Raw genomic sequence first — 57,221 nt, 5'->3', positions numbered from 1 at the left:
TCCGGAGCAAATGGCCGGTCAGGCGTTTTTCGACATCCTTGAGATAGGGGATAGAGACATAGTTGCGCGCGACATCGAGCTTGAAGGCGGCCAAGGCATCGCGCAGGTCGCTGGCATCTGATTCCTCGCGGGTGCGCAGTTGCTCCACCCGGCCAAGCAGTTCGGAACGCATCCGCCAATGCAGCCAGAACAGGCTGGCGACAGCAGGGATTTCAACAGCCGTGATCCACCAGATCACATCAACCGTCTGGGTCACAGGCAGGGTCATGGGGGCCTCGATTTTCAGACAAAGAAAAACCCGCAAACCGATGGTTTGCGGGTCAGGTCGACCTCTCCTCCACCCGGGGCAACATCCCGCGGGCTGGATAAGCGATCAAAGCAGTCAGGAGGCGAACGGCATCAAGTCTAGGCCGCCGGGCCCTTCAGCTTTTCTTCCAGGTCCTGCCAGGCCTCGCCAGAGGCGACAAGGCAGCTTGGGCCGGACGGATAGGTAAACAGGATGGTCCAGGTCTGGCCATCGGGGGCTTTAAGCACCTCGATCACGCCACCATTGGATGTCACGCCGACCGCGACCGGTTCTTCGGAATATTTTGCGCTCAGGCTGTCGATCACCTTGGATCGATCCCCGCAGACGGGGGATGCCGAGGCTGGGGTATGTGTTACTGCAACGGCACCTGCCACCACAGCAATCAAGCTCAGTGTTTTCAACATGGTCAGGCCTCCTGGCAGTCAGGTGCGCCCACATGGACGTCTTGTTTTCCTGTACTGCAAAATCAATCAACAAATGATCTTTGGCCGCTTCCTTGTGCCGACTTCATGGGCCGGGACCCGTCTTTTTCTGGCTTCGAAAACTCACTTTAGTATAGGAAGAAAAATTACTTACTATGCTTTCATATAATAAACGTAGGGACCAAAGCTGAATTTTCCATGAATATTTCACAAATGTGATACAGACCTGCGCTAACCATTTGGCATTGTGAGAAAGTTTTTTCCTCTCTCACGGATTGAAATGGCTATCGGCCCGGAAAATCCCGCTTTGTGCCCGCCAGTCAGCGCGTTTGATCGGCATATCGACCCGTGGCAAGCGCACCGGATCATGCAAAATACAACCCGCCACCGCATCAAGCCCGTCATCGGCACCTTTGTTGGCATTGCTGTTATCGGGATGCCAATCGCGCATCTGGCGCAGAAACGGTGTCTGACAAATATCGCGATGGACATGCAGCAATCCTGCCCCCATCACCGCACCAAAGGCATCCTCGATCCGGGTGGCCTTGTTGGTACTCTCATAATGCTCTACGACGCTTGCCGCCCATCCGATTGATTTCAGTTCACGCCGAAGGATATTGGGCAGGAACCGGCCAATGCCATTGGTCTCGACCCGGACCGACGGCAAATGATGGCGCGCCATAAATTCCGCGACCTGGCCACAAAGCTGGCTGGCCTCATCGCGCCAGGGCATATCGCCATTTGTCTCCGACGCACTCGGATCAGACGCCCGCAACCACGCGATATCCTGCAGCCAATATTCCCCCTGATCGCAGATATAAACGCAGGCCACCACCGCCCCATCGCCCCGCATGGAACCAAAACTCGGATCAAAATGGCAGGCACTCGCGACCATGGTGCGCCCGCCAATCCGAAGGCTCATGCGGCCATTGCCATGGGTGATCTCGGCCGCATCGTCGTAAAACCGAAGTGACGCCGGATCGAGCATGCCTGCCACCGGGGCCATCATTTCAAGCATCATCTGGCTTTGGAACTTGCGCACGGGTGTTCGCGCTCGCATGGCCTCAATCGCCTCGATATCAAACCGTTCCGGCCAGTTTGATGTCCCGTCCTTATTGACGATGGGAAGCTCAAAGCGTGAAAAACCGGCCAGGAACGGGGCAACTTCACCGACCTCGGATCGTGCTTCACCGGCATAGATCGAGTAATAGCTGTGCGGGGTTCCGACATAAAGCTGCGCACCGGTTGGCCCCAACACATAGGCAATCTCGCCAAGCTTTTCGCGCAGTTCTGCTCGTTTATGGGCGGTGTCGCTGTTTTTCGGCACCTCGACATCATCGCAAATCACCAGATCGGCACGCGATCCGGTGATATTGCCGCCAATGCCGACGGCCTGCATGGATGGATCACGCAACACAGCCGTTCGCGCCACGGTAAAGCGCTCACTCCCCCAATCGATCAGCTTTTCGGGCAACAGTGCCCCCATCAGCGGATGACGCTCAATCACGCGCTTGACGTTGCGCACCATTTTTTTTGCCAGATCAAGATCGGCGGCCAGCACCAGAATACGCAAGTCACCATCACGATAAAGCAACCATGCACAAAACAACCCGACCAGTGTCGATTTCCCAGAATTGCGAAACGCCATCAACAGCATTTCCCGCTTGCCCGACTGCCAGCAGTCTTCAAGCCAATCGGCCATCTTGCGGTGATGGGCCGGCAGGCTGAGCCCCAACATCTGATCCCAGATCCAGACGAATTCGGCGAAGCTTGCCATTTGCTCGATCCTCGAAATGATCAGATTTCTTTATCTTGAATACAAAAAGGCATTCGGCGACGCATGCCGCCGAATGCCCTTCACATCACGATGAGAATTGCGGGTCAGAGGTTTGTACAAACCCCAAATTTGCTTTCCCAGGACTTGCCCTTGGATTTGTCCTTGCAGTTATGGGCATCACGGTTACTCAGAACCTTGCCTGTGCAATTTTTAGCAGACCAGCATTTCTGCTTTTGGGTCGCACCCTGCACCTGTTCAATCAGGCTGTCTTCCGAGCTCGAACTTGCCGATTCCTCGTCACCACCATTGGCAAATGAAGGGCTTGCCATAAACATCAGGCTGGCAAAAACAATCATCGCATTTTTCATGGTCTGTCCTTTCTAAAGTTAGGCATTTATCGCTGCGCGACCTATGCCGACAGCTTTCAAGGACGTCTCGACAATCACGGATGTGATACCATCACACAAAGATCACAATGCTTTACGCCAATCCCTCAGCTGGCACCTTCAAGCGCCTCCTTCGCTTTGGCGATCAAATCGCTGGTGTTCATTGCATCGTCCGCACCTGCGTTATTAACCGTTTCGCCGTCCCCCTCACTCGCCCACCGCAACAATTTGATCAAACCATCAAGATGCCCAAGGGCGGTTTTGCACGCCGCCTGATGCGCATTGAAATCCTTGGCATCCCGCAAAAGCGCCGCCTGCTGCGCCGCCCGGCGATAGGCATTGCGCACCCGTTTGATATCATCGGGCAAATCACGCAGCAGTTCCGCCTGTAAGGCGGCGATTGCATCAGTATTTTCCGCTTCGCTCATGCGCCTTCCTTACAGTGTCGAAAGTTCGGACAGCCGCGCATTGGAAAGCTTTTCCGGCCAATAGGCGAGATTACGGACATGGCCGTTCAGTGCCTTGTCGGTTCCGCCAAATGATCCGAGTACGATATTGGAAAAATTGCGCGGCATGGCGAAACCGTCCGGTGAAGACAGCACCACACCATCCAGCCCGACCGAAATCACATCATCATCCCAGGCAAGTGCGATGCGATGACGGGCATCCTTGGCAAGCGTGCCATAAAGCGACTGGGTGACGAGCGGCACGCCCCCCTTGCGCAGCGAAATGCGCAACTGATCGGCGGCACTGTCATAGCCAAGATCAAGATGATCATCATTAAGGCTAAGCGAATAAAGCTGCACGATCCGCCAGATGCCAACCCAATCGGATGCAGTGTGCAGATCAAACACCATTGTGCCGCGCCCCTGCGCGAACCAGTCGCCCGGATCAAGCCGCACATCATCGCACGCCCGCGCGGCCGGGATGCCGTTGCTGATGATGTCACTGGTGGGCACGGGGCTGGCTTCAAGCTGGGCATTCCAGATCAGGATTGAGGCCGGAAGCGCAGTTATGGCGGTGCTGATTTTCGGATAACGCGTGGTGCCTGATGCCGGTTCCGCGATCCACACCCGCTGCCAGTTTTCATCCAAGGCAAAACCATGTGTGGAAGCCCCGTCAATCCCGCCAAGCGTGATGTCGGCCGTGCCCGAAACTGCGCGCATCCAGACCGCAAAGCTATAGGTATCGTTGGCCACAAGCCCGCCGACATTCTGATAAAGTCCGTCCGCACCTGCCGCACTTCCAGGCAGATCAAGCTGCATCGCGGTTTGGCTGCCATCCGGGGCGGGGATGGTGCTGGCACTTACCACCACACCGCTGTTCTTTTCCCAAAGCGCATTGTCAAAGGCGATTGAGTAGCGCAGCAAATTGGTCGCCGCCCCCTCGATCAAAAGGCCCAAGCGACGGCCAAGTCGATCATGGTCATAAGCCGGTTCATCAATCGCGCGGGTTTCAAGCAAACCATTTGGGCCACGGACCAGCTTGGTGCTGGCGCGCGAAACATTCATACAGGCCGCAAGCGGCTGATAACGCAATCCCATTGGATGCATCTCCGTTTAATTGGCATGTGATGGATGGTGGCGTTGCGTCAGCCCCCAATGCGATGGATGTGACACCAGGTCAAAAGACCGCTTGCGCCAATGTCGCGTGTTTGCACATCGCTATGCGACAGCCGCAAACGCAATCCGGTGCCGGGCGTTGGATTAATCCGGGCAATACCATTCAGGCGCAAACTGTGCGCCGCCCCGCTGCCCATGGCGGTAATGTCGTTGGCCTGCAGGTGGCTCGACCAATCGGTGCCGTCAAAGCGTTCGAGCGACAATGTGGTAAAGACCGACTGGTCGGTAATCGGGAAACGCACCCCGATATCAACATGATAAAAGCCCGGCGGCAGGCCGGTGACACCATGCACAGCACTGTCATAAAGCCCGTGGCTGTCTTCAATCACCTGATCCCATTCGACCAGAAACGCCCCGCCGGCCGGAATGGATTGCGATGCCGTGCGCAAAAGCTTCACCACCGGGCCGCTTTCATGGATCGGGGCGGCAAACCAGCGCGTGCCATCACAGATCAGATCGACCATGTCACCGCGGGTTGGCAACGGATAGATGGTTACCTCCGCCCCGCCGTTGGTAGGGCGGATCACATTCCCCGCCGCCGTTGTAATATCGACCATCGTGCCATCACCGTTAAACACCCGGAAGCGCACGCCATTGCGCGCAATGGACGCCACCGGCAAAGTTAGCTGAGCCCCGCTTGAAAGCCTGACCAGCGATCCGGTTTCGCGGATATCCATGATCCGGCTGACCGGCGCATCAATCACCGGCATGCGGCGCTCATCCTCCCACGCCAGGACATCGCCACTGCGAAAATCAAGATCAAGCATCGCCGAGGCGGTTGATCTTTCAAACGACGCGACCGCGATTTCAGATCGGCTTTCGGCGGCCTCTGCCCGGTTGGCGGCATCCTGTGCCTGTGCTGCCTTGGTGCTGGCCTGCGCGATCTCCGCCCCGCTGGGTCCGTTGGCAAGCCCCGTGCCCGCCGCGTTCCAGATCAGCGCCCGACCGGACTTGATCATCGGCAATTCGGCCGACGCGCCCTCCCCCTGATCCGCGCCAAAGCGCAAAGCCCCGGAAAGCGCGCGATCGACATCGCCAAGCGCGGCCGTCATGAAATCAAGATCTCGCTCCAGCGCATCACCGCGCGGGATCGACATGGCGTCAAAGCTGCTCAGTCGGCGCAAATGCAACTGCCGGGCAATATGGATCGTGCTGCCATTTTGGGGCGGCGTTTCAAACCGCACCACACCACCCCCGCCCTGATCGGTGGGCGTGAGTGCGATGTGAAAGCCGGTATCGGTTTCACTGCCATCAATGGCGACCCGGACATCACCGACGTCAAAGACATCAAAATCAAACGGAAAACTCGTGCGCGCACCGTCGCCGACAAAAGCAATGGCGGCCCGGATCTGATTGGCAAAAACAGCGCCCATAGTTTCTTCCCCCGAATAAAAATCAGCCCCAGAATTTCAGCCCCAGCCATCACGCTTCGAAAACCAGGCATTGAGCCGTGCGACTGTGTCATCCTGCGAAGATCGCAACAGCGACTTTTCGCGCCAGGCGGCCTGCTGGTTGATGCGATTGCGGTTTCTCGCGGCGGCATCGGCACTCTGGTCCGCATCCTGCCTTGCGGCTTTTGCGTAACCTGCCAAAACCGCACTGGCCGATCCCGATCCCCCCGCCATCAGGCCCGATGCCCCTTGCCGGGCGCGCGCGGTTGCCTGACGCCGCCGGAGCTCGTCTTCGCGATTGGTGGCGTCTTCGCGCTCGCGTGCTGCGATCTCTGCCAGCTCCGCCTGACGGGCGGCTTCGGTTTGATCAATCCGGCTTTGTGCATTGGTCTGGTTGGCGCTAATCCGTTGTCCGGTTTGCAGCACCGATGCCGCCATCGGCACGATTGATGTAAATCCACCCATCAGTCATTCACCCCCATTTCACTGGCCGCACCGAGCAATAAAAAAGGCCGGGGCAATGCCCCGGCGATGCGCCATAATCCACTTTTAACTGTCCCGCCACTGCCCCGCCGCCAGCCGAGCGCACGGAGCGTGATATCCCCGCTATAAAGCGCATCTTTGTCATCGGTGGAAACCGGAAGTGCCACATCACGCAATCCCCGACCGGTATCGACGCGAAGCTGCCCGGTTTCCTGCAAACGCAAGGTCACCGAGACCAGCCGAACGGCATTGCCGCCATGCGGGCGACTGCCATCCGATGCGGCCGGCGGCAGGGCATAAATTTCATGGGTAAAGGGCAAGCCGACCTCGATCTCCGATACCGCCCCAATACTCTCAGGTAAGGTGATCGTGCCCCCGGCAACCGGGATGTCATCGGCAACAACGCCATCGTGCCAGACACTGACATCAAGGCCATCCAGTGCATCAAGATTGCCCCAATGTCGGCGTGGCGGTTCGCCCTCTGCCAGCGCTTGACGGCGATAAAGGTCGAAACCGCATGCCGGGTCAAAAACGCCAAGGAAATACCGACCATCGCGCTCCAGCACGACATAGACATCCCCGCCCGACACCGAAACGGATGCAAAGGCACATCCCGCAACCGATTGCACCGACCAGGCGGTAATCGCCTCAGACCGATACAGCGTCAGGGTGGCAAGCGATCCGTCGCGCATCACCACATGCAAAAGCCGCCGATCCGGGTCAAAGGCCTGATCAATCGGATGATGGATCAGATGGCGCGACAGCAACGCCAGATCGGCCGATCCATAGGCCTGTTCGACATCGGTAAACAGGAATTCGCGAATTTCGCGCCCGCTCCGCCCGGCAAAAAGCGTTGCCCCATCAACATTGACCAGCGGCACGGTGCGATCACTTTGGCTGCCGATCCGGGTTTGGCGCGTGACCTGCACATTGGCTGGTGTCAACGGATCGCCCGTCACCATCCATTCCGATCCGCTGGTAAAGACCTGCAAATGACGCCCGGCGAAAATGCCGGTGATCGCATTGACCTGATCAGCCAGCAGGGCAAATTCAATCGCCTCGTCATCAAGGCCTTCGCCCAGTTCGAAATTAAACAGATCGCCCGATTTTGACATCCACAACCGGTTGGGTAGATCGCGCGATCCGCCGATGATCAATCGATCCTGATGAAAGGTCACGCTGCGCGGCCAACCCCGCACCTCGGAAAAGGCCTGCTCAACAAAATCGACGGTGGCATTGGTATTTGGCAATGCCTGCTTCAGCGCGATGGTGGCGGACCGAGCATTGGCAACGCTTTTAATCTCGCCCTCAATCCCCTGAATCCGCCACAGAGTCCCGACATGTTCTGGCACGAACACATCCATATTGGCCGTGAGCGTGACCGTTCCGCTGGTGCCCGACGGGCTAAGGGTCGCAGCCGGTTCAACGAACTTGTAATAAGGCTGGCTGGTTCTGAAATTGGTTTCGCGCCAGGCCCAAAGGCTGGTTTGCCAGCTGCCATCGCCGGTGCGTGTGATCCGGACCGGCTTGGCATCCGGATGCACGACCAACAGCGTATCCGCACTCTGCGTCCAGTTCAAAAGATCATGGTGTTCAACCCCAAACGTGGTTTCAAACCAGATCGTCTCGACCCCGTCCTCAAACACCAGCGCGCGGTTATCGCCAAAGGCCAACAGATAGGTCTGCTCGGTATTAAACTCGAACTGGATCAGGCGCGCAGGTCCCGGCAATTCATCAATCAATCGAATACCGGGACGGCGACGCACGCCGCCCGATGGCTCGATAAACACATTGCGCAGGCGGGCCGCGCCATTGGCATAGGCGCTTAAGTCCGATCGCCCCCACAATTCCGGGGCCAGTTCGCCGGTCGAAAAGGTGTTTTTCTCCAGAACGCGGCGTGCCATGGGGTGCTCCCTCGTTGAATAACGGTGATACGCTTTCGGATCGGGATTCCCGCCTTCGCGGGGATGACGATGGTTCCTTGCATTTTTTTCGGCTCCGTCATCCCCGCGCCGAAATCAGGGAAAAATCATCAATCGCGTGCGGGGTCGATTGCTGCGCATCGGCAAGTCTTGCTTCGCGCAACTGGTCCTCGGCCCGCTTGAAAAGGTACTCTGCGCGCGTGCTGCTCTCGGTCAGCGGCAGGCAAAACTCGGCCGCCAGTCGCGCCATCAATGCCATATCAAACCACGCCGGAAAGCTGCCTTCTGGCAAGCGTGCGACATAGCTAAGATACGCACTGTCACTTGCGACCAGAACCGCCTGATCGCGCAACTCAAACCGGGCAATTTTTCCCCCGTCATTTTCCAGCGACAGCAACCTGATAAAGTCGCGTGGCAAGGCAAACAGGTGGCTTCCATCCTTGGGTGATCTCGCCGCATCCTCACCGGCCAGTCGCGACAACCAGCAACCCCGCCCGGCAAACCGCCACGGATAGCCCGCCAACAAGCCATCGCGCACAGCGGGATAAAGCATCCGGGCAATCTCGGCCTCGGCGACGTCCTCCTCAAACGATGAAATCGGCGCCGCCCCGATCATCACCAACGCCCGCGCACAGATCGCCACATCACTTAACGCCATCACATCCCCCCAACAAAAACGGGGCCCGGAAACCCGGACCCCGCCAATTAAAGTCAACCGCCAGCCTTACGACGCCGACGGATAAAACGCCTTGATCGCGTAAGTCATGGCGATGTTGCGTGGGCGGGTTTCAACACCACCCTCGTACTCACTGTATCGGGTTGAATTGGTACCGCCAGAGGAGTTCCATTCTGAAATCGCCCCATAACTAGAAGTCCTTACAGCTGTCGGAATTTCGTGACGATGGCTCTTCAACTCATCACTCTGAGCCGAAGCAAACGCCCGCCCGTCATCCACGCCACGGCCAGCATCGAAGCCGCGCACGAACTCACCGCGCAGATCCGGGAGGTTGAAGGTCGTCACCTCATCACCATGGCCCCAAAGCGTGCCAATGGTCGCAAACAGATCAGCATATTCGGTGCGTGAAACGGTCGAGCCATCACAGACCAGCCAACCAGTCGGCGGGGTTGGCATGGCAAACGCCGAAACCGCTCCGATTTCACTGCCAGCGATAACACCACCACCGCCAGAACCACCGCCAGCAATCAGCGTTTCGATGGCTTGAAGCAGCTGGGTGTCATCCATGCGGTCAGGTGCAATATCAGCCGCCAGAACAACATTCAGAACTTCACTTTCAACCGGACTAAGACACTGCATATAATATCTCCTACATTCGCCCAAAAAAGAACCCCGGCAAGGAAGCCCTGCCGGGGACAATTCAATCAAACCCACTCGACGATCACATAACCATCGACGCCAAAATTACCTGAGTAATCTGACGCCGGATCAGCATTGCTGGTGCCGCCCGCACCGACAACAACCTGCAACGTCTCCCCCGGCAGCACAGCGAATTCCTTTATCGCCATTCCGCCATTTCCGCCTGCACCACCGGTCAGACCATCTTGGGAAGTCGTACCGTTGCCACCTGGGGACCCTTGGCCGACAAGATTCACATCACCGTTGACTGCACCCCCATGCGGCGCAGCAATAGCTGTCGTTTTTGCCGACCAACCGCCCTTACCGCCCTCTGCAACAATTACGTCCTGATGATAGGTAACACTGGACGCTTGACCGTCTTCGGACTGCTCACTGACTCTGTTGCCGTTCAGGCCGCCACCACCGCCCGCACCGGCGACTGTTACGCGGAGTTTCGTCACACCTTCAGGCACGACAAATGATCCGTCTTCGGTGAAATACTGACGGGTCGGAAGTGAGGCAGCTGAGAGCTTCTGAATTGCCTGAAGCAGCTGGGTCTTGTCATCACAATCGGGCCAGATACCGGCCCCCTGAATAACGTTGAGAACTTCACATTCCACTGGGGTTGAACCCTGCATGGGATGTCTCCTTGGTTGGATCAAAAGAAACCCCGACAACATTCGTTGCCGGGGCGAGGGAAGAGGTGTTGATTGGTTACTGGTCTTACTCAGTTGCTCGCGGGCTGGGCTGCCTTGATCGCGTAGGTCACCGCCACGTTGCGTGGGCGGGTTTCTTCACCGACACGAGCATTCGGGGAGTTGGCGCTGTCAAACAACAGCCTGTTTTGGTCGTTGATGCCGGAAGTCGCATCGGTGCTACCGGGCTGGTGGGAGTAGCTAAACACACCCTCGGGAGAGTTAAAGCGGCTCACGACACCAATACTGCCCGTGATCTGTTGCATCTGATCACCCTGATCAGATGCGAACACACGCCCCGCATCCACACCGCGGCCAGCATCAAAGCCGCGCAGGAACTCACCGCGCAAATCAGGGATATTGAAGGTCGTGGTGCCATCGCCTTCGCCCCAAACTGTGCCAAGTGCAGCGAAAAGCTCGGCATACTCTGCGCGGGAAACAGCCGAACCATCACAGATCAGATAATCGGCCGGCACGGTCTGGGTGGCAAAGGCATGAATTGAGGCAATCGGCACCTGAAGACCGGCGATCTGAGCGGCATCAAACTCGGTGCAGATGGTAATCTTGTTGCAGTTACACATAAACAATCCTTGTTCTGGTCAAAAGAAACCCCGGCAACATCAGTCACCGGGGCGAGGTTGAGGGAGGATGAAAAGGGTGGATCGGGGGTGTGCGATCAGTCGGTGTTTGAGGTGCCGATTGCCGTCATGTCGCGGACATCGACGCCGTTTGCACCGGAGCTTGCGACGACGAACAGGCCGCCGGACATTGTCGCGTCGCGGTTGGTGTTGGCGATGATGAAATCGCCGACGCGCAGCATGTCGCGGGCCTCAAGGAAGTAGTCGGCGGTGTCGACGTCGGCGGCGACGTCCGGGGTGATGTAGTGCCACAGCGTAAAGCCGTTGGCGTATGCCAGAACACTTAGGTTTCTGGCTTTGAAACCTTCTGCCATTTGGGTCTCCTTGGTTCGGGGAAAGTCGGGTGTGGGAGTTATTCTTGCGCCTTGATGCAGGTGACACCATCGCCATCAATCAGCGTCGCACCCTGGCTCATGGAGTTGTTGACAAAGTGGGCGGCGTGATCGCCATGCCAGGTGATGTCGGACTGAACGTCCGAGCCGATGGCATGGCCAATCGCGGTGCGGTGATACCAGAAGCAGGATCGAATGCCGCTTGCCACCGGAAGGCCGGAATGGGGCATCCAGAGGGTTCCGAGCCAGCGTTTGGCCTGTGTGCCCTTCCACGGCAAATCTTCATCGCCGATATAGTCAGAGCGTGAAAATTCATCGATCAGGAGCAGTTCCGACCACTGTTTCCAGCCGACAATCGCATAGCGCTGCCCGTCATCGGGCACATCGCGATCGCCAAGACCTTCGAACGCCATCATCACCTTATCAAGCGTCATCCCTTCGGTATTGTCAGGCACGACATCATCGGCCCCGACCAGCGCATTAATGATCAGCTCGTCGGTCTTGCGGCCCAGCGCATAGGCCCCGGCATTGGCCAGAACCATCTTTTCGTCATGGTTGATCTTGAGTTCATCAAGCGCGTCAACCCAGTCGCCGGCATAGTAATCGCGCAGGTCACAGCGGACTGCCTCGTGATCGACATTCATCACCGGCACCTTGCCGTGGCGGGCCTTGGTGGTGGCCGTGCCCTTGCCGACTTTCTGGAAAACCGTGGTCGCGCCCTTGATGGCGTTTTTGACCCGCACCGTGTTGCGCAGTTTTGATCCCATGCGTTGATAGGCCTGATGAACATCGGCCTGAAAATGGTCGATGAAGCTTTGATCAATCGTGGTTGTCATCGCCTTTTATCCCCTTGTTTCAGATATGGTTTTGTCGTGATTGCAGGCAGCCGCCGGGGTTCAATTGCGCTGCCCGTAAAGGCCAGTGCCACAATTGCCCCAAAACCGGTCATTTTCCGGCCAAGGTTTGGTGTTCTAAGAGCGCTGTTACAGGAAACCTCATCCATCGAGGTTCCGTAGGACACGCGCTTGATTTGCCCCGACCTGTTGCACCCGAAGGGCTTTTCTGCGCGGTCCGGTCCAAGACAAACAAGAAAACAAAGAAAAAGAGTATCTGCCGTGAAGAAGTCGGTTTTGCTTGTGTTCAGCCTGATCGGGCTGGGGATTGCGGGCTATTTCCTTTTGCCGCTGACCCCGATCCCGGACTATGTCAACGCGGTCATCGACCGTGCCGACAAGCTGTTCTAGGTCAAGCTACCCACCGGAAAGACGGGCAAAATCCGCTTGCACCTCGGCGACCAGCGTTGGATCACGATCCCGCCAATAGCGCGGATCATTCATCTTGCGCCGGATTTCGGAGCGAAGACCTGTCTCCCCCGCCCCGCCATCAGCTTTGCCAAGGGCTGCCTCGTCGCCATGGGTCATCATGCGATGCATGGCACGCACGCCATCGGCACTTTGACACAGGGTCTCAAAGGCGGCCTCGGGCAAGTTGGCCTTGCCCCAGCTTTCGATTTTCGGGGCCAGCTTTTTCCAGCTTTCCGCCCCGCCAAACTCGGCCGCCAACGCCGCACGGTCGGTCGCGCGCTGTGCTGCCTGATCAAGATCGCCCATAAGCGGTGAAAGAACCTCCCACGCCAGATCATAAACCAGCTGTGCCTGTGCGTTGCTGAACCCTGCTTCATGCAGGCGCTGGTTCAGATCGGCATCGATCTCTTCCATGCCCTCAGAAAGCGTGATTGCGTAGGCGTCCGGTGTTTCGGGCACCAAATCGGCGAGGGCTGCGGCGTCCAGTTGGGTTTCTGGCACTTCGCTTTCGATATCAGTCCGCTCGGGTGTTTCTGCAGCTTCCGGTGCTTCCGGCGTCTCGGTTTCCGGTGCGAGAAGGTCGGGTTCGGTTGTCATGCGAACACTCCGCTTATTGGGGTCAAACTTGGGTTTGGTAGATGTGGCTCGGGATCCCCGCCTTCGCGGGGAAGACGGTGGACAGAACAGGTGCAAGGAACGAACGTCATCCCCGCGAAGGCGGGGACCTCGAGCAGCAAGCTCATTGCTCTTTCGCGCCAGCCGCCAGCCGTTTGATCTGCAACACCAACGCGCGCTTCCCTTCGCGCATCCAGATCGCCGCAGTGCTGGCATCCGGGCCAAGGGCTGTGTGCAGGAAATAGCGTTCAAGATCGGCGATGACCTTTGCCCCGGCGTCGCTATCAAAACAGGCCTGCCAATGGTCACTGCCGTTTTCCGAAAGCGTCTCGTTCTCGGCCTCGAACCAGTCCCATCCGTTCTCAACCATCACACGGCCTCCGTGATTTCGGGCGGCAGGCTTGGCCGCAATAGGTTGTCCGGCACACCAAACTGATCGGCAAGCCAGCGGACCATGACGGGCAAATCAACCTCCGCCAGGGCATCCGGCCCAAGGGCGGCAATCCGCGACAGCCAATCAAGCGCTTGGCCCGCCTGTACGCGTTTTGGCAGTTGTGCGAGCGGGGCCGCATGACGCAGCACCACAACATCACCATCCAGCGGGATGTCGGGAAGTTCACCTGTTTGGGTCAGGATATAAAGCGCCCGCCTAATCAGCGGATAGAGCAATTCCGCCTGCAACCGGCCATAGGTTGCGCCCAGAAGCCGGGCGTTTTCGGACGCGCGTTCCAGCACCTCGGTCGCGGTCATGCCCGGTTGATCGGTCTGGCCCAAGCGATCGGCCAGCAAGCAGCGCCGAATGCGATCGCGCAAATCAGAAAGAACAAGATCTGACACATCAAACCGACCGGGGGCCTCAAGCGGCTTGAGCCCCGCCGATCCAACGGCCTTGGGGATGATGCTGCCCGGCACCAGCCGGATGGTTGCCGGGTTCAGAACGCCATCATCATCGGCCTGCCAGATGCCGGTAACGGCGATCGAGGCATTTTTCAAAACCAGCTCAACCACCTTATTCGCGGTCTTGATATCGGGCAGTGCCTTCATCACCGGGGAGCGGCCATAAATCTCGCCCGGTGCCTTCATCCAGCGAAAGGCAATATAGGGCGAGACATCAAACCGGTCGCGATAGATCAGATCAGTGGAATTGGCATCGCCGTCTTCGCGAAACACACAGAGTTCATAGCCGGTTTTGTCCTCCGTTGCGGGCAGGACGGCCTCGATCACGGTGAAGCGTTTCGGGGCGTCCTTGTCATCGCGATCATCATCGGCAAAGCCCTTTGCCCCCGGCCAGGTTGCAAGGATTTCCGCGCGGGTAAGCGCCAGTTTGCGAAACACCGCATCCATCTTGCCATCCGATCGTTCTTCAAATGCCAGATCGCGCAACGGCACGGCGGTAAAGCGCAAAGCAGACGGGCTGTGCAGATCGGCCTTTTCAAGACGCAAGCACGCGGTTCCGGCGGTGACCAGATCCAGAAACGCCTGATGCATTTCGACCGCAAAGTTGGAGCGATCAAAATGCCCCTGCAAAATCCGAACGGCCCGGCCAAGCTGCTCGGTCAGGGCCTGCCGATCCGCATTGGCGACATTGCCGCCGGGTTCCAACTCAAACCAGCCACCACCCGGCGGGGTGATTTCGGCCATCAGGCTGGCGGCAAGCTGTTCGACCGCGTCCGATGCGGTTGCGTCAAACACCCGATCAAGGCGCTTGCCGCCATTGGTCTGGTTGCTGGCTGCCGCATTGCGCTGTGGCAAGGCGAATTCATAGCAATCCTGCCAATGCGACAGCCAATTGCGCCGGCGTTCCATCGCCTTTTGAAAACGGGCGCGCAACTGGGTGATATCTGCCCCGTCGGTTGCCTTGTCCTCAGTCACTGCCTTTTGCGATTTCACCATGCCTATTCCCCCAACAGGTTCTTGCCACCGCCCGCCTTGGCGATGCGGTCCGTCAAAAGCCCGCGATAACTTGTCCCGATCAGGCTGGCACGGCCATACCGGCGGCGTTCAAGCGCCTCGGTCCGGGCGGTGCGTGCGGCATCTTCAGCACTGGTGTCGTCTTCGGGTTTAACAGCAGCGGGCTTTGAGACCGGCGGCGCGGCACGTGCTGGTTTCGGCGTGGAAAACAGACTTCCCATCGGGGCCTCCGGGTTGTGACGATCAATGTATGTTTTGAGCTTGCGGTTCGGGGTTCCCGCCTGCGCGGGAATGACGTTCGTTCCATGCACTGTTTTGGGCACCGTCATCCCCGCGAAGGCGGGGATCTGGAGCGGCGCGCTCCATCACCCCAAACGCAAAAACGCCCGCAAGGGTCGGAACCCTGCGGGCGCATCTGTGGCGTTGATTTGTCTCTTATGCCACATGAAAAAGAACAAATCAAGAACATTTTTCAGAAAAAAACACATCCCCGATGTGATCGCACTCGATCCCCTGTTGCAGATGACGATACAGCTGCCAGGGGGTGATGATCCAGAAGGCCGAAATACCCAAAAAACGTTTGATAAGCTCCACACAGCTCATCGGGCCGAAGCGAACCTTGCGCGCAATCGAGGTCGGATACCGCGCCCAGATGCAGTGATAGCCAAGGCCGCGATAATAGGCCGCCGGATCAAAGATCGGCGAATAGCACCAGCTTTCGCAGCGCACCCGATGGCTTTGCGGATCAAGGCAGATCCACTCCCCGGCCCGGACACCAGACACCAGCAAAAAACAATGGCGAAAGCCCGGTTTCAGGATGCGCAACAATCGCTTTTCCGGCGCATCGGCAAAGACGACAAGCACTGAAACCTCGTGCCCCGAGGCAGATTGATCGGCCCAGTGATCCATCCATGGACCGGCGGAGTCCTGTGCTGTTTCAGCGGTTTGGGCTTGTGTGAGCACGTTGGTTACATCCCGCATGGCGACAGATCCCCACCCAGTTCAACAGCGACATCTTCGTGATGGAAACTTTCGTCTTCCCCGCGTTTGACGATGCCGCGCGTCACCAGAACATTTTCCAGCGCATCAAGGGCCTGTTGCCATAATTCCCCCTTGTCCTTTTCGCGTGGATCGCGGGAATCGGGTTCACGTTCAACCAGCCCGAAATATTCCAGTACCTGCAAATGTCGGTCGCCCAGAATGCCCGCCTTTTTAAGGCGCATCACCGCGTTATAGACATCATCAGGGTCACAGGGTCGGACCACCTCGCCCGCGTCGGCCACCACACGCGCACCCTCGATCCGCGCAGTCTGACAGCGCACGAACCAGAACCACGCCTGCCTCGCACTGGAAAAAGGGGTGATGTTGCGCGCAGAATGCGGTTTGGGAAAAAGTCGTTGTTCGGTCACGTCGCCCTCCTGCTGGATAAAACCTGTTCATTCCACCGGACCTGCAACCAACCCTTCACCGCGTCAAACCTTTGAAAAAGATAAAACTTTCCCGTTCGCGCATCTTGCGATGCACGCTGGTTTGATGAATGGTTTGTGATGTCCCCAAGGGCGGCTTTCCGCCCGCGCATATCGACGGTTCTCGCCGTCTTTTCAGTCGATCCCCGGAAGGCCCGACTTATTTCCAGATGCAATTCCGGTGTTGATATGCAAGCTATAATCCCTTTTTGTTCTCATTGTAAAGGATTAATTTCCTATTCCAAAGATGAGGAACATGCCTTCAATCCGATCAAAGCCCCTGCCAGTTGGTCATCAAGGCCCTGAAATGGAAGGGTAAAGCTGCAATCAAGGTCGATGGAAATGCGGTATACTTTTTGTTTTGCCCAAGGTGATTAGAACGGCCCGGTTTGCAGGACTTTCGGCGCCTGAACCGTGCAGGATTGTTGTGTGATGCCGATTCCAGCCTCAACGAAGGAATTAATTCCTTCTTTCTGATCTTGCCTGCTGCTAGAATGCGGCATGATCAGACATCAACAAATATGGGCCGCCCTCGATCAAATCGCCGAAGATCACGGTTTGACGCCCTCGGGACTGGCGCGCCTGGCACAACTTGATCCGACCACGTTCAACCGGTCCAAACGCACGACCGCGCAGGGCAAGGCGCGCTGGCCGTCGACCGAAAGCATTTCCAAGGTGCTTTCCGTCACCGATGTCAGTTTCCGTGAATTTTCCGAACTGGTGGATGGCAATGGCGCCGGGCGTATCCCCGTGATCGGCTTTGCCCAGGCAGGCAATCGCGGCTTTTTTGATGATGCCGGATATCCTGTTGGTGGATCATGGGAAGACATCACCTTTCCGGCCCTGCACGATCCAACCGCCTATGGGTTGCGCATATCAGGGGAGTCCATGGCGCCAGTATTTCGCGATGGTGACCTGATTATTGTCAGCCCGGCGTCAAACATCCGCCCCAAAGACCGCGTGGTGGTCAAAACCCATGAAGGCGAAGTCATGGCCAAGGAACTGGTCCGGCGCGGCGCGCTTGGTGTGGAATTGAAATCCCTGAATCCCGAATTCGAAGACCGCTTTATTCCGGCAGAGGAAATCGACTGGGTCGCCCGTATTCTGTGGTGCAGCCAATAAACATTCGAATAAGCCTTTGGCCTTTCGCGCACATTCGTTGATTGATCTATTCAAATCCGCCCGGCGACACATTACATTTGGTCTTAGCAAAAGAACCGGCTGATGCCAGAGGGGAAGGGGAACAATCGTTTGAAGCTGCAACGCCATCACATTGTGCGTTCTCTGGTGGTTATCCTTGCCTATTTCGCAACGGGCTATGCCGGACTGCAACTTCCGTTCTTTGGCACAAGTGTCACCCTTGTCTGGCCGCCATCGGGCATCGCAATTGCCGCGATGGTGTTTTGGGGCTGGCGATATTTCCCGGCAGTGTTCATCGGTGCCCTTCTGGTTAATCTGGCGACGTCGCCGTCGGTGCCAGCGGCCCTTATGATTGCGGCGGGCAATACCCTTGCCGCCGTGTTGCCCGCCCTCTTGATCACGCGCCTTGCCGGGAATTATCCACTGGCGCAATTCCGCAGCATGCTGGTTTTCCTTGCGCTGGGCGCGGTATGTAGCCCTGCCATAGCAGCCCTTTTGGGCAGCACCACACTCAGCATGATTGTTATCGGCAACTTTGATCAGTTCGGCGAAATCTGGCAGGGCTGGTTCCTCGGCGATCTCGTTGGTGCGATTGTGGTCGGACCACTGACCTTGCGCCTGATGAACCGGCAGCCGGTATCCCGTTCGCTCCAACACTATGGCGAGCTTGCCTTCATCGTCATAGCAGCCGTCGTTCTGGCCTCCGCCGTTCAGACAACGCCGCTGATCTCAAAGCCCGAATATCTGTTTATCTTTGTCTCCGTACCGCTGGTGATCTGGGGGGCGGTGCGCTATGGGCTGCTGGGCGCGGTTCTGATCAACGCCGTCATCGTTGCCGACATCATCGTCTTTGCCGCCCTTGGCAATAAAACCTTTGTCGGTGTGGGGCTGAATACAGGCCTTCGCAACCTTTATGGCTATGTCATTGCCATTTCGGTCGGCACCCTGTTTTTGGCTGCGGGCATGGAACGGATTGCCGCGATCACAACGCGAACCCTTGACGGGCGGCAATCCGAAGATGTCCATCGGTTGCGCCGAACCCTGTCAATTATCATTGGCGTGATCGGGTTTGGCGTCTCGGGGCTGGCATCCTGGTACACCTATACCCAGCTCGTTGCCGCCGACCGATCATCGACCGACCAGTATCGTCTGGCGTTTGAAGCGTCGCTTCGCGAAGAACTTGGCGGGGCCACCGATGCGCTGGTTGCGGTCAGAACGCTGTTTGATGTGCATGGCAGCATTTCGGCCAATACCTTTGATGCGATGATTGCCCCATGGGTCAACCGTCGGCCCGGTGTTGCCGCCCTTGAATGGGCGCCGCATGTTGAACGCCGGGCGCGCGGCCTGATTGAAGAAAATGCCGAGCTGCGCGGGGTGACCAATTTCGCCATCCGCGCCCTTGTCGATGGCGAACTGCAAACGTCAAGCGAACAGGATACCTATTATCCGGTCTTCTTTGTCTTCCCGCGGTCGGGGAATGAAAAAGTCATCGGCTTTGACATGATGAGCGAACCTTCGCGCCGACGCGCGCTTGAAACCGCCCTTCAGACCAGCAATGTCACCCTGACAGAACCGCTCGAACTTGTTCAGGCGAATTCGGCGGTCGTGACCTCGCTTGCGTTTCTGGCGGTTGAAAATCGTCGGGACCGCACCGGACCACCACTTGGTGTCGCCATCGGGGTGTTGCGCCTGACCGACATGATCAGCCGGGCGGCACGGGTGGCACGAATTCCGCTGGATTTTGAAATCCATCTTGCCGACCTGAAATCCGAATCTGACAAAAAACTTATCTATTCCAACCGGTTAGCCAACTATGCGATAGAGCACATTCGAGAGGAACTGGAAAAGCCGTTCAACCCGAATGTTTCGAACTTCACGTTTGGCTATCGCGACTGGACGATTGTCCTGCATCCGTCAGAGCCCGGCTTTGGCACGCTGCTTTATTGGCAGCCATGGGCGATCTTTGTATTTGGCAGCACAGTCAGCATTCTGCTTTTGATCTATCTGCGGTCGCTGAACCGCACCGAAAAATACATCGTTAATCTGGTCGAGACCCGGACCCGTGAACTTGAAGACGCCCGCGCATCTGCCGAAAACGCCATGAACCAGGCCCAGCAGGCCGATCGGGCCAAATCGGAATTCATCGCCCATATGAGCCATGAATTCCGCTCGCCGATGACATCCATTTTGGGCTATGCCCAGCTTGCCAGTGACAGTCTGGAAAAAGATGCCAATACCGAAACGCTGCGCAGCTACCTGTCGACCATTCGCGGGGCCGGTCGCCACGTTCTGTCGCTGATTGGCGATATTCTTGATATTTCCAAGATCGAGGCCGGCAAACTTGTGCTGGAAGAAAACCCGTTTGACCTTCATCACATCTGCGAAGAAGTTGTTTCGATGATGCTGGTCCCGGCACGCGCGCAGGAAAGCACGCTTGAACTTGATATCGATCCGAAACTGCCGCGCCATGTGATTGGCGACCCTGTACGCCTCAAGCAGGTGCTGACCAACCTTGTTTCCAATGCCATCAAGTTTACCAAACAGGGCAAGGTTCTGGTTGTGGTGCAGGCACTCGACATCAACGAAGATGCTGTTTCATTTCGCATTTCGGTGCGCGATGAGGGGATCGGCATTGCGCAAAACAAACTCGAAGCCATCTTTGATGCCTTCACCCAAGCCGATACCACCACGACGCGTCGTTATGGTGGCACCGGACTCGGCCTGACAATTTGCCAGCGCATGGTTCAGGCCATGGGCGGCCGGGTGCAAGTCGAAAGCCAGGAAGGCAAAGGCAGCCGTTTCTGGTTTGACCTGACCCTGCCACGCAGCAGCGAAACCGACGTTGCCCGGCAGGAAGGACAAACCGCAAACCCGGGCGACGACGGGTCTGAAAAGGCCGAGGCAGCTGATCCGGGCGCATGGAACCTGCTTTTGGTCGAGGACATCGAAATCAACCGTATCCTTGCCCAGAAACTGCTGGAAGCGCAGGGGCATACGATTACCACGGCTGCTGATGGGCAGATCGCGCTTGATATTCTTGCCGGTGCCGATTTCGACGCGGTTCTGATGGATCTTCACATGCCGGTTCTTGATGGCATCGAGGCCACCCGGCGTATCCGCGCCTTTGACGATCCGGTCAAGGCGACCATTCCGGTGCTTGCCCTGACCGCGGACATTTCAAACGACAATCTCGAAAACTTTCACGAAACCGGCTTTGATGCCTATTGCACCAAGCCGCTGGATATCGCGATGATTGACGCTGAACTGGCCCGCCTTATTCACCGCAAATTTGACGCCCGTCTGGCGCGAAATGACACACCCGCAACCTGATGCGCAGACAACCTAACGGGTGATACCGGTCATGGACTTAAGTTCTTCGGCGACATTGGGACCCGCAGTCAGGATCGGTGCGCCATTTTCAAGCGCATCGGGTGCGCCCAGATAATCAGTGGCCCAACCGCCCGCTTCCTGCATCAACAGGATCCCGGCCAGACAGTCCCACGGATTGATGTGCGGTTCGTAATAGCCGATCATCCGCCCGGCCGCGGCATAGGCCATCGAAAGTGCGCCTGATCCGTTCCGCATAAAGATGCCCTTGCGATCCAACAAGTCCTTGATAAAGGGCATAATCGCGTCACTTGTCGTGCGATGGGACATGCCAAGCCCCATTACGCCGTCACCGACGGTTTTGGCGTCACTCGCCTTGATCGGCTCGCCATTGGCAAGCGCCCCCTGACCGCGACGGGCACTGAACAATTCCTTGCCACACGGCTGATAAATCAGGGCGATCTCGATCTTCCCCTTGACGACAAGGGCGATGGAAATGCACCAGCTTGGCATCTGATTGACAAAGCACGCCGTGCCATCAATCGGGTCGATCACCCACAGGCAATCATTATCGCCCTTCTCTATGCCCATTTCCTCGCCCAGAAAGCCATCCTCGGGAAAGGTGTCGGCGATTTGATCACGAATGATCGCCTCGACATTCTTGTCGGCGATACTGACCATATCGAGCGGATTTTCCTTGGCCTCGACCTCAAGATCGCCGGCACTGCCGTCGAAATACTCCATCGCCCGCTTTCCGGCAGTGCGGATGACGTCACGGGCATGTTCGAACCGCGCGTCGAGATCAAGTTTGACGTCATCACCCATCCTGTTTTCCTTTCAAAGCGGAAAGCGTCTCAAAATCAACTATCTATAGAAAAACCTATCGCATAACTGCTTGCAAGGTTTCATGACATTTCAAAGGCACTAATTCGGTGATGTTTTCTTTGACCATTTGCTTGCAAAAATCCTATGCTAGGCAGCGCTAATGAACCGCCCCACAGGCGCATTCCCCACAATCAGGAGCATAAAAAATGGGTCACGCCGCCACCGATAGCACTGTCACCACCTGGACCTGGTATCAGGGCCAATGGCACGAAGGGAACCCAAACATCATGGGGCCGCAAACCCATGGTTTCTGGATGGCCTCGACCGTGTTTGATGGTGCACGCCGCATGAATGGCAAAATGCCGGACCTCTATCCGCATTGTGCGCGTGTGATCCGCTCGGCCGAACTGATGGGCCTGAAACCGACGATCACCACCGAGGAAATCGTCGCACTGGTCAAGGAAGGCGTTCAAAAGTTCGATCCGGAGCTGGCGCTTTACATCAAACCGCTGGTGTTTGGCGGCGAAGGCTTTATCGCGCCCACGCCCGAAAGTGCGCAATTCGTGCTGTGCATTTCTGTCAGTGAAATGCCAGAAGCCATCCAGACCGGCTTTAGTGCCCGCAAATCAAGCTTCCGCCGCCCGTCACCGGAAAGTGCGCCGACCGAGGCCAAGGCATCCTGCCTGTATCCCAATGTCGGTCGTGCGGTGACCGAGGCCACCAGTTCGGGCTTTGACACCGGCGTGATGCTTGATCCGATTGGCAATGTTGCCGAGTTTTCCTATGCCAACCTGTTTTTTGCCAAGGACGGCACGGTCTTTACCCCGGCGATCAATGGCACGTTCCTCAATGGCCTGACCCGTCAGCGCGTGATCAAGCTTCTGCGCGAAGACGGCGTTGATGTGGTTGAAAAGACCTGCAAATACGAAGAGCTCGAAACCGCTGACGAGATCTTTGGCACCGGCAACTATTACAAGGTCGCCCCGTGCGTCAAACTGGATGACCGCAACCTGCAGCCCGGCCCGATCACGCGCCGTGCGCAGGACCTTTACACGGCCTTTGTCGCCGCCAGCGAAGACTGAGCGCAGTCAGCAGTTAGCACATGATCGACAGACAAACGGCCCGGATATCCGGGCCGTTTTTTATTCCGTCTGAACGCTTTCTTACTGCGTCAACGCTCTGGGCGCACTATTGCCCGCCACATAAGGGTATTGCGCAAAGATCGACGCCACCGCCGCCCGCACCGTTTCATTCGGCGCTTCGCGCAGCGAACTGGTCACCCGCGAAACGGCCGTGCCTTCCCAGACCATCTGACGGGTCTGGCGGTCGACAAGATCGATGCTCAGCGTGCCTTCGGTATAGCTATCGACATAACCCGGTTCGACATAGCCCGGCCAGCCAACATACATGCCGCTGCGATAGCCATAATAGCCGCCCATATAGACCGGCGGAGAGGAGCGTGTCTTTTCCTCGGTCTTGAGATGGAAATTGATCAAAAGGTCGGGGTTGTGAATATCAAGCTGATATCCGCGCGACACCATTGCGGTATTGATCGCATCCTCGATCCGCTGACCCGACAGGGTCTGATATTGCGCCTCGGCATTCTTGCCGGCCCCTTCGACAAAGGCGAATGTCTGATACTGTCCGAAATCGGCCGCCGGATCGGCATCGGTATAGATGCGCGGTCCCGTGGCACAGGCTGCCAGGACCGTTGCCATCATCGCGACCAGCACAAGTTTCATCTTCGTCATTGCCCGTGTCCTTTGGTTTGAAATGTTTGCCGGACCAAGTGCGACACGCATCGGGTAAATGCGCCAAACCCCTAATGCATCATCAGAAAATGCGTAAATAATGGCAATCAACTTTTGAGGGAAAAACAACCGGCGTTTAGCCAGGCAGATCTTTGGCCAGTGCGCGCAATTCATTGATCTCATCATCAAGGATGGCCCGATCCCCCATGCTATGGGCCAGAATAATCGCGCCCTGCCAGCGCAGGATGATCTGACGGCCGGTCTTTGCGGCTGCTTTGCGATCAAGCCCGCCTTCTTCAAGCTGACCGGCAACCCAATTGATCAGGGCGTAAAACACCGCCTGCCCGGTTCTGCGCGACGGGGCAAAGTCATCATCACCGGGCATATCCAGCATCAACCTTGCCAACGGACAGCCATGACTGACCCGACGCGGGGTCATGGCATCAAGATAATCAAAGAACTTTGCCAACCGATCCGCGACCGAACGCGACGTCGAGATACTTTCAAGAAGCGGAACAAACTCCCCTTCCATGGTTTCCAGTGCCGCCAGGGCAAGGTCATGTTTCTTGGGAAAGCGGTAAAACACACCACCGGCGGGCAATCCGGCCTCGGTCGCGACTGCCTGAATGGTGGCGGCGTGATAGCCATCGCGCCAGATCACATTCATCGCCGCGCGGGCAAGCTTTTGACGCTTTTGCTCGGAACTCAGCTTGGTGGCCATGGATACCTCAACACATATAAGTCAGTTCACTAACTTATATCTTAAACATTATGTTCCTGTTAACTGCACGAATTAGGTGTCCTTTCGATGCCTTAGTCTGCCTTTAGGCATACCGAGAAATTTGAAAGCATTGCACAGGGCGTGTATCACTGACCCATCGGACACACGCCAAAACGGCACAAGAGCAACAACACACTCCGGAGCCACCGTGAAAAACAATCAATTCTCCCTTGCCGATATCCGAAATGCGGTATCGGCCGGCGTGCTCAGCGAAGAGGCCTTTGCAAGGCTTGAAGGTTATCTTGCCGAACAATCGCAAGAGTCGCCTGAAACAGAAAAATTCACGCTGTTTCGCGGCATGAATGACATCTTCATCGCCCTTGGCATATGCGCACTGACCATCGGCTGGTTCGTTTTGTGGGGCCTGCTTGCCAATGGCCCGGCATTCTGGATCGCGCCACCGCTTGCCATGATCGCCTATGTCGCGCTGGCGGAATATATTGCGGGCAAGCTCAAGGCATCCCTGCCCTCGATCGCGATTATGGCCGCCCTTGGCGCGACATTGATGATCTATGCGGTGGCGATTTACATGTCGCTTGCCGGGCCTGCCGGGCAGTTGTCCGATCTTGATACGGTGATAGATTTCGGGCAGCGGTCGATGAATGTGCTGGTGTTTGTCGCCATCATCGGCTTTGCCTTCCAGCTGGGCTTCTTCCTGCGCTATCGCCTGCCGGTATCCTTTGCACTGATTGCTGCTGGCCTTGTTGGCGTTTTCTGGTCTGCCTTGATGGCGACCTTCGGCCCGGCGGCAGAGCCCTATATCCCCTATCTGATCACGGCGACGGGCATCTTTTTGCTCGTCCTTGCGATCTTTATCGACAGCCGCGATCCCAAGCGGATCAATGGTTGGGCGGAATGTGCGTTCTGGCTTTATGTCTTTGGCGCACCGCTGACCATCCATTCGATTGCCGCAACGTTTGAGGCCGCCGCCCTTGCGATGATCCCGGTGATTATCATTGCCATGGTGCTGTCCCTGATCCTGGATCGCAGATCGCCGATCATCAGTGGCCTGATCTATGTCGGCTATCTGTTGCAATCCGGGTTCGAGGGGGCGGCGATTGATCCGTCCATGACCATCGTTCTCGTCTGCTTCATCGTTGGCGGACTGGTGATGGCGTTTGGTGTGGGTTGGCAACGTGCCCGCCATGTGCTTCTGGCACCATTTGAAGATCATCCGCTGCGGCGTTACCTGCCGCCAAGCTGATTTAAAACTTTGAGGCCAGCACATATTCATGCTGGCCTCATTCGTTCTTATTATCGGTTAAGTCCCGACTTCATTAAAAGCGACAGGTTGCGCGGGTTCTCTCCCACCCGGCGCCAGGCGTAGGCCCACCAGTCCTTGCCAAACGGCGCATAAAGCCGCAGGCGATACCCCGCCGCAAGCAGTTCACGTTGCAACGGCTGATTAACGCCATACAGCATCTCGAACTCGAACTGATCGCGCGCCCAGCCATTGTCATCGGCAAGCGTCGCGATCTTGAGCACCAAGTCACGATGGTGACTGCCAAAGACCGGGAAAAAACCGCTTTGTTTGGCGGTTTCCGATAACATCATGCCGGCCAGTTTCAGATAATTGGCATCAATCTGGTCACGCCTGGGAAAGGATACGCTTGCCGGTGGGGCCATTGCCCCCTTGACCAGCCGCACCATCGCCCCGCGTGCGATCATGGCGTTAATATCAGATTCAGTCCGATGCAAACGGGCCTGAAGGGTTTGGGCAACCGGCACACCAGCCGTCGCCAACCGATGATGCAGTGCCAGCGTATCATCGACCATGTCAAAATCTTCCATATCGATCATCAGCCGGACGGTCTGCGATGGTGCCGCCTTTGCGGAGATATCGCGGATTTGATCGGCAATTTCATCAACATGCTTGGCCAGCACCGCCGCACCCTGCATATAGCCCAGCTGGGATGGATCAATCGAAACATGCACATCAAGCCCTACCTGATGAAGGTTTGGCATCACAGCACACACCTGATCGACGGTTTCACGCACCTGCGCGATATCCGTGACATACTCGCCAAGATAAAAACTGGAAATCCGGATACCGTTTTCTGAAAGCGCCTTGGCCCGCGCAACGTGCGCGGCGCCATCTTTAGCGCTGACAAACTGTGCGGCCAACCCCGTCTTGCGTCCAACCGCCTCGCCCACGGCCCGCAGCGGTTTGGAACACGCGACCGCTATCATCGATTTTTGCCAGAAGCCCATATCATTCAATTCCCTGCTGGTGACGCAAAGGCCCGCCATATCCGATCAAACACCCCCCAGTATTGAACGATATGCGCCTCGAAAACACGTCGTAAAGCCCGGACACCCGAATCCGAACTGGATCGTCACACCGCTCCCGCCAAGCTTGTAACAGGACACAAACAACCATGATCATCAACTTTTAGTTGACGTCATCTTCAAAAGAGTTCGAAAATTCAAGTGGAAGTGGATTGAGCGCGTTTTTGGGGCCTTCAACAAAGGAGGATGAATTGCTTACAGTTTCACGACGTGCAGTACAGGTCGTTATGGGGGCATCGGTTCTGCTGATCGGTGCATGCAGCAATGGCGTTAATGATCAGGTTGTTGGTGGCAGTGCATTATTGGGCGAACCACAAGTTGGGGCGCTTTCGACCACCGCGTCCTATCGAACCGTTATCGCCAAGTTCAAATCTGATGCGGTTGTATGCCCAGAACCACCGCCCGATGTTGCTGTTGCTGTCACCGCTGCCCTGACTGCAAGCCTGAGTGCGGAAAGCAAAAGCCTTGATGCCGAAGGAACGGCCGCATTATCACGTGCCGTCGCAGAAAGCATTACACCGCTTTTACGTAGAACATCCGCCGTACAGTTTTACCGGGATGCCCGGTCTTATAACTGCTTTGCGCACATGAATGGCGCACTGACGGCAGAGCAATATGCCGCAGCAAACACTGCCGTCATGCTGGCGGCAAAAGAGCTGCTTCATGCAGAGATCGCAAAGGGGTTTGACCCCATTGACCCAGAAGCCTTGCAAAACAGTATCGACGAGGCGACCAAGGCCCTCAAAGATATGGAAAAGCCCCAAACCGAAAACTGATAACGCCGTCCAAAAGAAAAGCCCCGCGTCACACAATGCGGGGCTTTTTGATCATCACCAATCTGATATCAGGAAGAAAGGTCTTCACCCGCCAGCGCACGGTCGATCAGGGCAACACTTTCATCAAGGCCATAAAGGGCGATGAAGGAGCCCATACGCGGGCCCTGTTCCTGCCCCAGAAGCACTTCATAAAGCGTCTTGAACCAGTCGCGCAGGTTTTCGTAATTGTGGTTTTTGCCCACGGTGAAAACTTCGGTCTGGATGTCGGACGGATCGGTGCCCGGTGCAATTTTAGCCAGCGTATCGCGCAGATCCTGAAGGGCTGCTTTTTCCGCTTCGGTCGGGGCGCGGTACGACTTGGTCGGTTTGACGAAGTCGCTGTAATAGTTGATCGCATAACCGACCAGCTTATCAAGATACGGCGAGGTTTCCGGGGTTGCACCGGTGGCGTAACGCGAAATGAACTTCCACAGCAGATCGCGATCATCCGTATTGCAGACCGAAACAAGGTTCAGAAGAATGCCGAACGATAACGGAATTTCGCGATCCGGTGCGGTCCCGGCATGAATGTGCCAGGCCGGGTTCTGCAGGATCTTTTCCGGATCGGTTTCGGTTTTAAGCTTTTCGGCAAAGGTCAGGTACTCATCCACGGTTTTCGGGATGACGTCGAAATACAGACGCTTTGCGGTTTTCGGCTTCTGGAACATGAACAGCGACAGGCTGTCTTCCGGCGCATATTTCAGCCAGTCTTCCATCGAAAGACCATTACCCTTGGATTTGGAAATCTTCTGGGCGTTCTCATCAAGGAACAGCTCGTAGTTGAAGCCTTCCGGCGGGGTGCCGCCAAGTGCCTTGACGATCTTGTTGCCAAGCTCGACCGACGGAATAAGGTCTTTACCGGCCATTTCATAATCGACGCCCAGCGCATACCAGCGCATCGCCCAGTCCGGCTTCCATTGCAGTTTGCAATTGCCGCCCGTCACCAGCGTTTCGACCAGATCACCGGTTTCCGGATGTTCGTAAACGATGCTGCCGCTCTCAGGCTTAAGCTCGGTCACCTTGGCCATCAGGACCTTGTTGGTGCCCGGCTCGACCGGCATGAACGGGCTATAGGTCGCACGGCGTTCTTCACCAAGGGTCGGCAACATGATTTTCTGGATCGCGTCATAACGTTCCAGAAGACGCAGAAGGGCCTCGTCAAACATGCCGGAACGATAACATTCGGTCGATGATTTGAATTCATACTCGAACCCGAAACCATCAAGGAATTCACGCAGCTTGGCATTGTTGTGATGGGCAAAGCTTTCATGGGTGCCAAACGGGTCCGGAACGCTGGTCAGGGCCTTGCCAAGATGCTGGGCAACCATATCCTTGTTCGGGATGTTGTCGGGCACCTTGCGAAGCCCGTCCATGTCATCGGAGAAGCAGAACAGTTTGGTCGGGATATCGCACATGGTTTCGAACGCGCGACGGACATAGGTCGTACGCGCAACTTCGCCAAAGGTGCCGATATGCGGCAGACCCGACGGACCATAACCGGTTTCAAAAAGGACATAGCCCTTTTCAGGCGCCTTCTGTTTATACCGCTTGACCAGCTTGCTGGCTTCCTGAAAAGCCCAGACGTTGCTGTTAAGTGCGGCATCTCGAAGATCGGCTGTCATTTTTGAAACCTTGTTTGTCAGTTGGATCGTTAAATTCTCGGGAAATATACGTATCACGCTGATCGCATGTTTGCGCGAAGCTATACCCCACTTCGGGCCAAGATCAAGCACCTGTTGCGCATGGCTGCCAAATAATCGCGGAATTACCGGGCCAATCGCCGATATTTATCTGCAGGCGGTTGCTTGTAAAGCCACCTTAGCGGCTACACCTAAGTGTAGTTGACTTTAGCCACCTGCCGACAAATATCCGACAGACGGGAAGCACGCTTAACTTGCGATGATCTTTCATTGCAAATCCATATGTTTATGCTGCGATACACTATTAGTTTAATTTAATACTATTGATCGTCCGCAAGCGAAGGCAAACCCGATCGACGAAACAAACACGATGATTGGAGTGTGTTGATGTCGTTTGGAGAGACCGGTGAGCACATCACCGAAAACGCCTTTCCGACGAAAAGTCCGGATCAAAGATTTGAACGCGTTGTTGAATACGCGCCAAATGCCATGATCCTGATCAGTGCGGATGGCACCATGGAAATGGTGAACGCCCAGACCGAAATCATTTTCGGCTATGCGCGCGATGAACTGCTGGGCCAGCCGATTGAAATGCTGGTCCCCGAACGTTTCCGTACCGGACACCCGCGTTTGCGCCGATCCTATTCCGAGAAGCCCAATCCCCGCCCGATGGGGGCTGGCCGCGATCTTTATGCCTTGCGCAAGGATGGCAGCGAGTTCCCGGTTGAAATCGGCCTGAACCCGATCTCTGACGGTGAAAAGCATCAGATCCTTGCGGCCATTTCCGACATTTCCGAACGCAAACATCGCGAAGAACAGATCGCACGATCGCTTCGTGAAAAGGAAACCCTGCTTTCCGAAGTCCATCACCGGGTGAAAAACAATCTGCAGATCATTCATAGTTTGCTCGATATGCAGACATCCTCGGTCATTGACATACAGGCACGCGAAGCCCTGATCGACAGCTGCAATCGCGTCCGGTCGATGGCGCAAATTCACCAGTCGCTGTATCAAAGCGAAGACATCGCCAAGGTGAATTTCGCCGATTTCTGCGAAAGCCTTATTTCGTCGCTTCTGGCGACATTCAATGTCGATATCAGCCGGGTACAGGTCAAAAGCAATCTGGCCCATGTCGAACTCACCATCGATCAGGCCGTGCCCTACGGACTGATTGCCAACGAACTGATCACCAATGCGCTGAAACACGGTTTCCCCGACGGTGCAAAAGGTCAGATTACGGTATCGACCCAGATGAATGACCAGGAAGTTGTGACCTTGCGGGTATCTGATAACGGGCGTGGCATGCCCGATGACTTTACCCCGGGCACGAGTGACGGGCTTGGCCTACAACTGATTGAACTGCTGGCCGACCAGATTGGTGGCACGCTTGATATCACGACCAATGGCGAAACCACCTTTGTCATCAACTTCAAAATAGGGAAGTGATCGGGATGCCACATTCAGTCCATGTCATGATTGTCGAGGACGAACGTGTTATCGCCCTTCATTTGCGCAAGCAGCTTGAAAAGCTGGGTTACCAGCGCACCAGCGCACATACGCGCGGCAGTGACGCCCTTGCTGCCATCAATGAAGATCCACCTGACATCATCCTGATGGATATCCGCATCGAAGGCGATATTGACGGCATTGAAACGGCGGCCGGCATCCCGCCGCACCTGATGATCCCGGTCATCTATCTTTCGGCCCACTCAGAAGACGCGACACTGGCGCGTGCGCAAAAAACCCGTCCCTATGGCTATCTGATCAAACCGTTTTCAGACCGTGAACTGCATGCCACGATCCAGATGGCGCTGGAACGCCGCACAGCCGAACTGGCCCTGTCGGAAAGCCAGCACCGCCTGTCGCTTGCCATGACGGCGGCACAGATGAGTTGCTGGGAAATTGATGTCCTGACCCGGCAAATGCACTCCACCGGGCTTGGCAATGCCGATCTTAATCAGAATGCCGAAATCGTCACCGAAAGCTGGGATGCCTTTCTTGAACGGGTCGCAACAGAAGACCGTGACATGGTGCGCAAGGCCTTTGCCTATGCGGTTGCCCATGGCGATTTTTATGACGTTGTCTTTCGCAGTCTGGACAAGGATCAGAACTATCGCTGGCTGCGGGCCCGCGGCAAGTCCTTTGGCGATGATCGCAAAGGGTCACAACGCATCATCGGCATGATGCAGGACATCACCGATCAACGCCTGACGCAGGACAAGCTGCGCGAAGCCATGACGGTGTTTGAAACCACCCAGGACGGCATTCTTATTCTTGATCCGGACCTCAATGTTACCAACGCCAACAACGCCTATTACCGGATCACGGGCGAGACCGAAGAAAACACGCTGCAAAAGCCGCCCTATTTTCTTTCTGCCAACGAACATCCCGCCGAATTCTTTCAGGAACTGTTTTCCGGGCCGGGGGCCCGCCGCCAATGGCATCGCGATCTTGATACCCACAACGCCAGTCGTGGCCCGATATCGCTGTCCCTGCAGGTTATTGCCGTCGAAAACGAAGAGCACGAGCTCACCCACTATGTGATGATTGTCTCTGACCGGACTGCAATCCGGCAGGCCGAACAGGAATTGCATTACCTTGCCCAATATGACGGACTAACCAGCCTGCCCAACCGGCTGCTTGCAACTGACCGCCTGAACCGCGCGATCGAACGTTGCGAACCCAGCGGCATGATGGTCGCCTGCCTGTTTCTTGATATCGATGATTTCAAGACGATCAATGACACACTTGGCCATGCCGCCGGCGATCAGGTCATTCTGATTGCCGCAACCCGGATCAAGGGCATTACCGAACGCACTGACACCATATCGCGTCTGGGCGGCGATGAATTCCTGATCATTCGCGAAAACATCCCCAACGAAACAGCCGCCGCAAATCTGGCGCAAAAGATCATTCAGGAACTGCAACGCCCGTTCTATATCCGTGGCCACGAAATGAATATCGGGGCGAGTTTGGGCATTTCACTCTATCCGGTGCATGGCCGATCGTCGCATGATCTGATCCGGCTTGCCGATACCGCGATGTATGCCGCCAAGGATCGCGGCCGCAGGACCTTTGCCCTCTATGAGCCGGAAATGACGGCCAATGCCGCCCATTACATGACGCGCTCCCTTGAATTGCGCCGCGGGCTTGAAAACGAAGAACTGGTCCTGCATTACCAGCCACAGATTGATGGCAAAACCGGTGACATGGTCGGTGTCGAAGCGTTGCTGCGCTGGAAACACCCGGTCCACGGGCTTGTCGGGCCACATGAAATCATCCCGATTGCCGAGAAAAGCGGGCTTATCCTTGAAATTGGCAGCTGGGTGATCCGCGAAGCGTGCCATCAGGCCCGTCGCTGGCAGGATGAATATGGCCAGAAACTTCGCATGGCCGTCAATGTGTCGGTCCGCCAGATGCAACAGCCCGGTTTCGCCGACAGCATCGCCCATGAACTGGCGATTTCCGGCCTCCCGGCCGAAGATCTTGAAATCGAAGTCACCGAAAGCATGATCCAGGACGAAGTCAGCATGATCCAGACCCTGCACGACCTGCGGGAAGTGGGTGTTTCACTGGCGATTGACGATTTCGGCACCGGCTATTCATGCCTGCGGTCGATCAAAAGCCTGCCGATCAGCCGCATCAAGATCGACCGTGCCTTTGTAAGCGGAGTACCGGGCAACAGTGATGACGTGGCCCTGATCAACGCAATGCTGGCAATGGCTGGTGCGTTGGGCCTGTCGGTCACAGCGGAAGGCGTTGAAACCAAGGCGCAGTATGACTTCCTGCGCGATGTGCCGGGCATCAAGCTGCAAGGATTCCTTTTTGGCAAACCTGTCCCCGCCGAAGAAGTGTTTGCGCCGACAATCGGAAAAACCAAACGATTTTAATAACAAAAACTACATATTCAGACAGCTTCCCTTTCCAAGTATTATACCTTAGAGTAATCGCCTAATATGCCGTGCCTTATTGCACTGCCAAGCCATTGACTTGGCTGGCCTATTACTCAATTGCGATCTTTCAAACGAAAGCATAGGTCGGAAGGATGACTGTATGAACTTTTCGTCCCTGTCCCTTGGCGCGAAGCTGACTCTTGTCAGTGCAGTAACCATCGCGCTCTGCCTGATTGCAGGCATATCTCTTCAAACCGTTCAAACAAGCCAGACCACCGAGGAACTGACCGTCGGCGAAGCACGTGGCGTTGCAAACCATCACGCAGAGCAGGCTGGTAGTGTTCTGAATGGCGGGATGTTGGTCGCAAAAAATCTGGCCGGGGCCTTTCGCGCGATCCGCGAAAAAGGCGGCGTTGATCGCGCGGCATATAACGAAATTCTCAGTCGGACACTGATCGACAATCCGACACTTGCCGGCGCATGGGCGGGCTTTGAAACCGATGCCCTTGATGGCAAGGATGCCGACTACGTAAACGAGGGTGAGCCATTCGGCGATGGCAGCGGCAAATACGTCACTTATTATTATAATTTCGGTGACGGCATTACCCCCTATCACCTGACTGGCCTCGACAATCCCGAGGTCAATGAGTATTACACCACCCCGCGTGACACCAATCAGCCCTATGTTACTGATGCCATCACCTATGACATTCAGGGCCGCGACGTTGTTCTGACATCCTTTGTCTATCCGGTGCAAAACCCGAACGGTGATTTTCTGGGTGTGCTGGGCGTTGATCTTGAACTCAATGCCCTGTCAGAACGCTTTGCCGAATTGACACCGTTTGGCACCGGCACGGTCAATCTTGTCTCCGCCCAAGGAACCTGGGTTGCCCACGAAGATCCGGAAATCCGTGGCACCACCCTTGATGGCAACAACCCGATCCATGCGGCCATCCTCAAAACCATGCAATCGGGCGATCCGATGCGGATTGATGATGACACAACCATGCACATGATTGTCCCGGTCGAGATTGCCGGATACCCCAACAAATGGGGCGTTGTCGTCAATGTGCCGCTGGCGACCGTCTTTGCCCCGGCAGACAATCTGCGCAATATCACCCTGATCGGGGGTGTCATCCTGTTGGCCATTGTCATTGCCGTGGTTCTTTTGTCGACCAGAACACTGGTCGCGCGCCCGATGACGCGGGTGACCAGTGTGATTGATCACCTTCAGAAGGGTGAGTTTGACATTACGGTGCCCTACCTCAAACGCGATGACGAGATCGGGGCAATTGCCAAGGCGCTTGAAGCTTTCAAGGAGGCCTCCGCGCGCATGCAGATGGCCGAACGTGAAAAGCTTCAAGCCGAACAGCGCGCCAGCGACGAACGCAATCGTACACGCTTGCAGATGGCCGACGAGTTTGAAAAATCAGTCGGCTCGATCGTTGTCAATGTGTCTGACAAGGCCGGAAACATGGAACAAGTGTCCCGGCAAATGCGGCGTGCTGCGGATGAAAGCTCCGAACAGGCTGTTGTTGTTGCCGCTGCCGCGGACGAGGCAAGTGCCAACGTTCAGACCGTGGCGTCTGCGACCGAGGAACTGTCTGCCTCCATTCAGGAAATCAGCTCCCAGGTGGCAAAGTCATCTGACATCTCCAACACTGCTGTCGAAGAAGCTTCACGTGCCAACGCCATGGTTACCGGCCTGGCCGAGGCGGCAGACCGCATTGGCGAAGTGGTTAACCTGATCAATGACATTGCCGCCCAGACCAACCTTCTCGCATTGAATGCCACCATCGAGGCAGCCCGTGCTGGCGAGGCTGGCAAAGGCTTTGCCGTGGTCGCACAGGAAGTTAAAAACCTTGCCAACCAGACCGCCAAGGCGACCGAAGACATCGCCCAACAGATTGGCTCCATCCAGTCCGAAACGCAAAATACCGTTGGTGCGATTGAACGGGTGACCGAAACCATTTCCAACATCAACGAAATCGCCACCGCCATTGCATCCGCAGTCGAGGAACAAGGGGCTGCCACCGCCGAAATTTCAAGTAACGTTCAACAGGCGGCGGCGGGCACCAACGAAGTTTCGTCCTCTATCGGGATTGTTCGCAACACGTCCCAGGAAACCGGCGAAGCAGCCTCGAACGTGCAGGCCGGCGCAACCCAACTGGCCGAAGAAGCCCGCAATCTTGACGCACAGGTCAAAAACTTCCTTGATCGACTGCGTAACATCTAGGACGTGAATGCACCTTTCGGCACATGACACATCGGACGGCACCATGATTGGTGTCGTCCTTTTGTTTGATCCAAACTGCGTTCAGTGATTGAATTCGAACATAGTTTCACAATCCCCTTCACAAGCCGGGAATATTGACATGCTGCCGCTGCCCGTAACCATCTTTATCACCGCTGTATTTGTTTTGATGCTGACCGTGCTCAGCCTGATGGTTTCGATCCGGCGCGCCCAGCTTAATGTGCTGAGCGGGGATGGCGATGACAACACCCTGCGCCGGCGCATTCGCGCGCATGGCAATTTCGTTGAAAATGCCCCGCTTTGCATTCTGCTGATCCTTGCCATCGAGGCGATCCTGGCAACATCGACCATCATCTGGGTGGTGGCTGCCATTCTGATCGCAAGCCGGATTTTACATGCCATCGGCACCCTGACCCGATCCAAACGCATCATCGCACCGGCCATGGTCATGCAGCACATCACTCTTGCGATCTGTGGTGTCTGGCTTCTGATCCAGTCCCTTGGCAATCTGAGCGCTGCGGGCATGTGATGGGGTCTGGCGATTTCGCAAGCACGGATGTTGCGGCAAAATTCAATGCCTGCCCGGCGCACGCCCGGCGGGCATTGATGTCGATCCGCGACTGGATCCTTGAACTGGCGGGCGAAATTGACGGGGTTGGCGCGATCACCGAAAGCCTGAAGTGGGGCGAACCGGCCTGGCGGCCCAAATCCGGATCGGGCATCACCATTCGTGCCGACTGGAAAGCCAAAACACCTGATCAGGTCATGATCTTTTTCGATTGCAAGACCGACCTGATAGACCGCACGCGCAGCCTGCTCTCGGCCGATCTGGCGACCGAAGGCAATCGCGCCATTATCCTGCCGCTGGATCGACCCTTGCCTGAACCGGCGATCAAAACCGCGCTTGGCTGGGCGCTGACCTATCACCGGGATCGCAAACAGCAGGTGAACTAACCGCGATCAAACCTTCTGACCGCCGGCCTCCATCTGATCGCGCATGGTCCGCAAATCGCGGTTCAGGCGTTTGGCGGTCTCGATATCAAGTCCGGTGGCGTCAAGAATGCAGGGCGGAACTTCTTCTGCCTTGTTGCGCAGATCTTTTCCGGCCTCGGTCAGGCTGACGCGCACAGATCGCTCGTCCTCAGGGTCGCGCTTGCGGCTGACAAGCCCGTTGGCTTCAAGACGTTTGAGCAACGGTGTCAGCGTACTTGATTCCAGATACAGCTTCGAGCCAATGCTCCGCACAGACTGGTTATCTTCCTGCCACAGGGTCACCATCACCAGATATTGCGGATAGGTCAGCCCCAGATTATCCAGCAGCGGCTTATAGACCCGGTTAAAGGCATGACCGGCTGAATAGATCGAAAAGCACAGAAACTTTTCAAGCTGAAGCAGGTCATCTTTGGATGAGTTGTCCATTGGTCTGGTCCTTTAATATGGGGCAAAGAGACATCGCATTGTGCAGAATTCTGCGACTTCCATACCCACCGGCGATGTCCGTCTTCTCAAAACACCTTGGGCCTGAAATTTTCGAAGCCAAGTAAATTAAATCGCACGCGATTAAATAACAAGCGATTTTATTGCATGACTGGGTTTCTCATTTTTATATCGCGCACGATTTAATTGTGTGCGATACATAACTCAACAAAACGCAACGCCGCCCATCAAACATCACGGACGGCCCACTTAAAGGATCAGACCCATGAGCCCATTCAATTCAAAAGTTGCTGCTGCTGTCTTCTCTGGCGCACTCTTCACTGGCGCACTGGCAATGTCGACCTCCCTGACCAGCACCGCAGCCTTCGCAGAGCCGGTTCTTGAAAACACCACACAGGAATTCATTGATGTCCTTTCCGCATCCGGCGGCCCGGCGATCTACACCCTGACCCCGGCTGAGGCCCGCAACGTTCTGGCTGGCGCACAGTCCGGCGACGTTGCCAAACCGGCCGTTGATATCACTGACACCGTCTTTGGTGTTGGCCCGACGGGTGCCTCCAAGGTCCGCATCATCCGCCCGGCGGGCAATACTGATCGCCTTCCTGTGATTGTTTATTTCCATGGCGCAGGCTGGGTGATGGGCGATACCGGCACCCATGATCGTCTGGTCCGTGAACTCTCTGTTCGTGCCAATGCGGCCCTGGTGTTTGTCGATTACGAACGCTCCCCCGAGGCGCGCTACCCGATCGCGATTGAGCAGGATTACGCAGTGACCAAATATGTGGCTGAACATGCTGAACAGCTCAATATTGATCCGACCCGTCTGGCAATTGCCGGTGACAGTGTCGGGGGCAACATGACCGCTGTGGTCTCGCTTCTGGCCCAGGAACGCAAAGGTCCGGAAATCACCGCACAGGTCTTGTTCTATCCAGTGACGGATGCCGATTTTGACAACGGATCATATACCGAATTTGCCAATGGCCCGTGGTTGACCGAGCCTGCGATGGAATGGTTCTGGAACCAGTACCTGCCCGAAGGCGTTGATCGTACTGACCCGAAAATCACACCGATCCATGCAAGTGCCGATCAGCTTGCCGGTCAGGCCCCGGCACTTGTGATTACTGCGGAAAACGACGTGCTGCGGGATGAAGGCGAAGCATATGCCCGCAAACTGAGCCAGGCTGGCGTTGATGTCACCGTCACGCGTTACAACGGCACGATCCATGACTTTGTCATGCTCAATGCCCTTGCCGATACCCCGGCTGCCAAAGGTGCAATTGCCCAGGCCGGTCAGTATCTCCGCACCGCCCTGCACGGCGAATAACACGACGAATACAGGGGAATTGTCCCCAAACTTTAACACTCTTTCGGGTAGGTGCGGTTGCACCTGCCCGCCCCCGGCGACATATGAAGGATCTTGGTCCGTAACAGCCGGGTAATCACCAACCGAACCAATGTTCAAACAAAGGATGAAAACCATGTCTGTTGATGTCAAATACACCGCACTCGCTTCTGCAACCGGTGGCCGCGATGGCCGCGCTTCGACTGACGATGGATCGCTTGATGTAAAGCTGTCCACGCCAAAGGAACTCGGCGGTGCTGGCGGTGACGGTCATAACCCGGAACAGCTTTTTGCCATGGGCTACTCGGCCTGCTTTATCGGCGCCATGAAGGCTGCCAGCGGCCAGACCAAGATCAAGGTGCCAAATGACGTCGGGGTTTCGGCTGAAGTCGGTATCGGTCCGCGCGAAGCAGGCGGCTTTGGCATCGCCGTCGAACTCACGGTATCGCTGCCGGGTCTCGACAAGGCCGATGCAGAGAAGCTTGTTGAAACGGCGCACACCATTTGCCCCTATTCCAACGCAATTCGCGGCAATGTCGATGTCACCACGACCATCGCCTAATTTTCGTCTCCCCCCTGCTGGTCAGCTCCCCCCAAACTGCTGACCAGCAATTCCAGGCCCGGTGTCCCCCGCACCGGGCCTTTTTCTGTTCTCTGCCTGCTTGTGAAACAAAGATTTGTCCTGCACTGTGGTTGGTGATGATCTAGGCTCAGGACCTATTAATTTGATTTGAATGGCAGAGGTTATATTTGTGAAATCCAAGGAAAAGCCCGCAGGTCGGGCTGGCATCCCGGCCAAGGGATTTGACGCGAGAGTTTGCAAATATAACCTCTGTCCTTCGGATTAACCGGATTTGCACGGGCTACTTTGTCGTAAAACCTTGAAAGATGTATATCTTCCCGCGGTTTTACTTCGCGTATCCGCACAAATCCGGTTAACCATTCGAACCAAATTAATAGGTCCTGAGCCTAGCCAAAAGCCAAACAATCAAAATGACAGGAAACCGAAATGTCCAAGCAGCTTACCGTTGTTGCCACCGCACGCGCCAAACCCGGCATGGAAGAAGAACTTGGCAAACGGCTTTTGGCATTGGTGGAACCATCGCGGGCCGAGGAAGGCTGCATCAGCTATGACATGCACCAGTCCAATGACGATCCCGCCCTCTGGTTGGCGTATGAGAACTGGCGCTCGGAAGAAGACCTCGCCCGGCATTTCGAGATGCCCTACCTACAGGCCTTTGGCGAGAGTAAGGATGAAGTGCTTGCACAGCCGCTCGATGTCCGTAAATTCAGCCTCAAATCATAACGCCTGACTTGATCTGACTGGCTTTCAAACGTGCTTTTCGCCCTTTTCCTTTCCGCCCTGACTTCGGCAACGATCCTGCCCGGCACGTCCGAGGCGGCGTTGGCAGCCCTCATTGCGTCCGGCGATCATGCCATATGGTTGTTGGTGCTGGTTGCCACGGTGGGGAATGTTCTGGGGTCGCTGATCAACTGGTGGCTTGGCCTTTATGCCGAGCATTTCAAGCACAAGCGCTGGTTCCCCGTCTCCGCCGAGGCACTGGATCGTGCATCGCGCTGGTTCGGCAAATACGGGCTGTGGTCATTACTGCTTTCATGGCTTCCGATTATTGGTGATCCGCTCACGCTGTTTGCCGGGGTCATGCGGGTGCGCCTTCTGCCCTTCATCATTCTGGTGACAATTGGCAAGGCGGCGCGCTATGCCATGATTGCCGGTGGGGCAACTGGTTTGTCGAACATGTTTTCCGGTTGAAGCACGAAATAATTCTTCGAAATATCGAAAAATAAAACCGCTCCCCTTCAGAAAATCCACCTTTGATTTAAATATTTAAAAATAAATCAATTGTAATATTACATCATCAATGTTTTCCTTTGATCCAACAGAGCCGCGAAAAATACTTTTCACGGCCTGATTAAAAGGAATTTTATTTATGGCTATCGAAATCCCTGCATGGACAAAGCCCGGAATTTGGGGCGGCATTATCGGCGCCGCACTGATCACCATTGTCGGTTTTAGCACCGGCTCGGTGGTGTCTGGAGGCACTGCGCAGGAAATGGCCGATGCAAGCGGCAAGGAAGCAACGATCTCGGCAATGGCACCGGTATGTGTCGCCCAGTTCAAAATGCTTTCGCCCAACAATCAGACGGCGGAACTTACGGCCCTTAAGGCTGAAAGCTCTTACAAGCGCGACGATTTCGTGATTGCAAAAGGCTGGGCAACCATGCCGGGCAGTGACGAACCCAACAACGAGATCGCTCAGCGCTGTGCATCGCTTCTGATGGATCTGACGGCAAGCTGATCTGACACCGGTTCCGGCACACCAACCGGGACACGGATATCGACAGCACGCAACGCAACCGGCTCCACATCCGGTTGCGTTTTTTTTATGCCCAAAGCCGCAATCACCTTCGCGCAGGTCAATTTTGTTCAATAAACGCGCCGCCAGACAGCGCATGTTGATCAACAACAAAAAACACACCGTGCGAGGAACACCAAGATGTCCGGCTTTAGCGCAACACTCAGCCTGTATCTTTCCATGGCCGCCTTTGCCTTGGCGGCCTCCATCACACCGGGACCGGTCAATATTCTGGTGCTGAGTTCTGGGGTGCAATATGGCTTTCGCCCGTCCCTTCGCCTTGTCTTTGGCGCGACCGCGGGATTTTGCCTTTTGCTGCTTTTGATCGGGCTTGGCCTGCATGAAATGCTTGAAGCCTTCCCGCAACTGACCACTGTCATTCAGTGGGCCGGGGTGGCGTTCTTGCTGTTCATGGCCTGGAAACTGGCAACGTCAAACGGCGAACTTGGCAAGGGCGATGCCGCATCCGGTCCCAAAGCCATCACCGGGGCCGTCATGCAATGGCTCAACCCAAAGGCCTGGCTGGCATCCATCGCCGGGATGGGCGCCTATGCCGCCTCCGGCGCGCCAACCCTGATCTGGGAATTCACCGCCATCTACTTTGTTGTCTGTTTTGCCTCGGTCGCGTGCTGGGCCTATGCCGGCGCGTTCCTGTCGCGTTTTCTGGGCGAACCATCCCGCATCCGCGCATTCAACCGGGCGATGGCGGTGTTGCTGATCGCCAGTGCCGCTTATCTGGTTTTGGGTTAAGTGCGCCGAACCACTTTCGGATCTGGCGGCACGAGATCCCCGCCTTCACGGGGATGACGTACCTTAATTGTCGTCATGCCCGCGACGGCGGGCATCCACAGCTCTCAACCTACGCCGCCTGCGCCCGGGCATATTGCCGTGGCGTTGCCGCCATCAGACGTTTGAAAATCCGCTGGAAATGCGCCTGATCGGCAAAGCCGGTTTCAAGCGCGACATCAACGATCTTTTCCCCACGCCTAAGCGCATGGCGCGCGCGCTGCACCCGGCAATTGATCAGATAAGCATAAGGCGTCATGCCAAAAGTCTTTTTAAACGCCCGCACCAGATAGGACCGGGAATAGCCAACCAGTACCGCCAGATCATCCAGACTGATATTTTCGGCATAATGGGCCCGGATATACTCGCCCACCCGGGCCATCTTGCGATCATGGACCGCACCGTTGGTGCGCAATTCGCAGCCTCCCAGCACACCGCGCCGGTCAAGCTGCACATGCAGATCACCAAAGAACGACACCAGTGCCGTTTCCTTGCCAAGAATATCGACATCCGGATTGGCCAGCATATCGGCAAGATCAATCAAGCCGTCATACAGATGCGGATCGTGGCTGAGCGTGTCGGAAAACATCGCGAACTTTCCGGCCGCATCGGCATCCATTTCAATCTGCAAATCCAGAAGCCAGTCCGGGTCGACAAACAGCATGTCATAGACCCAGTCCGCCCCCTTGACCGGGTTGCAACCATGAACGTCCTCAGGATTGAGGATCACCACTGACCCGGCCTGCGTTTCATGGATTTTTCCGCGGTTCCAATAGGTGCTGTGACCGCCCTTCACCGTGCCGATGGAAAAGGTATCGTGGCTGTGACGTTCGTAACAAACAGCATGCCCGTCCGCCACGCGCCGCAATTCGACAAACGGCATCGCGTCATCGCGCCAGAAATGCTGATTGCGGGTATTGGGGACTGCCATTGTGGTCCGTCTTCTTGTGTTTGGGTGTTTGCTTTATAAATTCGAAGATAGGTCAATTTCCCCGGTGGCGCCACTGTCACTGTCTGCTTATAGTGCCCCAAATGTTCGATGATCGTTCCGAAGAGTCCCAACCGCGTTTCATGCCGCCCAACGCACCTGTCATGGTCGTTGGATTGCGTCATGCCGTGTTTTTATCGCCCGATGGCGAGATCGAGGAACTCCCGCACGGGGCCGCGGCCAAGCGCGCGCGATCATCACGCCCCATTCTGGTCCATACCCCGGCCTGTGCAAGGCGGCTGAAATCCGATCCGTTTCCGGCCCATGACCTGCTGGAGCTTTTTGCCTTTGTCCGCCCGGCACAATTTTGCGTACCGACCCCGCGCGGCATAGCGCTTGCCACCGGCCAGAAACCGGCCGATGACCTGATTGGTCAGGCAGAGGCATTGGCAGAAGCCATGAAACGGCTTTTGCAGGAACTGGCCACCCTTCATCGCAACAAACGTGGGCCAGCACTTTCGGTTGCATGGCCGATGGCGCGCGGCCACTGGCCGTGGGGTGTTTCGGTTCTGGCGGCCCTTGGGGCGGATGGCGATGGCCCGCATCGTTATGCGGTATATGAAGGCCTGAAAGTCTGGAAAAAGCTTGGCGAATGGGCCGAACATGCCCCGCCGCCGCCGCCTGCCAACTACCCGGTTGATCCCAAGGATGCCCGTAAACGCCTCAAGGAACTTCTGGGCGAAGGCGCGGAAGAACGCCCGCAACAGGCCGATTATGCGTCATCGGTTTGCTCCGCCTTTGGCCCGCGTTTGCATGACGGTGCGCCAAACATTGTTTTGGCCGAGGCCGGAACGGGGACCGGCAAGACACTGGGGTATGTCGCCCCGGCCTCGCTTTGGGCCCAGAAGAATGACGGTGCGGTGTGGATTTCGACCTATACCCGTAACCTGCAACGCCAGATCGATCAGGAACTTGATCGCCTGTATAACGACCCCAAGGACAAGCGCCTGAAGGCCGTGGTGCGCAAGGGACGGGAAAACTATTTCTGCCTGCTGAATTTCGAGGAAGCCCAACGCCCGCTTAATCAACAACCGCATCAGGCAACGCCACTTGGCCTGATTGCGCGGTGGGCGTCGCATACCCGTGATGGAGATATGGTCGGCGGTGATTTCCCGGCCTGGCTGACCGAATTGCTCGGCAACCGGTTCACCGGCGCATTGGCCGATCAGCGCGGCGAATGCATCTATGCCGCCTGCCCGCATTATTCGAAATGCTTTGTCGAAAAGACCGTGCGGCGCGCCCGCTCGGCCGAGATCGTGGTGGCCAACCATGCGCTTGTCATGGTGCAGGCGGCCCTGGGCGGTCTTGATGATGCCTCCATGCCGACACGTTATGTGTTTGACGAAGGCCATCATCTTTTTGATGCGGCTGATAAGGCATTTTCATCGCACCTGACCGGGATGGAGGGGCAGGAACTCCGTCGTTGGCTTCTGGGCGCAGAGCAAAAGGGATCATCGCGCGCACGCGGCCTGAAACAGCGCCTTGAAACGCTTATTCTGGACCGCGACGAACTGCGTGATGCCGTCAATGCCGTGATTGTCGCGGCCCAATGCCTGCCCGAACAGGGTTGGCTATCGCGCATTCATGATGGATCACAACATGCCAAGGGCCCGGCGGAGGTCTTTTTGGCCCATGTCCGGGCACAGGTGATGGCACGCTCCGCCGAGGGGGATCGGGGATATTCGATCGAAACCGATTGCAAACCGGCCTTGAACGAGGTTCTGGCCAGTGCCGCCGATCTCGATCGCGCGCTGGAGGCCATGGAAAAACCGGCCAAATCGCTGATCAAGATCATCGCCCATATGTTGGACGAAAAGGCTGACGAGCTCGACAGTGCCGAACGCCAGCGCCTTGATGCCGCCATCAGATCGCTTGAACGCCGTGCGATCATGCAGGTTGGTGCGTGGCGTGAAATGCTGGCGTCATTGGTCGAGGAAACACCGAAAACCTTTGTCGACTGGTTTGCGATTGAACGCCAGTTTGGCCGCGATTTTGATGTCGGCATGCATCGCCATTACCTTGACCCGACCATCCCACTGACCACATCGCTTGCCCCCACCGCGCACGGCATGGTGGTGACATCCGCGACCCTGCGGGATGGCACAGGCGACGAAGAATTCGACTGGGCCGTGGCCGAGGATCGTACGGGGGCCGCGCACATGCCGCTTCCAGCCATCCGGGCGGCAATGAAAAGCCCGTATAACTACCGCGAACAAACCCGCGTCTTTATCGTCAATGACCTTGGCCGGGATAACCCGGACCATGTTGCCGCGGCCTATCGCGAACTGTTTTTGGCATCCGGCGGTGGCGCACTTGGCCTGTTTACCGCGATCAACCGGCTGCGGGCGGTGTATGAGCGCCTGACCGGGCCGATGGATGAAGCGGGTCTGCAACTTCTGGCCCAGCATATTGATGGCATGGATGTCTCGACGCTGATTGACATTTTCCGGGTGGAGCGCGATGCCTGCCTGCTCGGCACCGATGCGGTGCGTGACGGGGTGGATGTGCCGGGTGATTCCTTGCGCCTGATCGTCTTTGACCGCGTGCCATGGCCCCGGCCCGATATCCTGCATCGCGCACGAAAATCGGCGTTCCACGGTGCGCGCTATGACGACATGCTGACACGATTGCGCATGAAGCAGGCCTTTGGCCGCCTGGTGCGGCGCGCCGAAGATCGCGGTGTGTTTGTGTTGCTTGATAACCGCATGCCATCAAGGCTTCTCGGTGCCTTCCCCGAAGATGTCGAGGTCCAGCGTGTTGGTCTCCGCGAAGCGATTGAACAGACACGAAGCTTCCTTGGCAACGACCGGGATAGCAAAGAAGGTTAATCGGTTTCTTTGGCCTCAATTGTGACGGCGGAAAGGACATACCATGCATGTCATGCTGATGACCTATGGGACACGCGGCGATGTGCAGCCCTTTGTCGCGCTTGGCCGTGGGCTGATCCAAAAGGGGCATCGGGTCACCGTTGCCGCGCCGGAACGCTTTGCAGGTTTTGTCACCGATCATGATCTTGAATTTGCAGCCCTTACCGATGCGCTGATTGCGCTTATGGATGATCCGCAATTTGCCCATGCGTTTGATCCGAAGGTATCGGCCTTGGGAAAACTGAGGTCGTTGTTTGCCATCAGCAAAAAGGCACGCAGTCTTCAGGAAACGCTGCTTGATGATATTTTCCGCGCCATTGATCAGGCCAAGCCCGACGTCATTGTGTTTCACCCGAAAACCTTTGGCGCACTGCCAATTGGCAGGCATTTCGGCATCCCGGTTGTGATGGCACAACTGATCCCGTCCTTCATCCCGACCGGCGATTATCCGCATATGGGCGTTCCCGATCTTGGCCCAAGCGGGCCCTTGGGTAGCTGGTATAATCGCGTGACCGGCAAGTTGATCTATAGGCTGTTGAACGCAACGCTGCGTCGCCAAGTTCAAAGATGGGCTGCACGACGTCAAAACGGGATCAATACCAAGGGACTGGATATCCTTCAGTCTTGTAAATCCGGCACGCTGCCCATCATCCACGCCTTTAGCAATGCCGTGATCAATCGCCCCAAAGACTGGCCGAAGCACGCAACTGTCACCGGATACTGGTTCCTTGATACGGCTTCGCAAACAAACCCACCCGATCCGGCATTACAAAACTTCGTCGAAAGTCACAAAAATCTGATCTATATCGGGTTTGGATCAATGCACGGCAATGACCCGACCACGATGGCAGAGATGATTGCCGAGGCGGGATCGCAGGCCGATGTTAGCGCTATCGTTGCCACCGGCTGGGGTGGCATGGATAACATTGACTGGCCCGCCAACATCCTTGCGGTGCGCGAGGTTCCCCATGACTGGCTGTTCCCCAAGGTCGATATCGCCATTCATCATGGCGGGGCTGGCACCTGTGCGGCAGCCCTGCGCGCCGGTCGTCCATCCATCATCATTCCGTTTTTCGGTGATCAGCCTTTCTGGGCAAAATGCCTGCACAGGCTTGGCGTTGCGCCACGCCCGATCAAGCCCGCGAAACTTGATACCGCGATGCTGGCCAGTCGGATCAAAACGGTTCTTGAAACGCCATCCTATCGCAATAACGCCGAACGCGTCGCAAGCAAGATCGCCGCTGAAGACGGCATCGCGAATGCCATTGCCGAAATCACGCGCGCGACTGAGCAATCTGACCTTCCCAAAACTGGAAGCCTTTGACACATCCCGGTGAAGGGCATAAACACGATCCAGACAAAGCTTGATGGATCGCAACACGTGCAACGCAAACACCAGATCAGTCTGATGTTCAGACAGGGCCTTTCGGCACTGGTGGCTGTGGTGTTCCTTGCCAATACCATCATGTTCGGCTTCATGCATATTCCCATGGCAAAGGCCAACGGGGCATCGCTGGCCTCTGTGATGGATGGGGTGGTGCGCATTCCGATTGTCATTTGCACCGGATCCACTTTCAAAACCGTTCTGGTGCGGGCCGATGGGTTGCCCGATGAACCGGGCCAGAACGCAGACGCGCCGGATGGCTTTGAATGTGCGCTGTGCGGTTTGGGTAATTATGCCTTTGGCATGCCGGTTACGCCAGAGCTCCCCAAACTTGAAGCAATCGAACTAAGCAACGCAGTTGCTGCCCTTCACATTACCGCGCGCAAGCATGTTTTCTGTGCGCTTGCGCCATCGCCGCGCGCCCCGCCTGCTGTTTCTTGACCATTTGCCTTAGCACGCCTGAAAACCCGCAAGTTCCATGACAGGATAATTGCGTGTTCAGGTCTGCTTTTCCCCAAAACTACCTGTGCCCTTGTCGTGCCAACACACCGTCGCACGCCTTGCGCACATGCATGGACAAGAAACATGACTGAAACTTCCAAAACCCCGGCATCACAGGGCAATACAAGCCTGTATCGCGCTGTCTGGCGCTGGCATTTTTATGCGGGCCTTCTGATCCTGCCCTTCATGATCCTGATGGCGATCACAGGGGCGGCTTACGTCTATCGCGATGAAATCGATGACTGGTATCACGCCGACCTTAAATTTATTGAGGCATCGGGCCAAGCGCCCCTGCCGATAAGCCAACAGATTGACGCGGCCGTTCTTGCCGTTCCGGGCAGTGCGGCCAAGGTGATGCCCCCGGCAAGTTCGGACCGCAGCAGCGAAATCGTGATTGCCACTGAGGCCGGCGGGCGCGAGGCGGTTTACGTTAATCCTTATACCGGTGACGTTCTGGGTCATATGCCAGACGGCACCACGATCATGTGGGTGGTCCGTCGCATTCACAGCCTTGCCGAATTTGGCACCATCCCGAATTACATCATTGAAATTGCATCGGGCTGGGCGATCCTTCTGGTTCTGACCGGGATGTATTTGTGGTGGCCGCGCGGCAGTCAGAAAGGCGGAATTGTCAGCCTGCGCGAAACACCCAAACGCCGCATCTGGTGGCGTGATGCCCATTCAGTCACCGGCATCTTCATTGGTGTTTTCATTATCTTCATGGCCGGAACCGGTATGTTCTGGTCAGTGTTCTGGGGCAAATATGCCAACCAGTTTGCCAATGGCACGCCCAATGGATATCCCTCCGGCGTGCGGGTCGATGTGCCGCTTTCGACCATTCCGATGATCAATGCCTTTGGCGACGTAAGTTGGACCAATGAAAACATCCCCCTGCCGCAATCGGTGGATGGTGGAACCCATCCGGCCACAACGCCGAACCCCATCGGCATTGATCAGGCCGTCGCAAACTTTAACGAGATGGGTCTGACACCGGGATATGTCGTGGCCCTGCCGCGAACTGAGACCGGGGTTTATTCGGCGTCGATCTATCCCGATGACCTGTCGCTGCAACGGGTCATTCACCTTGATCAATATTCCGGAAGACCCCTGATTGATATGGGCTATGCCGATTACGGGCCGTTCGGCAAGGTCATGGAATTTGGCATCAACGTTCACATGGGCCAGGAATTTGGTATCGCCAATCAGATCATGCTGTTGGTGATCTGTGCCCTGATCATTTTCATGTCGGTATCGGCTGGTGTGATGTGGTGGAAACGCCGCCCAGCCGGTGCCCTTGGCGTCCCGCCCATGCCGCGTGACACAAGCAAGCTGAAATTGGTCACCGCCATCCTTGCCATCGGCGGCATCATTTATCCTACTGTCGGCGCATCGATGATCGTGATCTTGCTTCTGGATTATTTGCTAGTCGCCCGCCCACAACGCAAATTGCGCACGGCATAACCCCTGTCATCTCATCGCGGTCCGGATTATGTTCGGGCCGCGACTGGCCTAACTTCTATTCCTCGACAATATCCGCATCAATTTCATGCCTGATCGCCAGTCTGAGCGCATTGAGGATGGCGATGATATCAATGCCTTCCTGCAACAGCGCGCCCGCCACCGGGGTGATATAGCCCGCTGCGGCAAACCCCATGGCGACGATGGACAACACCATTCCGCCAATCACACTTTGCAAAAGGATGCGACGCATCGCCATGCTGATGTGAAGAAGCTCGTCGACGGTCACCAACGACGCCTCGGGGATCACGGCCCCGGCGGCATCGGCTGTCACCGCACTTTCCTTGCCAAAGGCGATACCAACGGTGGCAACGGCCAGTGCCGGGGCATCGTTGATGCCATCGCCCATGAACAATGTCGGGGCCTTGGCTGTTTCTGCGCGAACGATCGCGACTTTCTGTTCCGGGCTTTGCGATGCCAAACTTTCGGAAATACCCAGCAGTTCGGAAAGGTAGCTGACCTCGCTTTCGCGGTCGCCTGACAGCAACATCACCTTTTTGAAATGATGGATATCACCCAGATGACCGACGAAGCTTTCGCCTTCGGCGCGCGGCGTATCGCGGAAGCGGAACGTCGCGCCATATTTACCATCAACCAGCACCACGCATTCAAGCCCGGCGGCGGTATCGGGCAGAAGGGCTGCGATCTCGGGGTCGGATTTCATCAGCTTGTTGCGGTGGGTCACCGCAACTTCATGGCCATCGACCTGCCCGCTTAAGCCCTGCCCCGGTTTTTCCGAGGCATGATTAACTTCATCAAGCGGCAGCTTGCGATCCCGCGCGGCGTTCAAAACCGCCGAGGCCAGCGGATGCTTGGAATAACGTTCAAGGCTGGCCGCCAGTCGCAAGACAAGATTGCCGTCCATGTCTGGCCCGGCCAGCACCTCCACCAGTTCGGGTCGGCCATAGGTCAGCGTACCGGTCTTATCGAAAATCGCGGTTTGGCAGGTTGGCAAGCGTTCCAGAACGGTCGGGTCGCGGATGACAATGCCGCGCCGGGCGGCAATTGAAATCGCACTCATCACCGTGATCGGAATGGCAATCAAAAGCGGACAGGGTGTCGCCACCACAAGGACGGCCAGAAAGCGCGATGAATCGTTGCTCAGATACCCGACCAAGATAGCAAACAAAAGTGCTGCCGGGGCAAACCACGCACCGATCTGATCACCAAGACGGCGAATGCGCGGACGTTTTTGTTCGGCCTCGGCCATGACATCCATGATCTGGGCATAACGGGAATCCCGCGCGCGCTTTTCCGCCCGGATGATCAGCACCGCCTCGCCATTGATCGCACCCGACAGCACATTGGTGCCCGGTGCCTTGGCAACGACATAGGGCTCCCCGGTCAGGTAGCTTTCATCCATGCTGCCATGGCCATCAACAACGATGCCATCGGCGGGGGCAGTTTCATGCGGGAAGACCGCGATCAGATCGCCAATGTCGATTTCATCAATTGCGATATCAGTGATCTCGCCATCGGAGGATTTGCGATGCGCGACACTTGGCATGCGCTTGGCCAGGGCATTAAGGGCCGAGGACGCCTTGCGCATGGCAAAGCCTTCAAGAACCTGCCCGCCGGTCAGCATCAATATGATCAGGCTGGCTGCAAGATATTCCGCCAGCACCACGCCGGTAACAAAGGCAATGGCAGCCAGGAAATCAGCCCCCATTTCACGCCGCAAAAGCTTGATTGCAAGCTGCGCCAAAATGGGGATGCCACCCACCACAAACAAAACCAAAAGCGGCAGGTCTGCGGTGCGTTGCCCAAGCATCCTCTCGGGCAGACCAAACGCCGCGGGAAACATCAGGATAAAATGCCCAGCCATGGCAAGCAGGGTAATAATCAGAATGGCGCGGTTAAGGGACGGGGCGGACAAGGCATCATCACACCGTTCAAGAACACCAACTGGTGCCGTGTTTGCCATGCCTTACCCCTTATATGTTTATGGTTTTCAAGCCTGCGAAACCTTGCCCATCGCCATCGATACCATCAGATAACTGAAACCCGACGACAACAGATTGATGCCAATCAACAAACCAATCGCCCAGGTCGCGGAGCTTGGCAGTTCGGCAAAGATCAGGACACCGGCCAGAACCGAAATCCCGCCAGAAACCAGCATCCATTTCCAACCGGGAAACTGTTTGAGCCACAACGCCATCAGGGTTTCAAAAATCCCGTGCAGCAAAAAGGCAATCGCCAGCAACACGGTCAATGTCACAATGCCGCCTTCTGGCATGAAGGCCAGCCAGCCGCCAATCAGGGCAAAGACAATCCCCTGCACGACATCAAGGCTGCGCCGTGTCGGGGTATCGGCATTCCAGGCCCCGTAAAAATGACCAAGCGCCCCAAACAGGAACAGCCAGCCAATCACGGTCTTGAAGGCAATTGTCGTGACAAAGGGAAAGGCCACCGCCAGTACGCCAAGGATCAGCATCACCACGCCGACGTTGCGCAGCCGTTTGCGCCCCTTTTCCAAAAGGCCACGCATTTCCGGCGTTCCGTCATTAACGATCAAGGTCATGGTAGGGTGCTCCTGACTGCTGTGGATCGCGGCAATATCAACCTGAAATTGCTGCAAATTATAGCCCATCTAACGCCTGTCGAATAGGACAAGTTCCCAAGGCGCTGATCTTAGTCGCAGGCCTTCGCCGCCGTGATCAAGCGTTCTGCGACCGCACGCACCGCCGGGCGCTGGTCATAGGCCGGCTGCACCAAAAACGTCGCAAGCGGGCTTCGAACCGGTGCGAAAGGCAGCATGATCAGGTCGTGATTTCCAGTTGCCATGCGCGCAAACGGCAAGCGCGCCAAAATCACACCAAGCCCGGCATCCGCCGCAGACAGCCCGACACTGTAATCCTCGAAGCGGCGATCCGACGGCTTGGGCTTATACTTGACCCCATGCTCGGCCAACCAATGCCGCCAGCCGGTGGCGTCGCTGTCATTTAAAAGCGGTAAACTTGCAATCGCCTCCGCATCAAGGCTGTGCGGATCGCGCCCATCCAGAAGCTTGGGCGAAATCAGCGGCACCAGATCGTCGGAAAACAACAAGCTTGATTTGGTGCCCGGCCATTGTCCCTTGCCACAGCGAATGGCGATGTCGGTCTGCCCGCCATCGAAATCGGCCAGCCGTTCGGTAATTTCAAGTTCAAGCCGCACATTCAGATCACGCTCGATCTCGGGCACAAGCTTAAGAAACCAGATCCGGGCATAGGATGGCAGCAAACTTATTTTGATGACATCCAGTCCACGGCGTTGCCGCCATGGCTGCGCGCCTTGTGACAAAAGATCAATCGCCGCCTGTGTTTCGCGCAAAAACCGTTGCCCATCAGGCGTCGGGCGCACCCCGCGGCCATAACGTTCAAACAAATCATAGCCAAGCCATTGTTCGACCTGTGCAACATGGCGACTGATCACACTATGTGTCACACCCATTTCACTGGCGGCGGCCGAAAAGGACCCGTTGCGCGCCGCGGCCATCACGGCGGGTAACAGCGCAAGAGGCGGAAGGGAAAGGTCATTGCTGTGCACCATATGCACATCTGATCCCCAAGCTATGTTCTATGTCAACACTCATGATCGCGATATCAGCAAGACAGAAGACAAATTCATTCGCACAGAACGAGGGGAATGCTGATGTTCTCACAAGCCACTTTGGGCCTTGCCTGCGCCCTGATTACGGTTCTGTCCTGGGCGGCGGCCTTTCCGTTGATCGGGGTTGCGCTTTCGGGGCTTGATCCCCTGCCCCTTGCTGCGGTGCGTTTCACACTGGCGGCCTGCCCGGCTGTGATCTGGCTTGCGATCAAACGCCCGGACATGCCCACGCTGGTTGATCTTGCACGGCTTGGATTGGGCGGCGCACTTGGCATCAGCATCTATAACTGGTTGCTTAATACCGGGCAGCAAACGGTATCACCGGGGGCGGCAAGCTTTATCATCAACACATTGCCGATCTGGACGGCGATGCTGGCCACTGTCTTTTTGCGCGACCGGTTCGGGATTGGTGCCTGGATTGCCACGGCGGTGAGTTTTTCCGGTGTGGTCCTGATCGCTGTTGGTCAGCCGGGCCCGATGCGTTTTGGCAATGGCAGTTCGCTGATCCTTCTGGCATCCATGTTATCGGCCACCTATTTCGTTCTGGTGCGTGGGGTGATCGCGCGATATGGCCCGGCCACCTGCACCTGCTGGACGCTGATCACGGGCGCGCTGTGGCTAACCCCGTGGTTGCCCGACGGGGTGGCGCAAATCAGTGTGGCTTCGGTTTCGGTGATTTCGGCGGTGTTGTTCCTTGGTCTTGTTTCCGCATCCCTTGGCTATGCCACCTGGAGCATCGCAATCGGCCATTTTGGCCCGGCATCAGCGGCGAACTTTTTGTATCTGGTGCCACCCATCGCCGTGGTGCTGGCATGGACTCTAAGCGGTATTACACCCGATATCCTGACCCTGATTGGCGGCGCGGTCGCGATAACCGGTGTGGTTATGTTGCGCATTTCCATGGCAAGATCGGGCCGCAGGGCAACAGCGTAACCAAGGGTGTGCCGGGCCTGGCCCGGCATATCAGAACGATTATAAAGAAAAACTGATAACTGGTTCACAATTCGATGCTTTGACATGGGGGTTTCAAGGGTCTATCAAATTCCTGACCTTATCCAATCTGGATGGAAACCCGTGTATTTCACACCGCTCAACAGCTTGGTTGCACGACGCACCCTGTCACTTTGTGTGGCGTGGCTGTTGCTGGTCAACGCGCTGTTTTTCGGGTTCATGCACGCGCCTGTCGCCCTTGAAACAGTGCCGACGTCGAACACGGAAGTTTCCCAGACCTATGTCCCGCTGATTATCTGTACCGCAAATGGCATCAAAACCATTTCGGTGCCGGCCGACCTTGCCGCAGATCGCACTGCCAATCCGCACAGTTCCGACGCCTTTGATGGCTTCCAGTGCGCCAGTTGCGGCCTTGGCAACCATGTGGTCGGCATGCCGGTTGAACCTGAATTGCCACTGATCCATCGGATCCGACTGTCTAATCAGGTCACCGCCCTTCACATTACGGCACGTCTGCACGATTTCTGCCCGATTGCCGCATCTCCGCGCGCACCGCCGGTCGCCATCTGACCGGATTTCCAAGCACTGTCTTTCAGGGCCTTGTTGGCGGTTTTACGCCACAACTGTATCTGACGGACGTGGTTCTATCCGATCAACATCCCATACCAGCCGGTAAAACCGGCAACTTCCGGGACATCCCGGTTCACAGACTGGTGTCGATACGCGACGGCATTGCCGCGTATCCGTAAGTTTGCCAATGGGAGAACCCCATGAACAAAGACGACGCCTTGCTTGTATTGGAAAAACTTGCCGAACCCGCCGTTTTGACTTTGCCATCCGATGCCAGCATCGGACATCACAGCCAGGACCACACTTATGTCTACATTGTGCAGTCCGGACTGGCGCTGCGCTGCAAATACACCGAACAGGGGGAAAGACAGGTCTGCCGGGTTTATCGCCCCGGCGATCCGATCGGCCTTGAAATGCTGGCGGTGACCGACCCGTCGCTGGTGATTGAAACCATCGCACCGTCGGTGATTAAACGCATCCCGATCCAGCGGATCCGTCTTGCCCAGCAAAATGACACCCGCACGCAATCGGCTGTAACATCGCTTCTGGCAAGTGAGGTCATGGATGGTCAGCAGCTTAAGATCAGTTTTGGCACCGGTTCGGCCATGCGCCGCATTTGCCGGTTCCTGTTGTGGTCTGCCCATAATGATCTGGTTTCACTGCCCAACCGGGAAAAGCTTGGCAATATCGTTGCGACCACGACCGAAACCGCCAGTCGCATGATCGCCAATCTGAGGCGTGAGGGCGCAATCATCCGCAACCCGCGCATGCCATCAACCATGCGGATTGATCGCGACAAGCTGTGCAAGGTCGCAGGCGACCCGCAACAACAATCCGCGGCATAATTGGCCGTCACGATCATCAAACAACAAACGCACCGGGCTACCGTTCCGGTGCGTTTTCTTTTGGATCAACACTAATGCTGATTATGAACCAGGCTGGGCAACCGGGAAACGCGCGGGCGAGGTCAGGTTGGCCTTAAGCAGGCTTTCCATATCGCTGGCACTGATCGGCTTGCTGAAATAGAAGCCCTGAACTTCATCGACACCTTCGGACGCGATATGTTCAAGCTGGGTTTCGGTTTCAATGCCTTCAACATTGACCGCCATGCCAAAGGATCGCGCCAGGAACACGACTGCACGCACGATCGCGGCATTGCCATCGGAACTGTCGATATCAATGATGAAGGACCGGTCGATCTTGATCTTGTCCACCGGGAAGCGTTTGAGATAGGCCAGTGACGAATACCCCGTGCCGAAATCATCAATCGCAATACGAATGCCCTGATTTCGCAGGATGCCAAGCGTGATGGCGGCTTCGCGCGGATTGTCCATCACGGCCCCCTCGGTCACCTCGAACTGCAACTGATGGGGATCAAGTTCAGTGCGCGAAAGCACTTCACCGACACTTTCAATCAGGTCTTCGTGGCGGGCCAGTTCAAGCGGCGAAAGATTGACCGATATGGTCAATTGGCCATAGCCCGCATCGCGCCATGCCTTGGTCTGATGGCAGGCCCGGTTCAGTACCCATTTGCCAATATCGGCAATGATGCCCATGCGTTCAGCCACCGGGATAAAATCAACCGGGCTGACCTGCCCACGTGACGGGCTGAACCAGCGGACCAGCGCTTCCATGCCGATGATGCGATGACCGACGATATCAATGATCGGCTGATAGAACAGCTCCAGCTCGTCATTTTCAATCGCGTGACTCAGATCGCGTTCCATAGCCTTGCGTTCCTGAACCTCGACCTGAAGTTTCGGTTCAAAGAAGTGATAGCGATTGCGTCCCTCGGCCTTGGAACAATAAAGCGCCAAGTCTGCATTGCGCAGCAGGTCCTTTTCATCGCGACCATCTTGCGGATACATACAAATCCCGACCGAGGTCGAGGCCTGCACTTCATTGCCATCCAGCATGAAACGTTCTGAAATGCGTTCGATCAGACGCTGGGCGACAAAGGTCACTTCCTCGACCGAGCCCGGCTCGTGGATCAGAACCGCGAATTCGTCACCGCCAAGACGCGCGACCACATCCTCGTTGCGCAGGCAAACCCGCATACGTTCGCCAACCCCCTGCAAAAGCAGATCGCCAATCGGATGGCCAAGCGTGTCGTTGATGTCCTTGAAGTTATCAAGATCAAACATCATCAGGACAAAGTGGCAGCGTTCGCGTTTGCTGCGCGCAACTGCCGCCGCCAACCGTTCCTGGAACAGGGTCCGGTTCGGAAGCCCGGTCAGCCCGTCATGATGGGCAAGGAACTGAATGCGCGCTTCGCTGCGTTTGCGATCGGTGATATCGGTGATTGATCCGTCAATCAGGGTCGGACGGCCCTTCTCATCGCGGACAAGACGGGCATTTTCCTCGACCCAGATGATTTTGCCGTCTTCACGGCGCATCTCGGTTTCAAATCCCTGCACAATCCCGTCGCGCAGCAACCGGCCGATAAACCGCAACCGATTGACCGGGTTCAGATAATGAAACGCCCAGTCATGTTCCTTTGCAATCAGGCTTTCGACCGCGTCATAGCCCAGAATGGACGCAAAGGCCGGGTTGGCCGACAGGATCGGGCCAAGCGGAATGCTTTGAAACAGCCCTTCTGCCGAGTTTTCGAAAATGCCGCGGAATTTTTCCTCGGCATGGCGGAGTGCGCGTTCGACCGACAGTTTTTCTGTCACGTCCTGACCGATACAGATCACACCGGCAACGTCGCCATCCTCGCCGAAATGCGCGCGTGCATTCCACTGCAACAGGCGGGTTTCACCGTCGCGGCGCTTGAATGAAAGGACCTCATCCTTGATGATTTCGCCCGACAGCAAGCGGCGCACTGCCGTCCGAACACGCGCGCGGTCTTCTTCAACCAGCAAAAAGTCAAAGAAGTTCTGGCCTGCGGCCTCCATCCAGGAATAGCCGAACGTCCATTCGCATTCGCGGTTGTATTCCAGAATGCGTCCCTCGGCATCGAGGAACAGAATGACGCTGCCCGCCGTCTGAACCAAGGCGCGATAGCGTTCCTGACGCCGACGCAGGTCATATTCCGCCTGACGGTTCTTGGTAATATCGGTGATGGTAACGCTATAGCCTAGCAGCATACCGCCTTCGCCACGAATTTCGGTGGCATTGACCCGCACCCAGATCTGGCTGCCATCGGCCCGGCGCATTTCAATATCGCGGGCCTGGACACCCTTGCCGGATGCAAGATCACGACGCAGCTGAATGCGGTCGCTGTCGCTGGCATAAAAGGTTTCGGGATGGCGAAAATAGGCCTGGGTCACTTCGCGCACGGAATCATAATTGAACAGTGACGCGGTTTCTTCGTTCACATTGGTGATCGTGCCTTCGGCATTCAGCTCGATAATACCGTGGACAGCATGTTCAAGGGCGCGGCGATAGCTTTCCTCGCGCGTGCGTTCCTGACCAAACAGCACCAGACAACCCGAATTTTCCAGCGTGATATACTGCCACTGGAAGAACCGCTGCCCGTAATGGACGGTGCGCGGACTTTCGGTGTCAAATTGCGGACCTTCGTCACTGACCAGCGGGCGCTGGTCGCCTGGATGCATCAGATCAA

Annotated in this window: 56 protein-coding genes (2 of these 56 only partly in view); 24 read left to right on the top strand and 32 right to left on the bottom strand. The window is 56.4% G+C overall.

The window, feature by feature from the left end:
• The 15 genes from AUQ41_RS08540 to AUQ41_RS08470 all read right to left on the bottom strand — a co-directional run.
• On the bottom strand, positions 1-268 hold the 5' portion of the coding sequence (locus AUQ41_RS08540) for a hypothetical protein (protein ID WP_063088040.1). 56 nt of this gene lie to the left of the window's left edge; 268 of the gene's 324 nt are visible here — the first part of the coding sequence; it begins with the start codon at positions 266-268; its stop codon lies off the left edge, out of view.
• 137 nt (positions 269-405) lie between these two features.
• A complete protein-coding gene (locus AUQ41_RS08535) occupies positions 406-711 on the bottom strand; it encodes a hypothetical protein (RefSeq protein WP_008890208.1) in 306 nt (101 codons plus the stop codon).
• A gap of 286 nt (positions 712-997) precedes the next feature.
• Positions 998-2,506 carry a phage terminase large subunit gene (gene terL / locus AUQ41_RS08530; protein WP_063087822.1) on the bottom strand — a complete coding sequence of 503 codons (1,509 nt, stop codon included), beginning with the start codon at positions 2,504-2,506 and terminating at the stop codon, positions 998-1,000.
• Positions 2,507-2,610: 104 nt separating this feature from the next.
• Entirely contained in the window at positions 2,611-2,874 is a 264-nt protein-coding gene (locus AUQ41_RS08525; protein ID WP_063087820.1) for a hypothetical protein, read from the bottom strand.
• A 125-nt stretch (positions 2,875-2,999) separates the two neighbouring features.
• Positions 3,000-3,320 (bottom strand): hypothetical protein, encoded by a 321-nt coding sequence (locus tag AUQ41_RS08520; protein ID WP_063087818.1) that lies wholly within the window; start codon positions 3,318-3,320, stop codon positions 3,000-3,002.
• A 9-nt stretch (positions 3,321-3,329) separates the two neighbouring features.
• Entirely contained in the window at positions 3,330-4,436 is a 1,107-nt protein-coding gene (locus AUQ41_RS08515) for a hypothetical protein (RefSeq protein WP_063087815.1), read from the bottom strand.
• 47 nt (positions 4,437-4,483) lie between these two features.
• Positions 4,484-5,887: a hypothetical protein gene (locus AUQ41_RS08510; protein WP_063087813.1), complete on the bottom strand. Its 1,404-nt coding sequence runs from the start codon at positions 5,885-5,887 to the stop codon at positions 4,484-4,486.
• Between the two features lie 36 nt (positions 5,888-5,923).
• Complete coding sequence (locus AUQ41_RS08505) at positions 5,924-6,370, bottom strand: hypothetical protein (RefSeq protein ID WP_063087811.1); 447 nt, start codon at positions 6,368-6,370, stop codon at positions 5,924-5,926.
• A complete protein-coding gene (locus AUQ41_RS08500; RefSeq protein WP_063087809.1) occupies positions 6,370-8,292 on the bottom strand; it encodes a hypothetical protein in 1,923 nt (640 codons plus the stop codon). Before AUQ41_RS08500 ends, AUQ41_RS08505 begins: the two co-directional genes overlap by 1 nt.
• Positions 8,293-8,389: 97 nt before the next feature.
• Complete coding sequence (locus AUQ41_RS08495) at positions 8,390-8,968, bottom strand: hypothetical protein (protein ID WP_063087807.1); 579 nt, start codon at positions 8,966-8,968, stop codon at positions 8,390-8,392.
• 66 nt (positions 8,969-9,034) lie between these two features.
• Entirely contained in the window at positions 9,035-9,625 is a 591-nt protein-coding gene (locus tag AUQ41_RS08490; RefSeq protein WP_063087805.1) for a phage tail protein, read from the bottom strand.
• 65 nt (positions 9,626-9,690) lie between these two features.
• The gene (locus tag AUQ41_RS08485; protein ID WP_063087803.1) at positions 9,691-10,302 is read right to left on the bottom strand and encodes a hypothetical protein; all 612 of its coding nucleotides are present in this window, start codon (positions 10,300-10,302) and stop codon (positions 9,691-9,693) included.
• Between the two features lie 89 nt (positions 10,303-10,391).
• A complete protein-coding gene (locus AUQ41_RS08480) occupies positions 10,392-10,940 on the bottom strand; it encodes a phage tail protein (protein WP_063087801.1) in 549 nt (182 codons plus the stop codon).
• Positions 10,941-11,035: 95 nt separating this feature from the next.
• Complete coding sequence (locus tag AUQ41_RS08475; protein ID WP_063087799.1) at positions 11,036-11,311, bottom strand: hypothetical protein; 276 nt, start codon at positions 11,309-11,311, stop codon at positions 11,036-11,038.
• 38 nt (positions 11,312-11,349) lie between these two features.
• The gene (locus AUQ41_RS08470; RefSeq protein WP_063087797.1) at positions 11,350-12,165 is read right to left on the bottom strand and encodes a phage capsid protein; all 816 of its coding nucleotides are present in this window, start codon (positions 12,163-12,165) and stop codon (positions 11,350-11,352) included.
• A 279-nt stretch (positions 12,166-12,444) separates the two neighbouring features.
• On the opposite strand from AUQ41_RS08470, the gene AUQ41_RS21275 reads away from it, so the two are divergent.
• The gene (locus AUQ41_RS21275) at positions 12,445-12,573 is read left to right on the top strand and encodes a hypothetical protein (RefSeq protein WP_255356183.1); all 129 of its coding nucleotides are present in this window, start codon (positions 12,445-12,447) and stop codon (positions 12,571-12,573) included.
• Between the two features lie 6 nt (positions 12,574-12,579).
• Here the strand turns inward: AUQ41_RS21275 and AUQ41_RS08465 are convergent, their stop codons facing one another.
• The 6 genes from AUQ41_RS08465 to AUQ41_RS08440 all read right to left on the bottom strand — a co-directional run bounded on the left by AUQ41_RS08465 (position 12,580) and on the right by AUQ41_RS08440 (position 16,568).
• Entirely contained in the window at positions 12,580-13,230 is a 651-nt protein-coding gene (locus AUQ41_RS08465) for a hypothetical protein (RefSeq protein WP_063087795.1), read from the bottom strand.
• A 142-nt stretch (positions 13,231-13,372) separates the two neighbouring features.
• The gene (locus AUQ41_RS08460) at positions 13,373-13,618 is read right to left on the bottom strand and encodes a hypothetical protein (protein WP_063087793.1); all 246 of its coding nucleotides are present in this window, start codon (positions 13,616-13,618) and stop codon (positions 13,373-13,375) included.
• Positions 13,618-15,141 carry a portal protein gene (locus AUQ41_RS08455; protein ID WP_063087791.1) on the bottom strand — a complete coding sequence of 508 codons (1,524 nt, stop codon included), beginning with the start codon at positions 15,139-15,141 and terminating at the stop codon, positions 13,618-13,620. The genes AUQ41_RS08460 and AUQ41_RS08455 overlap by 1 nt, the downstream gene beginning before the upstream one ends.
• A gap of 2 nt (positions 15,142-15,143) precedes the next feature.
• Positions 15,144-15,482: a hypothetical protein gene (locus AUQ41_RS08450; protein ID WP_232308339.1), complete on the bottom strand. Its 339-nt coding sequence runs from the start codon at positions 15,480-15,482 to the stop codon at positions 15,144-15,146.
• 136 nt (positions 15,483-15,618) lie between these two features.
• Complete coding sequence (locus AUQ41_RS08445; RefSeq protein WP_083952810.1) at positions 15,619-16,140, bottom strand: hypothetical protein; 522 nt, start codon at positions 16,138-16,140, stop codon at positions 15,619-15,621.
• Positions 16,128-16,568 (bottom strand): hypothetical protein, encoded by a 441-nt coding sequence (locus AUQ41_RS08440; RefSeq protein WP_063087787.1) that lies wholly within the window; start codon positions 16,566-16,568, stop codon positions 16,128-16,130. The genes AUQ41_RS08445 and AUQ41_RS08440 overlap by 13 nt, the downstream gene beginning before the upstream one ends.
• 558 nt (positions 16,569-17,126) lie before the next feature.
• Here AUQ41_RS08440 and AUQ41_RS08435 point away from each other — a divergent pair.
• Together AUQ41_RS08435 and AUQ41_RS08430 are read left to right on the top strand one after the other, a co-directional pair.
• Positions 17,127-17,747: a helix-turn-helix transcriptional regulator gene (locus AUQ41_RS08435; RefSeq protein WP_063087785.1), complete on the top strand. Its 621-nt coding sequence runs from the start codon at positions 17,127-17,129 to the stop codon at positions 17,745-17,747.
• A gap of 102 nt (positions 17,748-17,849) precedes the next feature.
• Entirely contained in the window at positions 17,850-21,095 is a 3,246-nt protein-coding gene (locus AUQ41_RS08430) for a CHASE domain-containing protein (RefSeq protein ID WP_063087783.1), read from the top strand.
• Between the two features lie 12 nt (positions 21,096-21,107).
• On the opposite strand, the gene AUQ41_RS08425 is transcribed toward AUQ41_RS08430, so the two are convergent.
• Positions 21,108-21,917, bottom strand: coding sequence for an inositol monophosphatase (locus tag AUQ41_RS08425; RefSeq protein WP_063087781.1), 810 nt, complete (start codon positions 21,915-21,917; stop codon positions 21,108-21,110).
• A 206-nt stretch (positions 21,918-22,123) separates the two neighbouring features.
• Between AUQ41_RS08425 and AUQ41_RS08420 the strand changes: the two genes are divergently transcribed.
• Positions 22,124-22,999: a branched-chain amino acid aminotransferase gene (locus AUQ41_RS08420; protein WP_063087779.1), complete on the top strand. Its 876-nt coding sequence runs from the start codon at positions 22,124-22,126 to the stop codon at positions 22,997-22,999.
• An 81-nt stretch (positions 23,000-23,080) separates the two neighbouring features.
• Here the strand turns inward: AUQ41_RS08420 and AUQ41_RS08415 are convergent, their stop codons facing one another.
• Complete coding sequence (locus AUQ41_RS08415; RefSeq protein ID WP_232308338.1) at positions 23,081-23,668, bottom strand: DUF4136 domain-containing protein; 588 nt, start codon at positions 23,666-23,668, stop codon at positions 23,081-23,083.
• 136 nt (positions 23,669-23,804) lie between these two features.
• Positions 23,805-24,389 (bottom strand): TetR/AcrR family transcriptional regulator, encoded by a 585-nt coding sequence (locus AUQ41_RS08410; RefSeq protein ID WP_063087775.1) that lies wholly within the window; start codon positions 24,387-24,389, stop codon positions 23,805-23,807.
• A 208-nt stretch (positions 24,390-24,597) separates the two neighbouring features.
• Between AUQ41_RS08410 and AUQ41_RS08405 the strand changes: the two genes are divergently transcribed.
• The gene (locus AUQ41_RS08405) at positions 24,598-25,653 is read left to right on the top strand and encodes a hypothetical protein (RefSeq protein ID WP_063087773.1); all 1,056 of its coding nucleotides are present in this window, start codon (positions 24,598-24,600) and stop codon (positions 25,651-25,653) included.
• Positions 25,654-25,703: 50 nt separating this feature from the next.
• On the opposite strand, the gene AUQ41_RS08400 is transcribed toward AUQ41_RS08405, so the two are convergent.
• Entirely contained in the window at positions 25,704-26,639 is a 936-nt protein-coding gene (locus AUQ41_RS08400) for a proline dehydrogenase family protein (RefSeq protein ID WP_232308337.1), read from the bottom strand.
• 290 nt (positions 26,640-26,929) lie between these two features.
• Here AUQ41_RS08400 and AUQ41_RS08395 point away from each other — a divergent pair, with 290 nt between their 5' ends.
• Positions 26,930-27,514, top strand: a complete 585-nt coding sequence (locus AUQ41_RS08395; RefSeq protein WP_143588732.1) for a hypothetical protein — start codon at positions 26,930-26,932, stop codon at positions 27,512-27,514.
• Between the two features lie 68 nt (positions 27,515-27,582).
• On the opposite strand, the gene AUQ41_RS08390 is transcribed toward AUQ41_RS08395, so the two are convergent.
• Positions 27,583-29,175 (bottom strand): lysine--tRNA ligase, encoded by a 1,593-nt coding sequence (locus AUQ41_RS08390; RefSeq protein WP_063087767.1) that lies wholly within the window; start codon positions 29,173-29,175, stop codon positions 27,583-27,585.
• 405 nt (positions 29,176-29,580) lie between these two features.
• Here AUQ41_RS08390 and AUQ41_RS08385 point away from each other — a divergent pair, with 405 nt between their 5' ends.
• The 5 genes from AUQ41_RS08385 (at position 29,581) to AUQ41_RS08365 (ending at position 36,294) form a co-directional block, all read left to right on the top strand.
• Positions 29,581-30,639 (top strand): sensor histidine kinase, encoded by a 1,059-nt coding sequence (locus AUQ41_RS08385; protein ID WP_063087765.1) that lies wholly within the window; start codon positions 29,581-29,583, stop codon positions 30,637-30,639.
• Between the two features lie 5 nt (positions 30,640-30,644).
• Positions 30,645-33,083: an EAL domain-containing protein gene (locus AUQ41_RS08380; protein ID WP_063088036.1), complete on the top strand. Its 2,439-nt coding sequence runs from the start codon at positions 30,645-30,647 to the stop codon at positions 33,081-33,083.
• Between the two features lie 163 nt (positions 33,084-33,246).
• A complete protein-coding gene (locus tag AUQ41_RS08375; protein ID WP_063087763.1) occupies positions 33,247-35,322 on the top strand; it encodes a methyl-accepting chemotaxis protein in 2,076 nt (691 codons plus the stop codon).
• Positions 35,323-35,461: 139 nt separating this feature from the next.
• Entirely contained in the window at positions 35,462-35,869 is a 408-nt protein-coding gene (locus AUQ41_RS08370) for an MAPEG family protein (RefSeq protein WP_063087761.1), read from the top strand.
• The gene (locus AUQ41_RS08365) at positions 35,869-36,294 is read left to right on the top strand and encodes a DUF1801 domain-containing protein (protein WP_063087755.1); all 426 of its coding nucleotides are present in this window, start codon (positions 35,869-35,871) and stop codon (positions 36,292-36,294) included. The genes AUQ41_RS08370 and AUQ41_RS08365 overlap by 1 nt, the downstream gene beginning before the upstream one ends.
• Positions 36,295-36,300: 6 nt before the next feature.
• Here the strand turns inward: AUQ41_RS08365 and AUQ41_RS08360 are convergent, their stop codons facing one another.
• Positions 36,301-36,759, bottom strand: coding sequence for a MarR family winged helix-turn-helix transcriptional regulator (locus tag AUQ41_RS08360; RefSeq protein ID WP_063087753.1), 459 nt, complete (start codon positions 36,757-36,759; stop codon positions 36,301-36,303).
• 283 nt (positions 36,760-37,042) lie between these two features.
• On the opposite strand from AUQ41_RS08360, the gene AUQ41_RS08355 reads away from it, so the two are divergent.
• The 6 genes from AUQ41_RS08355 to AUQ41_RS08330 all read left to right on the top strand — a co-directional run bounded on the left by AUQ41_RS08355 (position 37,043) and on the right by AUQ41_RS08330 (position 41,247).
• Positions 37,043-38,101 carry an alpha/beta hydrolase gene (locus AUQ41_RS08355; RefSeq protein ID WP_063087751.1) on the top strand — a complete coding sequence of 353 codons (1,059 nt, stop codon included), beginning with the start codon at positions 37,043-37,045 and terminating at the stop codon, positions 38,099-38,101.
• Between the two features lie 154 nt (positions 38,102-38,255).
• Entirely contained in the window at positions 38,256-38,681 is a 426-nt protein-coding gene (locus tag AUQ41_RS08350) for an organic hydroperoxide resistance protein (RefSeq protein WP_008890243.1), read from the top strand.
• A gap of 447 nt (positions 38,682-39,128) precedes the next feature.
• On the top strand, positions 39,129-39,425 hold the full coding sequence (locus tag AUQ41_RS08345; protein WP_063087749.1) for a putative quinol monooxygenase: 297 nt from the start codon (positions 39,129-39,131) through the stop codon (positions 39,423-39,425).
• A 30-nt stretch (positions 39,426-39,455) separates the two neighbouring features.
• Complete coding sequence (locus AUQ41_RS08340) at positions 39,456-39,893, top strand: YqaA family protein (RefSeq protein ID WP_063087747.1); 438 nt, start codon at positions 39,456-39,458, stop codon at positions 39,891-39,893.
• 178 nt (positions 39,894-40,071) lie between these two features.
• Positions 40,072-40,440: a hypothetical protein gene (locus tag AUQ41_RS08335; RefSeq protein WP_063087745.1), complete on the top strand. Its 369-nt coding sequence runs from the start codon at positions 40,072-40,074 to the stop codon at positions 40,438-40,440.
• A 198-nt stretch (positions 40,441-40,638) separates the two neighbouring features.
• Entirely contained in the window at positions 40,639-41,247 is a 609-nt protein-coding gene (locus AUQ41_RS08330; protein WP_063087743.1) for a LysE family translocator, read from the top strand.
• Between the two features lie 109 nt (positions 41,248-41,356).
• On the opposite strand, the gene AUQ41_RS08325 is transcribed toward AUQ41_RS08330, so the two are convergent.
• Complete coding sequence (locus AUQ41_RS08325; protein ID WP_063087741.1) at positions 41,357-42,214, bottom strand: AraC family transcriptional regulator; 858 nt, start codon at positions 42,212-42,214, stop codon at positions 41,357-41,359.
• Between the two features lie 101 nt (positions 42,215-42,315).
• Here AUQ41_RS08325 and AUQ41_RS08320 point away from each other — a divergent pair, with 101 nt between their 5' ends.
• From AUQ41_RS08320 to AUQ41_RS08305, 4 genes are all read left to right on the top strand, one after another.
• Positions 42,316-45,099, top strand: a complete 2,784-nt coding sequence (locus tag AUQ41_RS08320) for an ATP-dependent DNA helicase (RefSeq protein ID WP_063087738.1) — start codon at positions 42,316-42,318, stop codon at positions 45,097-45,099.
• 43 nt (positions 45,100-45,142) lie between these two features.
• Positions 45,143-46,462, top strand: coding sequence for a glycosyltransferase (locus tag AUQ41_RS08315; RefSeq protein WP_063087736.1), 1,320 nt, complete (start codon positions 45,143-45,145; stop codon positions 46,460-46,462).
• A 57-nt stretch (positions 46,463-46,519) separates the two neighbouring features.
• Entirely contained in the window at positions 46,520-46,963 is a 444-nt protein-coding gene (locus AUQ41_RS08310) for a DUF2946 domain-containing protein (protein WP_008890253.1), read from the top strand.
• A gap of 144 nt (positions 46,964-47,107) precedes the next feature.
• Positions 47,108-48,484 carry a PepSY domain-containing protein gene (locus tag AUQ41_RS08305; protein WP_063087734.1) on the top strand — a complete coding sequence of 459 codons (1,377 nt, stop codon included), beginning with the start codon at positions 47,108-47,110 and terminating at the stop codon, positions 48,482-48,484.
• Positions 48,485-48,539: 55 nt separating this feature from the next.
• Here the strand turns inward: AUQ41_RS08305 and AUQ41_RS08300 are convergent, their stop codons facing one another.
• The 3 genes from AUQ41_RS08300 to AUQ41_RS08290 all read right to left on the bottom strand — a co-directional run bounded on the left by AUQ41_RS08300 (position 48,540) and on the right by AUQ41_RS08290 (position 52,072).
• Positions 48,540-50,465 (bottom strand): heavy metal translocating P-type ATPase, encoded by a 1,926-nt coding sequence (locus AUQ41_RS08300; RefSeq protein WP_083952811.1) that lies wholly within the window; start codon positions 50,463-50,465, stop codon positions 48,540-48,542.
• Between the two features lie 27 nt (positions 50,466-50,492).
• The gene (locus AUQ41_RS08295) at positions 50,493-51,062 is read right to left on the bottom strand and encodes an HdeD family acid-resistance protein (protein ID WP_040823471.1); all 570 of its coding nucleotides are present in this window, start codon (positions 51,060-51,062) and stop codon (positions 50,493-50,495) included.
• Positions 51,063-51,172: 110 nt separating this feature from the next.
• Entirely contained in the window at positions 51,173-52,072 is a 900-nt protein-coding gene (locus AUQ41_RS08290) for a LysR substrate-binding domain-containing protein (protein ID WP_063087732.1), read from the bottom strand.
• A gap of 102 nt (positions 52,073-52,174) precedes the next feature.
• On the opposite strand from AUQ41_RS08290, the gene AUQ41_RS08285 reads away from it, so the two are divergent.
• The 3 genes from AUQ41_RS08285 to AUQ41_RS08275 all read left to right on the top strand — a co-directional run bounded on the left by AUQ41_RS08285 (position 52,175) and on the right by AUQ41_RS08275 (position 54,498).
• Positions 52,175-53,065, top strand: a complete 891-nt coding sequence (locus AUQ41_RS08285; protein ID WP_063088032.1) for a DMT family transporter — start codon at positions 52,175-52,177, stop codon at positions 53,063-53,065.
• A gap of 141 nt (positions 53,066-53,206) precedes the next feature.
• Positions 53,207-53,653, top strand: coding sequence for a DUF2946 family protein (locus tag AUQ41_RS08280; RefSeq protein WP_008890257.1), 447 nt, complete (start codon positions 53,207-53,209; stop codon positions 53,651-53,653).
• A gap of 200 nt (positions 53,654-53,853) precedes the next feature.
• Positions 53,854-54,498, top strand: a complete 645-nt coding sequence (locus AUQ41_RS08275) for a Crp/Fnr family transcriptional regulator (RefSeq protein ID WP_063087730.1) — start codon at positions 53,854-53,856, stop codon at positions 54,496-54,498.
• An 81-nt stretch (positions 54,499-54,579) separates the two neighbouring features.
• On the opposite strand, the gene AUQ41_RS08270 is transcribed toward AUQ41_RS08275, so the two are convergent.
• Positions 54,580-57,221 carry the 3' portion of an EAL domain-containing protein gene (locus AUQ41_RS08270; protein WP_232308336.1) on the bottom strand. Its footprint extends 370 nt past the window's final position, so 2,642 of the gene's 3,012 nt are visible here — the last part of the coding sequence; its start codon lies beyond the right edge, outside the window; its stop codon occupies positions 54,580-54,582.

The organism is Thalassospira sp. MCCC 1A02898 (assembly GCF_001618185.1).
In the GTDB taxonomy this organism is placed as follows: domain Bacteria; phylum Pseudomonadota; class Alphaproteobacteria; order Rhodospirillales; family Thalassospiraceae; genus Thalassospira; species Thalassospira tepidiphila.
Note: the sequence above shows the minus strand (reverse complement) of the source record. Positions and strands in the feature narration are given on the sequence as shown.

Excerpts from the sequence above, each read along its gene's own strand:
- AUQ41_RS08535 (WP_008890208.1), bottom strand. The coding sequence starts at position 711 with ATGTTGAAAACACTGAGCTTGATTGCTGTGGTGGCAGGTGCCGTTGCA.
- terL (WP_063087822.1), bottom strand. The coding sequence starts at position 2,506 with ATGGCAAGCTTCGCCGAATTCGTCTGGATCTGGGATCAGATGTTGGGG.
- AUQ41_RS08525 (WP_063087820.1), bottom strand. The coding sequence starts at position 2,874 with ATGAAAAATGCGATGATTGTTTTTGCCAGCCTGATGTTTATGGCAAGC.
- AUQ41_RS08520 (WP_063087818.1), bottom strand. The coding sequence starts at position 3,320 with ATGAGCGAAGCGGAAAATACTGATGCAATCGCCGCCTTACAGGCGGAA.
- AUQ41_RS08515 (WP_063087815.1), bottom strand. The coding sequence starts at position 4,436 with ATGGGATTGCGTTATCAGCCGCTTGCGGCCTGTATGAATGTTTCGCGC.
- AUQ41_RS08510 (WP_063087813.1), bottom strand. The coding sequence starts at position 5,887 with ATGGGCGCTGTTTTTGCCAATCAGATCCGGGCCGCCATTGCTTTTGTC.
- AUQ41_RS08505 (WP_063087811.1), bottom strand. The coding sequence starts at position 6,370 with ATGGGTGGATTTACATCAATCGTGCCGATGGCGGCATCGGTGCTGCAA.
- AUQ41_RS08500 (WP_063087809.1), bottom strand. The coding sequence starts at position 8,292 with ATGGCACGCCGCGTTCTGGAGAAAAACACCTTTTCGACCGGCGAACTG.
- AUQ41_RS08495 (WP_063087807.1), bottom strand. The coding sequence starts at position 8,968 with ATGGCGTTAAGTGATGTGGCGATCTGTGCGCGGGCGTTGGTGATGATC.
- AUQ41_RS08490 (WP_063087805.1), bottom strand. The coding sequence starts at position 9,625 with ATGCAGTGTCTTAGTCCGGTTGAAAGTGAAGTTCTGAATGTTGTTCTG.
- AUQ41_RS08485 (WP_063087803.1), bottom strand. The coding sequence starts at position 10,302 with ATGCAGGGTTCAACCCCAGTGGAATGTGAAGTTCTCAACGTTATTCAG.
- AUQ41_RS08480 (WP_063087801.1), bottom strand. The coding sequence starts at position 10,940 with ATGTGTAACTGCAACAAGATTACCATCTGCACCGAGTTTGATGCCGCT.
- AUQ41_RS08475 (WP_063087799.1), bottom strand. The coding sequence starts at position 11,311 with ATGGCAGAAGGTTTCAAAGCCAGAAACCTAAGTGTTCTGGCATACGCC.
- AUQ41_RS08470 (WP_063087797.1), bottom strand. The coding sequence starts at position 12,165 with ATGACAACCACGATTGATCAAAGCTTCATCGACCATTTTCAGGCCGAT.
- AUQ41_RS08465 (WP_063087795.1), bottom strand. The coding sequence starts at position 13,230 with ATGACAACCGAACCCGACCTTCTCGCACCGGAAACCGAGACGCCGGAA.
- AUQ41_RS08460 (WP_063087793.1), bottom strand. The coding sequence starts at position 13,618 with ATGGTTGAGAACGGATGGGACTGGTTCGAGGCCGAGAACGAGACGCTT.
- AUQ41_RS08455 (WP_063087791.1), bottom strand. The coding sequence starts at position 15,141 with ATGGTGAAATCGCAAAAGGCAGTGACTGAGGACAAGGCAACCGACGGG.
- AUQ41_RS08445 (WP_083952810.1), bottom strand. The coding sequence starts at position 16,140 with ATGCGGGATGTAACCAACGTGCTCACACAAGCCCAAACCGCTGAAACA.
- AUQ41_RS08435 (WP_063087785.1), top strand. The coding sequence starts at position 17,127 with ATGATCAGACATCAACAAATATGGGCCGCCCTCGATCAAATCGCCGAA.
- AUQ41_RS08430 (WP_063087783.1), top strand. The coding sequence starts at position 17,850 with ATGCCAGAGGGGAAGGGGAACAATCGTTTGAAGCTGCAACGCCATCAC.
- AUQ41_RS08425 (WP_063087781.1), bottom strand. The coding sequence starts at position 21,917 with ATGGGTGATGACGTCAAACTTGATCTCGACGCGCGGTTCGAACATGCC.
- AUQ41_RS08420 (WP_063087779.1), top strand. The coding sequence starts at position 22,124 with ATGGGTCACGCCGCCACCGATAGCACTGTCACCACCTGGACCTGGTAT.
- AUQ41_RS08415 (WP_232308338.1), bottom strand. The coding sequence starts at position 23,668 with ATGACGAAGATGAAACTTGTGCTGGTCGCGATGATGGCAACGGTCCTG.
- AUQ41_RS08410 (WP_063087775.1), bottom strand. The coding sequence starts at position 24,389 with ATGGCCACCAAGCTGAGTTCCGAGCAAAAGCGTCAAAAGCTTGCCCGC.
- AUQ41_RS08400 (WP_232308337.1), bottom strand. The coding sequence starts at position 26,639 with ATGATAGCGGTCGCGTGTTCCAAACCGCTGCGGGCCGTGGGCGAGGCG.
- AUQ41_RS08390 (WP_063087767.1), bottom strand. The coding sequence starts at position 29,175 with ATGACAGCCGATCTTCGAGATGCCGCACTTAACAGCAACGTCTGGGCT.
- AUQ41_RS08385 (WP_063087765.1), top strand. The coding sequence starts at position 29,581 with ATGTCGTTTGGAGAGACCGGTGAGCACATCACCGAAAACGCCTTTCCG.
- AUQ41_RS08380 (WP_063088036.1), top strand. The coding sequence starts at position 30,645 with ATGCCACATTCAGTCCATGTCATGATTGTCGAGGACGAACGTGTTATC.
- AUQ41_RS08375 (WP_063087763.1), top strand. The coding sequence starts at position 33,247 with ATGAACTTTTCGTCCCTGTCCCTTGGCGCGAAGCTGACTCTTGTCAGT.
- AUQ41_RS08370 (WP_063087761.1), top strand. The coding sequence starts at position 35,462 with ATGCTGCCGCTGCCCGTAACCATCTTTATCACCGCTGTATTTGTTTTG.
- AUQ41_RS08365 (WP_063087755.1), top strand. The coding sequence starts at position 35,869 with ATGGGGTCTGGCGATTTCGCAAGCACGGATGTTGCGGCAAAATTCAAT.
- AUQ41_RS08360 (WP_063087753.1), bottom strand. The coding sequence starts at position 36,759 with ATGGACAACTCATCCAAAGATGACCTGCTTCAGCTTGAAAAGTTTCTG.
- AUQ41_RS08355 (WP_063087751.1), top strand. The coding sequence starts at position 37,043 with ATGAGCCCATTCAATTCAAAAGTTGCTGCTGCTGTCTTCTCTGGCGCA.
- AUQ41_RS08350 (WP_008890243.1), top strand. The coding sequence starts at position 38,256 with ATGTCTGTTGATGTCAAATACACCGCACTCGCTTCTGCAACCGGTGGC.
- AUQ41_RS08345 (WP_063087749.1), top strand. The coding sequence starts at position 39,129 with ATGTCCAAGCAGCTTACCGTTGTTGCCACCGCACGCGCCAAACCCGGC.
- AUQ41_RS08335 (WP_063087745.1), top strand. The coding sequence starts at position 40,072 with ATGGCTATCGAAATCCCTGCATGGACAAAGCCCGGAATTTGGGGCGGC.
- AUQ41_RS08330 (WP_063087743.1), top strand. The coding sequence starts at position 40,639 with ATGTCCGGCTTTAGCGCAACACTCAGCCTGTATCTTTCCATGGCCGCC.
- AUQ41_RS08325 (WP_063087741.1), bottom strand. The coding sequence starts at position 42,214 with ATGGCAGTCCCCAATACCCGCAATCAGCATTTCTGGCGCGATGACGCG.
- AUQ41_RS08320 (WP_063087738.1), top strand. The coding sequence starts at position 42,316 with ATGTTCGATGATCGTTCCGAAGAGTCCCAACCGCGTTTCATGCCGCCC.
- AUQ41_RS08315 (WP_063087736.1), top strand. The coding sequence starts at position 45,143 with ATGCATGTCATGCTGATGACCTATGGGACACGCGGCGATGTGCAGCCC.
- AUQ41_RS08305 (WP_063087734.1), top strand. The coding sequence starts at position 47,108 with ATGACTGAAACTTCCAAAACCCCGGCATCACAGGGCAATACAAGCCTG.
- AUQ41_RS08300 (WP_083952811.1), bottom strand. The coding sequence starts at position 50,465 with ATGGCAAACACGGCACCAGTTGGTGTTCTTGAACGGTGTGATGATGCC.
- AUQ41_RS08295 (WP_040823471.1), bottom strand. The coding sequence starts at position 51,062 with ATGACCTTGATCGTTAATGACGGAACGCCGGAAATGCGTGGCCTTTTG.
- AUQ41_RS08290 (WP_063087732.1), bottom strand. The coding sequence starts at position 52,072 with ATGGTGCACAGCAATGACCTTTCCCTTCCGCCTCTTGCGCTGTTACCC.
- AUQ41_RS08285 (WP_063088032.1), top strand. The coding sequence starts at position 52,175 with ATGTTCTCACAAGCCACTTTGGGCCTTGCCTGCGCCCTGATTACGGTT.
- AUQ41_RS08275 (WP_063087730.1), top strand. The coding sequence starts at position 53,854 with ATGAACAAAGACGACGCCTTGCTTGTATTGGAAAAACTTGCCGAACCC.